Source organism: Mycobacterium kyogaense (genome assembly GCF_003254575.1).
Lineage (GTDB): Bacteria > Actinomycetota > Actinomycetes > Mycobacteriales > Mycobacteriaceae > Mycobacterium > Mycobacterium kyogaense.
Genome location: NZ_QJUA01000028.1, coordinates 1 through 53,487 on the forward strand (window position 1 = coordinate 1; position 53,487 = coordinate 53,487).

The 53,487-nt window shown below is 69.4% G+C and carries 65 protein-coding genes (1 of these 65 only partly in view); 43 read left to right on the forward strand and 22 right to left on the reverse strand.

What is annotated here, in order from left to right:
* Positions 1-143: 143 nt before the first annotated feature.
* From DMB80_RS18300 to DMB80_RS18320, 5 genes are all read left to right on the forward strand, one after another.
* Positions 144-1,004: an oxygenase MpaB family protein gene (locus DMB80_RS18300; RefSeq protein WP_111511162.1), complete on the forward strand. Its 861-nt coding sequence runs from the start codon at positions 144-146 to the stop codon at positions 1,002-1,004.
* The gene (locus DMB80_RS18305; protein WP_111511163.1) at positions 991-1,581 is read left to right on the forward strand and encodes a TetR/AcrR family transcriptional regulator; all 591 of its coding nucleotides are present in this window, start codon (positions 991-993) and stop codon (positions 1,579-1,581) included. Before DMB80_RS18300 ends, DMB80_RS18305 begins: the two co-directional genes overlap by 14 nt.
* A gap of 48 nt (positions 1,582-1,629) precedes the next feature.
* Positions 1,630-1,971, forward strand: a complete 342-nt coding sequence (locus DMB80_RS18310; RefSeq protein WP_111511232.1) for a hypothetical protein — start codon at positions 1,630-1,632, stop codon at positions 1,969-1,971.
* A gap of 84 nt (positions 1,972-2,055) precedes the next feature.
* Positions 2,056-2,502 (forward strand): pyridoxamine 5'-phosphate oxidase family protein, encoded by a 447-nt coding sequence (locus DMB80_RS18315; RefSeq protein ID WP_111511233.1) that lies wholly within the window; start codon positions 2,056-2,058, stop codon positions 2,500-2,502.
* Positions 2,499-3,869: a cytochrome P450 gene (locus DMB80_RS18320; protein ID WP_111511164.1), complete on the forward strand. Its 1,371-nt coding sequence runs from the start codon at positions 2,499-2,501 to the stop codon at positions 3,867-3,869. Before DMB80_RS18315 ends, DMB80_RS18320 begins: the two co-directional genes overlap by 4 nt.
* On the opposite strand, the gene DMB80_RS18325 is transcribed toward DMB80_RS18320, so the two are convergent.
* Entirely contained in the window at positions 3,841-4,236 is a 396-nt protein-coding gene (locus tag DMB80_RS18325; protein WP_111511165.1) for a nitroreductase family deazaflavin-dependent oxidoreductase, read from the reverse strand. The genes DMB80_RS18320 and DMB80_RS18325 overlap by 29 nt on opposite strands.
* Positions 4,237-4,311: 75 nt before the next feature.
* Here DMB80_RS18325 and hemL point away from each other — a divergent pair, with 75 nt between their 5' ends.
* The 7 genes from hemL (at position 4,312) to DMB80_RS18360 (ending at position 11,342) form a co-directional block, all read left to right on the forward strand.
* Complete coding sequence (hemL, locus tag DMB80_RS18330; RefSeq protein WP_111511166.1) at positions 4,312-5,616, forward strand: glutamate-1-semialdehyde 2,1-aminomutase; 1,305 nt, start codon at positions 4,312-4,314, stop codon at positions 5,614-5,616.
* Positions 5,613-6,218: a histidine phosphatase family protein gene (locus DMB80_RS18335; RefSeq protein ID WP_111511167.1), complete on the forward strand. Its 606-nt coding sequence runs from the start codon at positions 5,613-5,615 to the stop codon at positions 6,216-6,218. The genes hemL and DMB80_RS18335 overlap by 4 nt, the downstream gene beginning before the upstream one ends.
* Positions 6,215-6,796, forward strand: a complete 582-nt coding sequence (locus DMB80_RS18340; protein ID WP_111511168.1) for a TlpA disulfide reductase family protein — start codon at positions 6,215-6,217, stop codon at positions 6,794-6,796. The genes DMB80_RS18335 and DMB80_RS18340 overlap by 4 nt, the downstream gene beginning before the upstream one ends.
* Positions 6,793-7,572, forward strand: a complete 780-nt coding sequence (locus DMB80_RS18345; protein WP_111511169.1) for a cytochrome c biogenesis CcdA family protein — start codon at positions 6,793-6,795, stop codon at positions 7,570-7,572. Before DMB80_RS18340 ends, DMB80_RS18345 begins: the two co-directional genes overlap by 4 nt.
* Positions 7,572-9,257, forward strand: a complete 1,686-nt coding sequence (resB, locus tag DMB80_RS18350; protein ID WP_111511170.1) for a cytochrome c biogenesis protein ResB — start codon at positions 7,572-7,574, stop codon at positions 9,255-9,257. Before DMB80_RS18345 ends, resB begins: the two co-directional genes overlap by 1 nt.
* Entirely contained in the window at positions 9,254-10,225 is a 972-nt protein-coding gene (ccsB, locus tag DMB80_RS18355) for a c-type cytochrome biogenesis protein CcsB (protein ID WP_111511171.1), read from the forward strand. Before resB ends, ccsB begins: the two co-directional genes overlap by 4 nt.
* A 64-nt stretch (positions 10,226-10,289) precedes the next feature.
* A complete protein-coding gene (locus tag DMB80_RS18360; protein WP_111511234.1) occupies positions 10,290-11,342 on the forward strand; it encodes a MinD/ParA family ATP-binding protein in 1,053 nt (350 codons plus the stop codon).
* Between the two features lie 4 nt (positions 11,343-11,346).
* Here DMB80_RS18360 and DMB80_RS28185 read toward each other — a convergent pair whose 3' ends face one another.
* Positions 11,347-11,511, reverse strand: a complete 165-nt coding sequence (locus DMB80_RS28185; RefSeq protein ID WP_162938604.1) for a hypothetical protein — start codon at positions 11,509-11,511, stop codon at positions 11,347-11,349.
* Between the two features lie 50 nt (positions 11,512-11,561).
* Between DMB80_RS28185 and DMB80_RS18365 the strand changes: the two genes are divergently transcribed.
* Positions 11,562-11,879 carry a DUF4229 domain-containing protein gene (locus DMB80_RS18365; RefSeq protein WP_111511172.1) on the forward strand — a complete coding sequence of 106 codons (318 nt, stop codon included), beginning with the start codon at positions 11,562-11,564 and terminating at the stop codon, positions 11,877-11,879.
* A gap of 59 nt (positions 11,880-11,938) precedes the next feature.
* A complete protein-coding gene (locus DMB80_RS18370) occupies positions 11,939-12,343 on the forward strand; it encodes an ester cyclase (RefSeq protein WP_111511173.1) in 405 nt (134 codons plus the stop codon).
* Here DMB80_RS18370 and DMB80_RS18375 read toward each other — a convergent pair.
* From DMB80_RS18375 to DMB80_RS18400, 6 genes are read right to left on the reverse strand one after another with little or no spacing between them, the layout of a single operon-like run.
* Positions 12,340-13,056, reverse strand: coding sequence for a hypothetical protein (locus DMB80_RS18375; protein ID WP_111511174.1), 717 nt, complete (start codon positions 13,054-13,056; stop codon positions 12,340-12,342). The genes DMB80_RS18370 and DMB80_RS18375 overlap by 4 nt on opposite strands.
* Positions 13,053-13,964 (reverse strand): vWA domain-containing protein, encoded by a 912-nt coding sequence (locus DMB80_RS18380; RefSeq protein ID WP_111511175.1) that lies wholly within the window; start codon positions 13,962-13,964, stop codon positions 13,053-13,055. Before DMB80_RS18380 ends, DMB80_RS18375 begins: the two co-directional genes overlap by 4 nt.
* Positions 13,961-14,917, reverse strand: coding sequence for a hypothetical protein (locus DMB80_RS18385; RefSeq protein WP_111511176.1), 957 nt, complete (start codon positions 14,915-14,917; stop codon positions 13,961-13,963). Before DMB80_RS18385 ends, DMB80_RS18380 begins: the two co-directional genes overlap by 4 nt.
* Complete coding sequence (locus tag DMB80_RS18390; RefSeq protein ID WP_111511177.1) at positions 14,908-15,381, reverse strand: hypothetical protein; 474 nt, start codon at positions 15,379-15,381, stop codon at positions 14,908-14,910. Before DMB80_RS18390 ends, DMB80_RS18385 begins: the two co-directional genes overlap by 10 nt.
* The gene (locus DMB80_RS18395) at positions 15,371-16,234 is read right to left on the reverse strand and encodes a DUF58 domain-containing protein (protein ID WP_111511178.1); all 864 of its coding nucleotides are present in this window, start codon (positions 16,232-16,234) and stop codon (positions 15,371-15,373) included. Before DMB80_RS18395 ends, DMB80_RS18390 begins: the two co-directional genes overlap by 11 nt.
* Positions 16,235-16,246: 12 nt before the next feature.
* Complete coding sequence (locus DMB80_RS18400; RefSeq protein WP_111511179.1) at positions 16,247-17,248, reverse strand: AAA family ATPase; 1,002 nt, start codon at positions 17,246-17,248, stop codon at positions 16,247-16,249.
* A gap of 75 nt (positions 17,249-17,323) precedes the next feature.
* Between DMB80_RS18400 and DMB80_RS18405 the strand changes: the two genes are divergently transcribed.
* From DMB80_RS18405 to DMB80_RS18425, 5 genes are all read left to right on the forward strand, one after another.
* A complete protein-coding gene (locus tag DMB80_RS18405; RefSeq protein ID WP_162938605.1) occupies positions 17,324-17,764 on the forward strand; it encodes a Clp protease N-terminal domain-containing protein in 441 nt (146 codons plus the stop codon).
* 202 nt (positions 17,765-17,966) lie between these two features.
* Positions 17,967-18,524 carry a hypothetical protein gene (locus tag DMB80_RS18410; protein ID WP_111511181.1) on the forward strand — a complete coding sequence of 186 codons (558 nt, stop codon included), beginning with the start codon at positions 17,967-17,969 and terminating at the stop codon, positions 18,522-18,524.
* Positions 18,521-18,928, forward strand: coding sequence for a YybH family protein (locus DMB80_RS18415; RefSeq protein ID WP_111511182.1), 408 nt, complete (start codon positions 18,521-18,523; stop codon positions 18,926-18,928). Before DMB80_RS18410 ends, DMB80_RS18415 begins: the two co-directional genes overlap by 4 nt.
* Complete coding sequence (locus DMB80_RS18420) at positions 18,925-20,277, forward strand: Dyp-type peroxidase (protein ID WP_111511183.1); 1,353 nt, start codon at positions 18,925-18,927, stop codon at positions 20,275-20,277. The genes DMB80_RS18415 and DMB80_RS18420 overlap by 4 nt, the downstream gene beginning before the upstream one ends.
* Positions 20,274-21,281 carry a hypothetical protein gene (locus DMB80_RS18425; protein WP_111511184.1) on the forward strand — a complete coding sequence of 336 codons (1,008 nt, stop codon included), beginning with the start codon at positions 20,274-20,276 and terminating at the stop codon, positions 21,279-21,281. The genes DMB80_RS18420 and DMB80_RS18425 overlap by 4 nt, the downstream gene beginning before the upstream one ends.
* A 4-nt stretch (positions 21,282-21,285) precedes the next feature.
* On the opposite strand, the gene DMB80_RS18430 is transcribed toward DMB80_RS18425, so the two are convergent.
* Complete coding sequence (locus tag DMB80_RS18430; RefSeq protein WP_111511185.1) at positions 21,286-22,158, reverse strand: 1,4-dihydroxy-2-naphthoate polyprenyltransferase; 873 nt, start codon at positions 22,156-22,158, stop codon at positions 21,286-21,288.
* Between the two features lie 41 nt (positions 22,159-22,199).
* Here DMB80_RS18430 and DMB80_RS18435 point away from each other — a divergent pair, with 41 nt between their 5' ends.
* On the forward strand, positions 22,200-22,409 hold the full coding sequence (locus DMB80_RS18435) for a hypothetical protein (protein ID WP_046363174.1): 210 nt from the start codon (positions 22,200-22,202) through the stop codon (positions 22,407-22,409).
* A gap of 3 nt (positions 22,410-22,412) precedes the next feature.
* Here DMB80_RS18435 and DMB80_RS18440 read toward each other — a convergent pair whose 3' ends face one another.
* Positions 22,413-25,319 (reverse strand): arabinosyltransferase domain-containing protein, encoded by a 2,907-nt coding sequence (locus tag DMB80_RS18440; protein WP_162938606.1) that lies wholly within the window; start codon positions 25,317-25,319, stop codon positions 22,413-22,415.
* Positions 25,320-25,500: 181 nt separating this feature from the next.
* Here DMB80_RS18440 and DMB80_RS18445 point away from each other — a divergent pair, with 181 nt between their 5' ends.
* From DMB80_RS18445 to DMB80_RS18455, 3 genes are read left to right on the forward strand one after another with little or no spacing between them, the layout of a single operon-like run.
* On the forward strand, positions 25,501-26,277 hold the full coding sequence (locus tag DMB80_RS18445) for an S-methyl-5'-thioadenosine phosphorylase (protein ID WP_111511187.1): 777 nt from the start codon (positions 25,501-25,503) through the stop codon (positions 26,275-26,277).
* Positions 26,274-27,308 (forward strand): NAD-dependent epimerase/dehydratase family protein, encoded by a 1,035-nt coding sequence (locus tag DMB80_RS18450; protein ID WP_111511188.1) that lies wholly within the window; start codon positions 26,274-26,276, stop codon positions 27,306-27,308. Before DMB80_RS18445 ends, DMB80_RS18450 begins: the two co-directional genes overlap by 4 nt.
* A gap of 33 nt (positions 27,309-27,341) precedes the next feature.
* Positions 27,342-28,460 (forward strand): NAD(P)H-dependent flavin oxidoreductase, encoded by a 1,119-nt coding sequence (locus DMB80_RS18455; RefSeq protein ID WP_111511189.1) that lies wholly within the window; start codon positions 27,342-27,344, stop codon positions 28,458-28,460.
* 10 nt (positions 28,461-28,470) lie between these two features.
* On the opposite strand, the gene DMB80_RS18460 is transcribed toward DMB80_RS18455, so the two are convergent.
* Both DMB80_RS18460 and DMB80_RS18465 read right to left on the reverse strand, forming a co-directional pair.
* Positions 28,471-29,496 carry a sensor histidine kinase gene (locus DMB80_RS18460; protein ID WP_111511190.1) on the reverse strand — a complete coding sequence of 342 codons (1,026 nt, stop codon included), beginning with the start codon at positions 29,494-29,496 and terminating at the stop codon, positions 28,471-28,473.
* Positions 29,483-30,199, reverse strand: coding sequence for a response regulator transcription factor (locus DMB80_RS18465; RefSeq protein ID WP_111511191.1), 717 nt, complete (start codon positions 30,197-30,199; stop codon positions 29,483-29,485). The genes DMB80_RS18460 and DMB80_RS18465 overlap by 14 nt, the downstream gene beginning before the upstream one ends.
* A 102-nt stretch (positions 30,200-30,301) precedes the next feature.
* Between DMB80_RS18465 and DMB80_RS18470 the strand changes: the two genes are divergently transcribed.
* Genes DMB80_RS18470 through DMB80_RS18490 form a run of 5 tightly spaced genes read left to right on the forward strand, consistent with a single transcriptional unit; the run spans position 30,302 to position 33,816 of the window.
* The gene (locus DMB80_RS18470; protein WP_111511192.1) at positions 30,302-30,958 is read left to right on the forward strand and encodes a glycosyltransferase family 2 protein; all 657 of its coding nucleotides are present in this window, start codon (positions 30,302-30,304) and stop codon (positions 30,956-30,958) included.
* Positions 30,955-31,620 carry a TIGR04282 family arsenosugar biosynthesis glycosyltransferase gene (locus DMB80_RS18475; RefSeq protein WP_111511193.1) on the forward strand — a complete coding sequence of 222 codons (666 nt, stop codon included), beginning with the start codon at positions 30,955-30,957 and terminating at the stop codon, positions 31,618-31,620. Before DMB80_RS18470 ends, DMB80_RS18475 begins: the two co-directional genes overlap by 4 nt.
* Positions 31,620-32,249 (forward strand): methyltransferase domain-containing protein, encoded by a 630-nt coding sequence (locus DMB80_RS18480; RefSeq protein ID WP_046363183.1) that lies wholly within the window; start codon positions 31,620-31,622, stop codon positions 32,247-32,249. The genes DMB80_RS18475 and DMB80_RS18480 overlap by 1 nt, the downstream gene beginning before the upstream one ends.
* Complete coding sequence (locus DMB80_RS18485) at positions 32,246-33,352, forward strand: molybdopterin-dependent oxidoreductase (RefSeq protein WP_240431261.1); 1,107 nt, start codon at positions 32,246-32,248, stop codon at positions 33,350-33,352. The genes DMB80_RS18480 and DMB80_RS18485 overlap by 4 nt, the downstream gene beginning before the upstream one ends.
* Positions 33,349-33,816, forward strand: coding sequence for a hypothetical protein (locus DMB80_RS18490; protein WP_111511194.1), 468 nt, complete (start codon positions 33,349-33,351; stop codon positions 33,814-33,816). The genes DMB80_RS18485 and DMB80_RS18490 overlap by 4 nt, the downstream gene beginning before the upstream one ends.
* On the opposite strand, the gene DMB80_RS18495 is transcribed toward DMB80_RS18490, so the two are convergent.
* A complete protein-coding gene (locus tag DMB80_RS18495; protein ID WP_111511195.1) occupies positions 33,742-35,097 on the reverse strand; it encodes a hypothetical protein in 1,356 nt (451 codons plus the stop codon). The two genes, DMB80_RS18490 and DMB80_RS18495, sit on opposite strands and share 75 nt — an antisense overlap.
* Positions 35,098-35,321: 224 nt before the next feature.
* On the opposite strand from DMB80_RS18495, the gene DMB80_RS18500 reads away from it, so the two are divergent.
* Genes DMB80_RS18500 through DMB80_RS18530 form a run of 7 tightly spaced genes read left to right on the forward strand, consistent with a single transcriptional unit; the run spans position 35,322 to position 39,253 of the window.
* On the forward strand, positions 35,322-35,765 hold the full coding sequence (locus DMB80_RS18500) for an Asp23/Gls24 family envelope stress response protein (RefSeq protein ID WP_111511196.1): 444 nt from the start codon (positions 35,322-35,324) through the stop codon (positions 35,763-35,765).
* Positions 35,766-35,800: 35 nt separating this feature from the next.
* Positions 35,801-35,980, forward strand: coding sequence for a hypothetical protein (locus DMB80_RS18505; protein WP_046363188.1), 180 nt, complete (start codon positions 35,801-35,803; stop codon positions 35,978-35,980).
* Positions 35,973-36,362, forward strand: coding sequence for an Asp23/Gls24 family envelope stress response protein (locus DMB80_RS18510; RefSeq protein ID WP_111511197.1), 390 nt, complete (start codon positions 35,973-35,975; stop codon positions 36,360-36,362). The genes DMB80_RS18505 and DMB80_RS18510 overlap by 8 nt, the downstream gene beginning before the upstream one ends.
* Entirely contained in the window at positions 36,359-36,955 is a 597-nt protein-coding gene (locus DMB80_RS18515; RefSeq protein ID WP_162938607.1) for a DUF6286 domain-containing protein, read from the forward strand. The genes DMB80_RS18510 and DMB80_RS18515 overlap by 4 nt, the downstream gene beginning before the upstream one ends.
* The gene (locus DMB80_RS18520) at positions 36,955-37,500 is read left to right on the forward strand and encodes an Asp23/Gls24 family envelope stress response protein (RefSeq protein WP_111511199.1); all 546 of its coding nucleotides are present in this window, start codon (positions 36,955-36,957) and stop codon (positions 37,498-37,500) included. Before DMB80_RS18515 ends, DMB80_RS18520 begins: the two co-directional genes overlap by 1 nt.
* Complete coding sequence (locus DMB80_RS18525) at positions 37,497-39,077, forward strand: phospholipase D-like domain-containing protein (RefSeq protein WP_111511200.1); 1,581 nt, start codon at positions 37,497-37,499, stop codon at positions 39,075-39,077. Before DMB80_RS18520 ends, DMB80_RS18525 begins: the two co-directional genes overlap by 4 nt.
* A gap of 5 nt (positions 39,078-39,082) precedes the next feature.
* Positions 39,083-39,253: a CsbD family protein gene (locus tag DMB80_RS18530; protein ID WP_046363039.1), complete on the forward strand. Its 171-nt coding sequence runs from the start codon at positions 39,083-39,085 to the stop codon at positions 39,251-39,253.
* Here the strand turns inward: DMB80_RS18530 and menE are convergent.
* Complete coding sequence (gene menE / locus DMB80_RS18535) at positions 39,250-40,374, reverse strand: o-succinylbenzoate--CoA ligase (protein WP_420812201.1); 1,125 nt, start codon at positions 40,372-40,374, stop codon at positions 39,250-39,252. The two genes, DMB80_RS18530 and menE, sit on opposite strands and share 4 nt — an antisense overlap.
* Positions 40,375-40,394: 20 nt before the next feature.
* Positions 40,395-40,739 (reverse strand): DUF3349 domain-containing protein, encoded by a 345-nt coding sequence (locus DMB80_RS18540; protein ID WP_111511236.1) that lies wholly within the window; start codon positions 40,737-40,739, stop codon positions 40,395-40,397.
* Between the two features lie 229 nt (positions 40,740-40,968).
* Here DMB80_RS18540 and DMB80_RS18545 point away from each other — a divergent pair, with 229 nt between their 5' ends.
* The 3 genes from DMB80_RS18545 to DMB80_RS18555 are packed head-to-tail and all read left to right on the forward strand — an operon-like array spanning position 40,969 to position 42,851.
* Positions 40,969-42,228, forward strand: coding sequence for an inorganic phosphate transporter (locus DMB80_RS18545; protein ID WP_111511202.1), 1,260 nt, complete (start codon positions 40,969-40,971; stop codon positions 42,226-42,228).
* Between the two features lie 28 nt (positions 42,229-42,256).
* The gene (locus DMB80_RS18550) at positions 42,257-42,541 is read left to right on the forward strand and encodes a hypothetical protein (RefSeq protein ID WP_046363036.1); all 285 of its coding nucleotides are present in this window, start codon (positions 42,257-42,259) and stop codon (positions 42,539-42,541) included.
* Between the two features lie 10 nt (positions 42,542-42,551).
* Positions 42,552-42,851, forward strand: a complete 300-nt coding sequence (locus DMB80_RS18555; protein ID WP_111511203.1) for a DUF3349 domain-containing protein — start codon at positions 42,552-42,554, stop codon at positions 42,849-42,851.
* Here the strand turns inward: DMB80_RS18555 and DMB80_RS18560 are convergent.
* The 6 genes from DMB80_RS18560 to DMB80_RS18585 all read right to left on the reverse strand — a co-directional run bounded on the left by DMB80_RS18560 (position 42,848) and on the right by DMB80_RS18585 (position 47,796).
* Positions 42,848-43,234, reverse strand: coding sequence for a VOC family protein (locus tag DMB80_RS18560; protein ID WP_111511204.1), 387 nt, complete (start codon positions 43,232-43,234; stop codon positions 42,848-42,850). The two genes, DMB80_RS18555 and DMB80_RS18560, sit on opposite strands and share 4 nt — an antisense overlap.
* A 17-nt stretch (positions 43,235-43,251) precedes the next feature.
* Entirely contained in the window at positions 43,252-44,802 is a 1,551-nt protein-coding gene (locus DMB80_RS18565; protein ID WP_111511205.1) for a long-chain-fatty-acid--CoA ligase, read from the reverse strand.
* Entirely contained in the window at positions 44,799-45,683 is an 885-nt protein-coding gene (locus tag DMB80_RS18570) for an SDR family oxidoreductase (RefSeq protein ID WP_111511206.1), read from the reverse strand. Before DMB80_RS18570 ends, DMB80_RS18565 begins: the two co-directional genes overlap by 4 nt.
* A gap of 67 nt (positions 45,684-45,750) precedes the next feature.
* Positions 45,751-46,650, reverse strand: coding sequence for a 1,4-dihydroxy-2-naphthoyl-CoA synthase (locus DMB80_RS18575; RefSeq protein ID WP_111511207.1), 900 nt, complete (start codon positions 46,648-46,650; stop codon positions 45,751-45,753).
* A gap of 4 nt (positions 46,651-46,654) precedes the next feature.
* Complete coding sequence (locus DMB80_RS18580) at positions 46,655-47,095, reverse strand: nitroreductase family deazaflavin-dependent oxidoreductase (protein WP_111511208.1); 441 nt, start codon at positions 47,093-47,095, stop codon at positions 46,655-46,657.
* A gap of 11 nt (positions 47,096-47,106) precedes the next feature.
* Positions 47,107-47,796, reverse strand: coding sequence for an HAD family hydrolase (locus DMB80_RS18585; RefSeq protein ID WP_111511237.1), 690 nt, complete (start codon positions 47,794-47,796; stop codon positions 47,107-47,109).
* Between the two features lie 63 nt (positions 47,797-47,859).
* On the opposite strand from DMB80_RS18585, the gene DMB80_RS18590 reads away from it, so the two are divergent.
* Genes DMB80_RS18590 through DMB80_RS18605 form a run of 4 tightly spaced genes read left to right on the forward strand, consistent with a single transcriptional unit; the run spans position 47,860 to position 50,862 of the window.
* Positions 47,860-48,561, forward strand: coding sequence for a glycosyltransferase family 2 protein (locus DMB80_RS18590; RefSeq protein ID WP_111511209.1), 702 nt, complete (start codon positions 47,860-47,862; stop codon positions 48,559-48,561).
* The gene (locus DMB80_RS18595; protein ID WP_111511210.1) at positions 48,558-49,478 is read left to right on the forward strand and encodes an acyl-CoA dehydrogenase family protein; all 921 of its coding nucleotides are present in this window, start codon (positions 48,558-48,560) and stop codon (positions 49,476-49,478) included. Before DMB80_RS18590 ends, DMB80_RS18595 begins: the two co-directional genes overlap by 4 nt.
* The gene (locus tag DMB80_RS18600; protein ID WP_111511211.1) at positions 49,475-50,242 is read left to right on the forward strand and encodes a PIG-L deacetylase family protein; all 768 of its coding nucleotides are present in this window, start codon (positions 49,475-49,477) and stop codon (positions 50,240-50,242) included. Before DMB80_RS18595 ends, DMB80_RS18600 begins: the two co-directional genes overlap by 4 nt.
* Positions 50,239-50,862 carry a class I SAM-dependent methyltransferase gene (locus DMB80_RS18605; RefSeq protein ID WP_240431262.1) on the forward strand — a complete coding sequence of 208 codons (624 nt, stop codon included), beginning with the start codon at positions 50,239-50,241 and terminating at the stop codon, positions 50,860-50,862. Before DMB80_RS18600 ends, DMB80_RS18605 begins: the two co-directional genes overlap by 4 nt.
* Before the next feature lie 87 nt (positions 50,863-50,949).
* Here the strand turns inward: DMB80_RS18605 and fadD8 are convergent, their stop codons facing one another.
* Complete coding sequence (gene fadD8 / locus DMB80_RS18610; protein ID WP_111511212.1) at positions 50,950-52,548, reverse strand: fatty-acid--CoA ligase FadD8; 1,599 nt, start codon at positions 52,546-52,548, stop codon at positions 50,950-50,952.
* Positions 52,549-52,731: 183 nt separating this feature from the next.
* On the opposite strand from fadD8, the gene DMB80_RS18615 reads away from it, so the two are divergent.
* Positions 52,732-53,487: the 5' portion of a CAP domain-containing protein gene (locus DMB80_RS18615; protein WP_162938608.1), read on the forward strand. Its footprint extends 9 nt past the window's final position; only the first 756 of its 765 coding nucleotides appear in the window; the start codon lies at positions 52,732-52,734; the stop codon falls past the right edge of the window.

Consider the following 53,487-nt stretch of genomic DNA (forward strand, 5'->3'; position numbering starts at 1 on the left):
CCAGCGGCCCCAGCCCCCGCAGAATAGCGTTCCTGGCTGCTGGCGGGCCCGGATCGCAGCCGTGGCTTCTCACTCGGCGCTGATCGCTGTGCGACTCATCACACCCGCTGGGTACAAAGTGCAAAATTTGTAACACTGTCCCCATGACGGAGTTGGCGCAGCAGACCGAACCCCTCGACGACGCGCTGCCCTTGGGCCCGGGCTCGCTGGTGTGGAAGTACTTCGGCGACAACCGGATGTACCTGATCGGTCCGCGCCCAGCGGTGCTGCAGAACATGCTGGCCGAACTCGGGCAGGGCGTATACGACCATTCGACGTTCTTCGCCGACACCGCCGAGCGGCTGCGACGCACCATCCCGCCGATCTTCAACACCGTCTACGGCTCAGAAACCGATAACGCCGGCACCCAGGTCCGGGACTTCCACCATCACGTCAAGGGCGAGCTGCCCGGTACCGACCGTCGCTACCACGCGCTCGATCCGGACACCTACTTCTGGGCGCACGCGACATTCGTCGAGCAGATCTACTACTTCGCGGACACCTTCGTGAAGCGTCTGAGCCCTGCCGAGCGCGAGCAGATCTGGCAGGAATCCAAGACCTGGTATCGCCGCTACGGCGTCAGCGACCGGCCGATGCCCGCCACCTATGCCGACTTCGAACGCTACTGGGACACCATGTTGGAGCGCGTCGTCGTCGCGCACCCGTCGGCGAAGTACGGCGTCGGCTACGTCACCAAAGGGTTCCCGAAACCCAAGGCCGTGCACCCCCTGGTGTGGCGGCTCGTCGCGCCGATCTTCAACCCCCTCGCCGCGTTCCTGACCACCGGCGGTCTCCCGCCGCGCGCTCGCGAGCTGCTCAACCTGCCGTGGTCGGACCGTCAGGAACGGCGTTACCAGCGGTTCGCGGCGTGCTGGCGATCCCGCCCGGTCACGTGGGCATGGGATCATCTGCCGATGCGAGTGCGCTACACCGGATATGCGCTCAAGGGCTATGCCCGCGGCTGACGCCACGGCCCAGATCCTCGACGCGGCCCTCGTCGAGTTCGAACGGCACGGCTACCGTCGTGTCGCGCTCGACGACGTCGCCCGCCGCGCCGGCGTCAGCCGCACCACCATCTACCGGCGCTTCGCCAACAAGGACGAGCTCGTGGGTGCGGTGATCGAGCGGGAGAACATCAGATTGTTCGGCCACATCGCTTCAGAGCTCAAAAAGGTTGCGCAGCAAGACAATTACTATGTCGAGGCGTTCACGCTGTCGATCGTCGAGTTCCGCAACCACCGGGTGCTGCACGGCATGGTCCTCGACGATCCCGCGTTGGCTCTCGAGCTGGCCGGCCGGTACCACCGCGCCGCGATCGCGCGGATGATCGACGCGCTGCAGCAGATCTTCCCGCCCGGCTTCGCCGAGCGCATCGGAGCCGAGGCCGTCGAGGACTTCGCCGACTGCATCCTGCGGTACGCCGAGATGGTGTTGCTGCTGCCCAGTGCGCAACCGCTCCAGACCCCGGACGACATCCGCGCGTTCGCCCGCCGGCACTTCCTGCCGAGCGTGCCCGCCGCGCTACGTGGTGCGCTCGTCTGAGCGGCACCCGCTGTTTCGTTGCTCACACTTTCGGGCAGTCCCATGGCCATGAGCGCCGAAGACACCAGCACCGAACAGCGGTCCGCCGACGACACCCCCGACGTCGAACTCGAGCACGTCACCGAGACGCCGGACCCCGACAACCAGGAACTCACCGAGAAGCCGGAAGTCACCGATGAGCACCGGGAGAAGGCCAAGGAGATGGCCGAGGCCTACAAGGAAGAGAACTTGCAGACCACCACACTGCCGGGGAGTAGCGGCACGGTGTCGGGCACCTCGGTCACCGACTGGGTCGACGACGAGGACAAGGGCAAGATCGAGACCAGCGCCGACATCGGCAACGTCGAGTACCGCAACACCGACGAGTTCAAGAAGAAGCTCGAAGGCTGACGCTTCCGTCGCGACGCGCGACGCGCTTGCCTAGGCTGGACTGTCGTGACACCTCTGGCACAGATCGCGCCCGCCTTCGTGGACATGGCGCACTCGATCGTGTGGGCCTCGGTGGCCACCGTCGACGCGGACAGCAAACCCCGCACCCGCATTCTGCATCCGATCTGGGAGTGGGACGGGACTGACCTGTTCGGGTGGATCGCGACCGTGCCGAGCCCCGTCAAGCGGGCGCATCTGGCGGCTCATCCCGAGGTGTCGATCAGCTACTGGACCACGACGCACGACACGTGCAGCGCCGAGTGCCTCGTCGAGTGGTACACCGACGACGAGACGCGCCGTGACGTGTGGCGACGGTTCGCCACGGCGCCGCAGCCCGTGGGGTACGACCCGGCGATCATCCCGTTCTGGGCCGACGGCCCGACCAGCGACCAGTTCGCCGTGCTGCGGCTGGCGCCCTACCGGTTGCGGGTGATGCCGGGGACGACGATGACCGCCGGCACCGGCGAGGTGCTGACCTGGCGGTCGACGTGACGGTCCGCGACGACCGCACGGTCGACGTACGGGCGCTGCCCCCGGTTCCGCGGAGTCCGCTGCCGCTGCGTCGACTCCTCACGCTGGTCCGCCGGCTCGACATCGGCCAGGAGGTCATGCGCGAGGCCGGCGGTCCCGTCACCCGTATTCAATTGGGGCCGGCCAGATTCGTCCCGCCGATCATCGCGGTCATGTCCCCGGCCGGGATGCGAGATGTGCTGGGGCGCAACGACGCCGTCACCGATCGGTGCATCATCCACGACGAGGTGCGCCACATCGCCGGGGACAGCTTGTTCGTGCTGCCCAACGAGCAGTGGCGTCCGCGTAAGCGCGCGCTGCAGCCGGTGTTCACCAAGCTCAACGTCCGCACATTCGGCGGTCACATGTCCAGCGCGGCACAGGCTTTCGTGGATCGGTGGCCGGCCGGCGGCGAGGTGGACCTGGACACCGAGTGCCGCCGCGTCGCGATGCAGTCACTGGGTCGCTCGGTGCTCGGAGTCGATCTGAACGAACGCGGCGACACGATCGCCCGGTGCATGCACGTCGCGTCGTCCTACACGGCCGACCGTGCGTTGCGGCCGGTGCGGGCGCCGCGGTGGCTGCCCACCCCGGCCCGGCGGCGCGCCCGCCGCGCCGTCGACGCGATGCGGCGTATCACCGACGAGATGGTGCAGGCGTGCCGGGCTGATCCGGACCGTGATGCGCCGCTGGTGCAGGCGCTGCTCGCAGCGACCGATCCGCACACCGGACGGCCCCTGACCGACGACGAGATCGCCAACGATCTGTTGATCTTCATGCTGGCCGGCCACGACACGACCGCGACGGCCCTGACGTACGCGCTGTGGATTCTCGGGCACCACCCGGAAATCCAGGACAGGGTGGCGGCCGAGGCCGCGGCGATCGGGAGCGGCGAGCTGACGCCGGCCGACGTGTCCCGGCTCAGCTACACCGTGCAGGTGCTGCACGAGGCGGTCCGGTTGTGCCCGCCGGCTGCCGGGGTCGCGCGCGTGGCCACCCGGGACATCGAGGTGACGGGGTACCGGATCCCGGCCGGCAGCCTGGTGGCGCTCGGACTTTACGCGATGCACCGGGACCCCGAGCTGTGGCCTGATCCGATGACCTTCGATCCGGACCGGTTCAGCCCGGAGAACGTCGCCGCCCGGGACCGCTGGCAGTTCTTACCGTTCCTGGGTGGCTCGCGGCCGTGCATCGGCGAGCATTTCGCGCGCCTGGAGACGACGTTGGCGCTGGCCACCGTGGTCCGCGCGATGACCGTGGAGTCACTCGACGACGACTTCGAGTGTGAAACCCCGTTCACCACGGTGGCCAAGGGGCCGATCAGGGCCCGGTTGCGTCCCCGGACGTGAGCAACACCGCCTGTTCGAACGGCAGCAGGGTGAACAGTGGCCGCATCCACCCCGTCACGTGCGGCGCCGCCTCGGCCTTGCTCATCGCCCGGGGATTCGTCACCGGCAGCGATCGGCCGTGCCGGCGCAGGGTGCCGCTGCCGGCGGCGGTCAGGTTCTTCAGCCAGTCCCGGTCGGGACCGTAGGTCAGCAGGACGGCGACGCCGTCACGGGTGGAGAACACGGTCAGCGGCGTGCGGTAGGACTTCCCGGATCGGCGCCCGACGTGGTGCAGGATGCCCATCGTCGGCGCCCATCCGGCCCACAACCGCTGGATCGGGTTGGTGACGTGGCGATTGAACCGCGCGAGCCATTGCGGTAACTGCATGCGTCGATCATCCGCCCGGGCCGGCCACTACACCCTGTAGTTGACCGTTTTGACCCGGCTGGGACACTGGGACCCATGAGCAGTACCGACGTCTCCGCGAAGCTCTTCGCCGATGCGGCCTCGGTCATCCCCGGCGGCGTGAACTCGCCGGTTCGTGCCTTTGCCTCCGTGGGCGGCACCCCGCGGTTCATCACATCCGCGCAGGGCTGCTGGTTGACCGATGCCGACGGCAACCGCTACGCCGACCTGGTGTGTTCGTGGGGTCCGATGATCCTGGGCCACGCCCACCCCGCCGTCGTCGAGGCCGTGCAGCGCGCCGCCGCCGACGGGCTGTCGTTCGGGGCGCCGACACCGTCGGAGTCCGAACTGGCCCGCGAGATCATCGACCGCGTCGCCCCGGTGGAGCGGCTGCGGCTGGTCAACTCGGGTACCGAGGCGACGATGAGCGCGATACGGCTGGCGCGCGGGTTCACCGGCCGCGCCAAGATCGTCAAGTTCTCCGGCTGCTATCACGGCCACAGCGACGCGCTGCTCGCCGACGCCGGCTCGGGGGTCGCGACGCTGGGCCTGCCGTCCTCACCGGGGGTGACGGGCGCGGCCGCCGCGGACACCGTGGTGCTGCCGTACAACAACGTCGCCGCGGTCGAGGACGTCTTCGCCCGGTTCGGCGACGAGATCGCCTGCGTGATCACCGAGGCGAGCCCCGGCAACATGGGCACCGTCCCGCCGCTGCCCGGCTTCAACGCCGCGCTGCGCCGCATCACCGCCGCGCACGGGGCGCTGCTGATCAGCGACGAGGTGATGACGGGTTTCCGGGTCAGCCGATCGGGCTGGTACGGCCTCGACCCGGTCGATGCCGACCTGTTCGCGTTCGGCAAGGTCATGAGCGGCGGACTGCCTGCGGCGGCGTTCGGCGGCAGCGCCGAGGTCATGGGCCGGCTCGCCCCGCTGGGCCCGGTGTATCAGGCGGGCACGCTGTCGGGGAACCCGGTCGCGATGGCGGCGGGGTTGGCCACGCTGCGCGCCGCCGACGACGCCGTCTATGCGACTCTCGATGCGAACGCCGACCGGCTGATCGGTCTCATCGCCGGCGCGTTGGCCGACGCCGGTGTCGCGCATCAGATTCCGCGCGCAGGCAACATGTTCAGCGTGTTCTTCGGCGATGCCGAGCCGGTCACCGACTTCGCCTCGGCGAAGGGCACCGAGACGTGGCGCTTCCCGGCGTTCTTCCACGCGCTGCTCGACGCGGGTGTCTACCCGCCACCGAGCGCCTACGAATGCTGGTTCGTGTCAACAGCTCTCGACGACGAGGCGTTCGATCGGATCGCGACAGCGCTGCCCGGTGCGGCTCGCGCCGCGGCTCAGGCGACCCGCCCATGATCGAAACGATCGTGCATGTGATGCGGCACGGCGAGGTGCACAACCCGGAGAAGATCCTCTACGGCCGGCTGCCCGACTACCACCTCTCCGAGCGGGGCCAGGCGCAGGCGCGGCGGGTGGCGGACTGGCTCGCCGGCCGCGACATCACCCATGTGGTGGCCTCACCGTTGGAGCGGGCGCAGGAGACCGCAGCGCCCATTGCCGCCCATCACGGCCTGTCCGTCGGCACCGATGCGGAACTGATCGAGTCGGCCAACGTGTTCCAGGGCCAGAAGGTCTCGCCCGGTGACGGGGCGCTGCGCGATCCCCGCAACTGGTGGCATCTGCGCAATCCGCGCACCCCGTCGTGGGGGGAGCCGTACACGGAGATCGCGCAGCGAATGATCCGTGCGGTGCGGCGCGCGAAAGACACAGCCGCCGGGCACGAGGCGGTCTGCGTCAGTCACCAGCTGCCGGTCGAGACGCTGCGGCGGGCGATGACCGACAAAGCGCTGCACCATTTCCCGACTCGGCGCATGTGCAACCTCGCATCGGTCACGTCGTTCTACTTCCACGACGACGCCTGCGTGGGCTGGGGGTACGCGGAGCTGGCCGGGCAGTGAAGCGGCTGGTTGCCCTGCTGATGGCGGCGGTCGTGCTCACGGGATGCTCGACCGGCAGCGACGCCGTCGCGCAGGGGGGCAGCTTCGAGTTCGTCGCCCCCGGCGGCAAGACCGATATCGTCTACGATCCGCCGGCTGAGCGCGGCACCCCCGGTCCGGTGTCGGGCCCTGACCTTATGGACACCGGGAAGACGTTGTCGCTGAGCGACTTCGACGGCAAGGTCGTGGTGCTCAACGTGTGGGGTCAGTGGTGCGGGCCGTGTCGCACGGAGATCACCGAGCTCGAGAAGGTGTACCTGGCGACCAAGGACCGCGGCGTCGCGTTCCTCGGAATCGACGTGCGCGACAACAACATCGACGCGGCACGTGATTTCGTCGTCGACCGCGGTGTGACGTTCCCGTCCATCTACGACCCCGCGATGCGCACCCTGATCGCGTTCGGCGGCCGCTACCCGACCACGGTGATCCCGTCCACGGTGGTGCTGGACCGGCAGCACCGGGTCGCCGCGGTGTTCCTGCGGGAGTTGCTGGCCGCCGACCTGCAGCCGGTCGTCGAGCGGTTGGCGGCCGAGAAGTGAACGTCGCCGAGATCGCCTCCAGCGGACCGCTCCTGATCGCCGTCGCGGTCAGCGTGCTGGCGGGTGTGGTGTCGTTCGCCTCGCCGTGTGTGGTGCCACTGGTCCCGGGATACGTGTCGTATCTGGCCGCCGTCGTCGGGGTCGAGGACTCGCCTGCCGCATCAGGATCCGCGGTCGAGGTCCGCGGGGCGCGGCTGCGGGTGGCCGGCGCCGCGGCGTTGTTCGTGGCCGGTTTCACCGCGGTGTTCCTGCTCGGCACCGTCGCGGTGCTGGGCATGACGACGACGTTGATCACCAATGAGGTGCTGCTGCAACGCCTCGGCGGTGTCGTCACGATCGTGATGGGGCTCGTGTTCGTCGGGCTGGTGCCCGCGCTGCAACGTGACACCAGGTTCACCCCGCGTCAGATCTCCACGCTCGGCGGCGCCCCGCTGTTGGGCGCGGTGTTCGCGCTGGGGTGGACGCCGTGCCTGGGGCCGACGCTGACTGGGGTGATTGCGGTGGCGTCGGCGACCGAGGGCAGCAATGTCGCTCGCGGTGTGGTGCTGGTCATCGCCTACTGCCTGGGCCTGGGCATTCCGTTCGTGCTGTTGGCGTTCGGGTCCGCGCGTGCGGTCACCGGGCTGGGCTGGCTGCGCAGGCACACCCGCGCCATCCAGATCTTCGGGGGCGTGCTGCTGATCCTGGTAGGCACCGCGTTGGTCACCGGCCTGTGGGGCGAGTTCGTGTCCTGGGTGCGCGACGCGTTCGTCAGCGATGTGAGGCTCCCGATCTGATGGTCACCTCCTCTGCGCGAGCAGACGCGACGTCGAGCGATCGGGGCCCCAAAAGGTCCAGTTCGCGTCTGCTCGCCCTGATTCGGAACACCTGGCGGACGCTGACGTCCATGGGCACCGCGCTGGTGCTGCTGTTCCTGCTCGCGCTCGGCGCGATCCCGGGCGCGCTGCTGCCGCAGCGCAGCCTCAACGAGACCAAGGTCGCCCAGTACCTGGCCGAGCACCCGACGATCGGGCCGTGGCTCGACCGGGTGCAGGCCTTCGACGTGTTCTCGAGCTTCTGGTTCACCTCGATCTACGTGTTGCTGTTCGTGTCGCTGGTGGGCTGTCTGACGCCCCGGCTGGCCGAACACGTCCGCAGTCTGCGCGCCGATCCGGTGGCGGCCCCGCGCAACCTCGGCCGGCTGCCCAAGCACCACACCGCGCACGTCGACGGCGACGTCACCGCGGTGGCCGAGGCCATGGACCGGCAGCTCTCGGGGTGGCGGCGGTTCACCCGCAGCGAGGGCGGACACACCGGAGCCGCTCCGGCGGCGACATCAGGCACCGAGATCTCCGCGGAGAAGGGCTATCTGCGCGAGTTCGGCAACATCGTGTTCCACTTCTCGCTGCTGGGTCTGCTCGTCGCGGTCGCGGCCGGCAAGCTGTTCAGCTACGAGGGCAACGTGATCGTCGTCGCCGACGGTGGCCCCGGCTTCTGTTCGGCGTCGCCCGCGGCATTCGACTCCTTCCGCGCGGGCAACACGGTCGACGGCACCTCGCTCTATCCGATCTGCATGCGCGTCAACGACTTCAAGGCCGACTACCTGCCCAACGGGCAGGCCACGTCGTTCGCCGCCGATATCGAGTACCAGGCCGGTAACGACCTGTCCGCCGGCACGTGGCGGCCCTACCTGCTCAAGGTCAACGAGCCGCTGCGCGTGGGCGGGGACCGGGTCTACCTGCAGGGCCACGGCTACGCGCCGACATTCAGCGTGACGTTCCCCGACGGCCAGACCCGCACGCAGACGCTGCAGTGGCGGCCCGAAGACCAGATCACGTTCCTCTCCTCAGGCGCGATGCGCTTCGACCCGCCCGGCGGGACGTACTCCGACGAGCGGGAGCGGCGCAAGAACCAGATCGCCATCCAGGGTCTGTTCGCCCCGACCGAGCAGCTCGACGGCACGCTGCTGTCGTCGAAGTACCCCGCGCTCAACGATCCCGCGGTCGCCGTCGACATCTACAAGGGCGACACCGGCCTGGACACCGGCCGGCCGCAATCGCTGTTCTCGCTGGACCCGCGCATGATCGACCAGGGTCGGCTGACCAAGGTCGCGCGCGTCAACCTGAGCGCGGGCCAGGACACCCGGCTGCCCGACGGCACGCTCGTGCGCTTCGACGGCGCGGTGCCGTTCGTCAACCTGCAGGTGTCCCACGACCCCGCTCAGGTCTGGGTGTTGGTGTTCGCGATGACGATGATGGGCGGGCTGATCGTCTCGCTGGTCATTCGTCGCCGCCGCGTCTGGGTGCGTCTGACGCCCGGGCCGGCGGGTACCGTGAACGTCGAGCTCGGCGGGCTGGCGCGGACCGACAACTCGGGCTGGGGCGACGAGTTCGAGCGCCTCACGGCGAAACTGCTCTCCGCTGCGGAGAGCAGTGCCGCGGGCACGACAGCGTCCACAGAGAAGGAAACGGATCGGGCATGAACACCACCCACATCGATCTCGGGCTGGCCCGCTACTCCGATTGGGCGTTCACGTCATCGATCGTCGTGCTCGTGGTGGCCCTGCTCCTGCTCGCAGTCGAGCTGGCCTACAGCCGCGGACGCCAGGTCGAGCATCGTGATCTGGTGGCCGCGGGGTCGGTGACCGGTGACGGGCCCGGGCGGGTGTTCGACGCGCCGCGCCGGCCGTTCGACGAGCGCATCGGGTCGGCGGGCCTGGCCCTGGTCTACGTCGGCATCGGACTGCTGCTCGCCTGCATCGTCCTGCGCGGGTTGTCCACGGCACGGGTGCCGTGGGGCAACATGTACGAGTTCATCAACCTGACCAGCTTCTGCGGCCTAGTCGCGGGTGCAGTGGTCCTGCGTAAACCTCAGTACCGGTCGCTGTGGGTGTTCGTGCTGGTACCCGTACTGATCCTGCTGACCGTGTCGGGCAAGTGGCTGTACTCCCACGCCGCGCCCGTGATGCCGGCGCTGCAGTCCTACTGGCTGCCCATCCACGTGTCGGTCGTGAGCATCGGCTCGGGGGTGTTCCTGGTGGCCGGTGTGGCGAGCATCCTGTTCCTGCTCAAGATGTCCCCGCTGGGAGATGCCGGGCGCACCGACGCCGTGGGCCGCATCGTGGCGCGGCTGCCCGACGCCCAGACGCTCGATCGCATCGCGTATCGCACCACCATCTTCGCGTTCCCGATCTTCGGGTTCGGCGTGATCTTCGGCGCGATCTGGGCCGAGGAGGCGTGGGGCCGCTACTGGGGTTGGGACCCCAAGGAGACGGTGTCGTTCATCGCGTGGGTCGTCTACGCGGCGTACCTGCACGCCCGGTCGACGGCCGGCTGGCGCGACCGCAAGGCGGCGTGGATCAACGTCGTCGGCTTCGTCGCGATGGTGTTCAACCTGTTCTTCATCAACCTGGTGACGGTCGGGCTGCACTCCTACGCCGGCGTGGGGTAGGAACGATCGGGTGGTGACCGATACGCAAGGAAGCTTTCGCGCGCAGCACCGGTTCTCCGATCCGATGGCCGAGGTGCCCGCGGAGTGGACGGCACCGACGCCACCCCGGGGAATGCCGCCGGTGACCACCGCACCCGAGCAGGCCGGCTCTGCGACCCCCGACCCGCCGCCGTATCTGGACCTGTCGACCGTCGCCTTGCTGGGCAAGGCGCGCAAGGGTCCGTCGACGGGGTGGCGCAAGTGGCTCTACCGCAGTTCGGGTGGTCTGGTCGACGCGGGGGAAAGCCCCCGCGCTGTGCGGCACGACCAGTTGGTGGCGCAGGTGCAGACGCCGCTGCGCAGCTGCTATCGGATCGCGATGTCGTCTCAGAAGGGCGGGGTCGGCAAGACGACCATCACCGCGACGCTGGGCGCAACGTTCGCGAGCACGCGCGGCGACCGCGTCGTCGCCGTGGACGCGAACCCGGACCGGGGCACCCTGAGTCAGAAGGTGCCGTTGGAGACGGCCGCCACCGTGCGGCACCTGTTGCGCGACATCGAGGGCATCGACTCCTACAGCGATGTGCGGCAGTACACCTCGCAGGGTGCCAGCCGACTGGAAGTGCTCGCGTCCGAGAGTGATCCGGCGGTGTCGGTGGCGTTCAGCGCCGAAGACTACGGGCGCACGCTGGACGTGCTCGAGCGGTTCTACAGCGTGGTGCTGACCGACTGCGGGACAGGCATGGTGCATTCGGCGATGTCAGCTGTCCTCGACAAGGCCGATGCGTTGGTGGTGATCAGTTCCGGTTCGGTGGACGGGGCGCGCAGCGCCTCGGCGACGCTGGACTGGCTCGACGCGCACGGGCGAGAGGACTTGGTGCGCACCTCGATCGCGGTGATCAACGGAGCGCGGCCACGGTCGCGGCGCAGCGATCGGAAAGTCGATCTGGACAAGGTCGTCGACCATTTCACGCGGCGTTGCCGGGCGGTCTGCCAGGTGCCGTTCGATCCTCACCTCGAAGAAGGCGCCGAGGTCGATCTCGCACGGCTGCGTCCGGCAACCTCGGAAGCGCTTCTGGAACTGGCTGCGACAGTGGCACAAGGCTTTCCGGGCGTGCGCCAACCGACGCTCGGCTGAGGAGTCAGGACCGGGGTCGGTCGTCGCGCGGGGTGATGCGCCGCAGGAAATCGGGATCGTCGTCGGGTCCGATGGTCCGCGTGCGCGGGCGCTGGGCAGACATTCGGGCCACCCGCCAGCCGACGTAGACCAGAGCGGCCAGCACGAGAATCAGGAGCAAATAGGCCACGAAAAAAACCTCCTTCGTGCCAATATACGCGCCCTCGGTAGGCTCGGACCGTGACTGACGAACGGCCCCGATCCCGCCTGCTGCTCGACGTCGCGGCGTACGTCGCGGCCCGTCTCGTCCTCGTCGTCGTGGTCGCCGCGGCGATCCTCGGCATCGGAGCGCTGATCGGCCTGCGCGACTTCCCGGTGGTGGTGGCATTGATGTTCGCGATCGTCATCGCCCTGCCGCTGGGCATCTGGTTGTTCGCCCCGCTGCGTCGGCGGGCCACCGAGAGCATCGCTGCCGTCGACGAGCGTCGCCGCGCCGAGCGGGCCCAGCTCCAGGCCCGGCTGCGCGGTGACAACACGTCGGGGCCCGGGGCTGCCTGACCGGTCCGCAGCAAACTTTCTGCGAATACTCCCCGCGAGACGTGGGTAACCCACGTCACATGAGCCAGCACGATCTCATACCCCGGCACCCGGGTCTCGGCGCCGTAGGAAGTAGCGACGCGGAAGAAGCGGCAGCGCTGTACCAGCGCTGGATCAAGGAATTGTGGGCCGGCAGGACCGTTGCCGCCGAGTTGGTGTCTGCGGATTTCGTCGGCCACTGGCCCACTCACGACGTGCAGGGGCCGGAGCAACTCCAGGCGATCGTCGACGACACCCGCAAGCGGTTGCGCGAACTGCTGTTCGTCATCGACGTCGGCCCGCTGATCGACGGGGACATGGTGGCTGCCCGCTGGATCAGTACCGGGGCCACCCGGTCGGGTCCCGCGCGGTTCACCGGCAACGACCTCCTGCGGGTGGCCGACGGCAAGATCGTCGAGTACTGGGCGGGGACGTCGGCTGCTTAGCGCTGCGCCGCGTCGGTGAGGAGTCGCTGTAGCGCGTCGAGGGGGTCGCCCTGACCCGGATCGAGACGACGGGTCTGGGGGGCTTCCTGCGACGGTGCGGCTCCTGTCACGGGTGCCGCCGCGGCCGACGCGGGTGGCGGTGGAGGGGGCGCCGGCGGTGCCACCGCACCGAGATTCTGCAGCTTCGCGGCTATGCGCGCGGCGGCGTCTTCCCGCACCGCCCGGCGATCGGCGTCGGGGTCGTCGTTGCCCGCGAAGCAGCCCGTCGGTGCGTCGTCGATGACCGCCAAGGCGCTGGCGTACCGCTCGCGCGCGTCATCGAGCCGTGCTTCCCACGCCGCGACATCGGCCTGTCGTTCCCGTACGAGTTCGAGGTTCACCCGCACCGCGCACGACCGGTCACCGGGCGTGCGCCCCAGCGACTCCGAGAACTCGGCGTCGGCGTCGGCGAGCCGGTCCTGCAGGACCGCGAGCGCGCCCGCGGCGGAATGGGTGGTGGCCGGCTGGATCACACCGAACCTCTGCAGCACCGCGACGTCGTCGGCAAGCGCTCCGACGGCACCGGACGCGTAGTTCTCCTGCGCCGAGCGCCCGGCGACGACCACGGAGATCAGCGCGCCTGCGACGACGAGCGCGAGCGCTGCCGGCAGTGCCGACAGCAGCATGAGGCGCCGCCGCTGCCGAAGCCGTGCGGGCCGTGGACCGCCGGTCATGTCAGCACCTCCCGTGCCGTCGACCGGGCACGCCGCACATCCCTGACCGACCAGCCGATCTCGACGAGCAGCAGGCCCGACGCGACGAGAGTGAGAAGCCAGTAGAACTCATCGCGCCGCTCACCGACGACGCCGTCCGCGGGTGGGGACTCCGACGGCCCGGCGGTGGTCGGGAGCGGCTGACCGGGAGTCCGTGTCGACATGCCGACGCCGAGATCGTCGGCGACACCGCGCAACCGCTGTTCGCCGAGAGCGTCGGAGCCGTACCCGAACACCTGACCGCCGTCGATCCGGCCGACATCGAACTGCCCCTGGGGGGCGGTGGATTGCGGAGCCCCGGAGCCGAAGTAGTACACCAGGCTGTCCGAGCCGGGATATTGCTGGGCTGCTGAGATCAGCTGGTAGCGAAGCACTGTCGCCGCGGCGGAAGCGTTGACCTGGTCGGCGTTGTCGCCCGGCGCTGGCTCGAGCGCAGAGACGACGGGCCGCAGGCTGAAGGTGTCCGCCGACAGCGGCCAGTCGACGGCAGGGCGGTCGGCGAACGAGATCAGCGCGAACCGGGCGCCGGGGTTGGTCTCGATGACGGCCTGGATGTCGTCGCGGATGCCCGCGATCCGGGGCCGACCGTTGAAGTCCGGGATGGCCGAATCCGCGGAACGGTCGACCACCAGGTAGATGTTCTCGCCGCCACGGGTGGACGACGGAGGGCGCGCCTCTGAGCGCAGCCCCGCGGCCGGCCGCGCTGCGGCCACCAGCAGCAGTGCCATGGCCGCGGTCACCAAGAACCACCGCAGCGGCGCCCATCCGCCGGCTTTGATCGCGGGCCATGCCGACAGCGCGCGCAGGATCGCCAGCACCGCGGCGACCGCGGCCAACACCAGCGGGGGTAGTACCGGGTCGAAGGTCATCGCCGCACCGCCATCAGGGAGACCGCGAGGAGCCCTGCGAGCGCGAGCCCGCCGACGAGGACGACGGTGGGGGAGTCGCGTCGTTGGTCGGCGTCGCCGGGCGCCCCTGCGCGGATGGCGTCGAGCTGACCGTCGAGGGTCGCGGTGTCGAACCGGACGAAGGTGCCGCCGCTGGCTCGCGAGATCGCGGCCAGCGCATCGGTCTGACGCCCGGCCGTTGCGACGGCGTTGACCTGGATGCCGCCGCGACGGGCCATGTCGATCACCTGCTCGTCGGTGAACAGCGACGGCCTGTCGTCGCCGGGCGCCCGCAACGATCCCGGCCCCAGGTAGATCACCGAGCGGCGGGTGTCGCCGGGCGTCTGGAAATCGGGGAATCCCGTCATGCACAGCGACAGTACGTCGGCGACGGTCGGTGCGTAGTCGGCGTATTCGACTGCACCGGTGAATGATTCGAGGCGGGGCGGGTCCGGTACGCGACTGGCGTCGGCGTACTCGCCGAATCTACCTGCGGCGAACTGGTAGTCGCGGGTGAGCGGCACGAGCCGGCGGTCGGTGGAGGTGAGTCCGATGCGCTGGGTGCCAAAGGTCAGTGTCTGGCGTGCGAAGTAGCCGAGGAACCTCCCGGTCGCCGGATCGGTGACAGGCTGGCCGACGCAGAGCATGATGTCGTCACGAGGACCGCTGCCGGTGTCGACCGGTGCGGTCGGCCGGGCGGACGCCAGGAGTGTCGTCGCGAACAGCAAGATCAGAAGCGCGACCGCGATCGCCGTCATCCGAGTCTGTCGCCGCACCACCGCGCGATACTCGGGCAGCCGAGTGAGGCGGGCGGTGTGGGCCAGGGGTTCTCGGCGTTGCGCCGCGCGGGGTGTGGGTATCAACAGCGCAGCGGCGACGACGAGGGTCACCACGACTGCGCCGAGGGCCGGCACGGCCCACCAGGTCAGACCCATGAGCGGATCACGTCCTCGGTATCGGCGCCGAGCCTGTCGATGTCGGCGGTCGACGCCGCGCTGAACTGGGCGTCGCCGAGCGCTTCGAGGATGGGCGCTGCCGCAGCGAGATCACCTGCGGCGATGTCTTTCAGCTGCATGAACTGGGCGCGCCGGCCGGTGGCCTGGTGCAGAAACGTCCGCAGCGTCCGGCTCAGTGCTGCACTCGCGGCGACATCGGTGAGCTCACCCACGCGGTGCTGCCGGACGATGGTGTGGACCCGGCGTGCGAAGCGCTGTCGCAGCAGCCGGGCGTGCGCGTCGCGAACCACAGGCATGGTGCGCAATTGTCGGGACGGGAGCGTCGACACGACGATGGCTGCGTACCAACCGGATACGGCCAAGATCAGGGCCAGCCCCAGCCACAGCCACCACAGTGAGTATCCCGGTGGACCGCTGACGAAGCGCAACAGGTCATCCGGCACGGGAGCGAACTCTCGTCAATTCGCCGACACGCAACCGCAACTCGGCGCTGCTTGTCACTCGAACGTGCGGTATCGCGTGCTCGGCCAACATCTCGGTGAGACGTTGCCGGCGCCGGTGTTCGGCCCGTTCGTAGGCGGCGATCACACGGGGATCGGCTGCGGCCGTCGCGAGCACCGGCCGGCCGGTGCCGACGTCATAGCCGCCGTGGCGACCCACCTCCGTCGGTGCGCGGTCGGCGACCATGGCCCACAGCAGATCGTGGCGGCCGGAGAGCCGGCTCACCACGTCGACGAGACGGTCGTCGACGTCGGGCTCGTCGGAGACCACGACGATGAGCAGCGGATGGCGGTAATGCGTTGCCACATACTGTAATTGGCAGGTGATGTCGCTGACGTCACGTTCGCTGCCCGCATCGTGGTAGCGGTGCAGCATGCTCTCGACGTGCGTCTCACCGCGGCGCAGCCGGATGTGCGCACTGCCGCGGGCATCGCCGAACACCATGCCGATCTCGTCGGAGCGGCCGAGGGTGATCAGTCCGATCGCGCCCGCGATGAGCCCGGCGACATCGCACTTGGCTTCTCCGCTCGGAGTGAGAGCGGTCATGTCACGGCCGGTGTCGGCCACCAGCAACACCTTGTGATGCTTCTCGGAGACGAAGCGCTTGATCAGTACGTCGCCGGAGCGCGCCGAGGCCTTCCAGTCGATGTCCCGGACGTCGTCACCGGGAACGTAGGGCCGTAGCTCGTCGAATTCGAGGGTGCGGGTGTGCAGCAGTGCGTGCCGGCCGCCGTCGAGCATGCCGCGGGTGTCACCGCCGAACAGTGACCGGACCCTGGTGAGGTGCTTGCCCATCGCCGCGCCCCGCTAGGGCACCCGCACCGCGCCCAGCGCCGCGTCGATGACCCGGCCGGGCGTGACTCCGGTGCTGGCCGCCTCGAAACTGAGGATCAATCGGTGCTGCAGGACGCGGTGGGCCAGGTCGGCGATGTCGCCGGGGAGGACATGGGTGCGGCCCGACAGCAGCGCCAGTGCCCGCGCTGCGGTGCACAGCGCGATCGTGGCGCGCGGGCTGGCGCCGTACTCGACGACTCGGGCCACGTGCGACGGAAGGTACTTCTCCGCGTCACGGGTGACGCCGACCAGGCGGCTGGCGTAGAGCATCAGGTCGCGGCTGAGGTGTACCTCGGCCGCGACGCGCTGGACGTGCCGGATGTCCTCGAGCGTGGCGACGGGACGGGTCCGGTGTCCGCGGTCATAGAGCCCGGTGTCACGGCGGATCAGCACCTCGACCTCTTCTTCTGGCGAGGGATACCTGACGATCTCCTTGATCAGGAACCTGTCGGTCTGGGCCTCCGACAGCGCGTAGGTGCCTTCCTGGTCGACGGGGTTCTGCGTGGCGATGACGAGGAACGGGTCGTCGATCGGATACACGGTGCCGGCGATGGTGGTCTGCCGTTCCTCCATCGCCTCCAGCATCGCGCTCTGGGTCTTGGCGCTGGAGCGGTTGATCTCGTCGAGAAGCACCACATTGGCGTGCACAGGCCCCAGCTGGGTGACGAATGCCGCCCCACCCCGAGCCGACGCGTCGTAGATCTGGGTGCCGATGATGTCGCTGGGCAGCAGGTCGGGCGTGCACTGGATGCGGCGGAACCGGCCGTCGATGGATTCGGCGATCACGCGCGCTGCGGTGGTCTTGGCCAGCCCGGGGACGCTTTCGAGCAGCACGTGGCCGCCGGTCAGCAAGCCGATCAGCAGCGATTCCCGGAGATGTTCCTGGCCGACCACTTTCGCGGAGAACGCCGCCGACAGCGCGGCCACGACTCGCTGGGCCTCGGCGGTGTCATGCGGAACGGGGGCAGCAGTCATCCCGCCTCATGTACCACCGCGACCGGACCGGCAAACCGCAGCACCGCTCGGGGTCCGCTCCTTATCCTGGCGCAGGTGACCGATGGAGTGGCTGAACGCTTCGACGACGCGGGACGCGCGGCGGTCGATGCGGCCCGTCGGATGGCAGTCTGGACCGGTGCTTCCGAGGTTGGGAGGGAGCACTTGGCGGTGGGTGTCCTGCAGTACAGCGACGACGAAATCCGTCTCGTGCTCACGCGCTATGGCATCACGGCCGACGCAGCCCGACGCCGGTTGATCCCGGCCCGACCGGGTGAGCCGGCCGTGACCGCGCCGCCGTTCGCTCGGACCGTGAAGTCGACGTTGAGCGTCGCGCACACGTTGACGCTCGCCGGGCGAAGCAGGATCGGCTGCGCACATCTCCTGCTGGCCCTGATCATGATGCGGGAGCCATCGCTGCTGGCTTTCTTCCGAGATCGAGCGGAGGTCGATGAGGTCGTCGCTGCGTTGACGTCTCACCTGGGCGAAGCAGGCTGACGCGCAACGAAAAAGAGTGCGATGACTGCACTGGCTGTCACCACGTTGCACCGCGTCCACGACGAGGACGTGTTCGCCGGGTGGAGCGACGAGGTACGCGCTGCCGCCGGCAGCACCGCGCACTGAAACTCTTGGTGAATGCGTACACGCGCATGCCTGTCCGCTGTTATTTTCAGGCCATCTTCGAGGCGGGGAGACGCCGATGAGCACTGAAAGAGATTGGGCCAAACCGGCTGCGATGGCCATCCCCCCGGAGGGCTATTTCGAGTTGGAGGAGGGCCGCTACGGCCCGGTTTTTCCGCGGACGCCGGCCTGCTACGGCTTCTCGATCATCGCGAAGGTCAAGGAAGGTCGCGAAGAGGTGGTTCGCGCCTACGGGAAGACGATCGAGGAGACGATCGCGGCGAGTCCCGAGGCATTGGCGCCGCTGCGATTGCACTACCTGCGATGGAACCTCTTCGACATCGGATCCGGGCTGCACTTCCAGTACATGGGCATCTTCGACACCGACTTCGACAAGTACACCGAAGACGCGGTGCAGTTGTTCAGCGCCACCGGCATCACCACGGTGTTCACGAACCTCGAGGGGTTCCCCGAGGACTGGAAGGAGAACCCGGAAGCGTTCATCAAATTCGTTCGCGAACACCAGGTTCCGAGCTTCCTGGAGTACGGCGAGTACCCCTATGTAACCGCCGATGAGATCAAGAAGGCGCTGCGGCTCAAGGCGGCGTTCTCCACGATGCTGGACCAGATGCAATGACAGCAGCCGACCCGTTGGCCGCGGTGCACGGCTACGTGGAGGCGTTCAACGCCGGCGACGTCGCCGCCATGGCGGCCGCCTTCGACGACGAGGGGACGATCCTCGACGGGATGGCACCCCACCTGTGGACGGGGCCATCGGCCGTCGAGAACTGGTATCGCGACGTGATGGCAAAGTCCGCGAAATTGGGCGCCTCCGATTACGCCGTCACCGTCGGCGAACCCCTGCACAACGACGTGTCCGACGACACGGCCTATCTCGTCTTCCCGGCGACGCTGGGCTCCCGACTGAACGGCTCACCGATGATGCAGACGGGAGCGCTGTTCACGCTGGCGTTGCGCCGTCGCGCCGATTCTTGGCTTATTTCGGCGTGGGCATGGTCGAAAGGCACTGTCCAGCAATGATATCGATCCGGGCATCGGCTGTGGAACTCGAACTCGACGACATCCAGCACATGCTGCTGACCAGAACCCCTGCCATCACGGGCAGGTACGAGTTCCTGACGTTCGACACGCCGGAAGGCGGTCGGGCGTGGGTGTCGGCGCTGCTCGACAGGGTCGAATCGGCTGCAAGCGTGCCCGCCACGATGGTCACCACACGGCGCTGGGTGACACTGGCCTTCACCTGGACCGGTCTGCGGGCGCTCGGGGTTCCCGACGACGCGCTGGCGAGCTTCCCCGACGCGTTCCGCGAGGGGATGGCCGCGCGGGCAAGCATTCTCGGTGACACCGGAGCGGCCGCGCCCGAGCACTGGCTGGGTGGTCTCGGCGGCGACGATGTGCATGCGATCGCGATCCTGTTCGCCCGCGACGGCGAGCAGTGCGCGATGTCCATCGCCGAACACGACAAGCTGCTCGCCCGCACCGACGGGGTGCGGAGTCTGTCGTACCTCGACCTGAACGCCTCGCCGCCGTTCAACTACGCCCATGACCACTTCGGCTTCCGCGACCGGCTCTCCCAGCCGGTGATGAAGGGTTCGGGTGAGCAACCCACCCCGGGCTCGGGAGATCCGCTGGCGCCGGGCGAGTTCATCCTCGGTTATCCCGACGAGAACGGCCCGGTGGCGAATCTGCCGACGCCCGAGGCGCTCTCGCGTAACGGCTCTTACATGGCCTACCGACGGCTCGAGGAACATGTCGGGCTGTTCCGCGACTACCTTCGCGAGAACTCCGAGGATGCCCACGGTGCGGAACTGCTCGCGGCGAAGTTCATGGGCCGCTGGCGTAGCGGCGCTCCGCTGGTCCTCGCGCCCGACACCGACGATCCGGAGCTCGGCGCCGATCCGCTGCGCAACAACGACTTCAACTACAAGGAGATGGATCCGTTCGGGTACGCCTGCCCGCTCGGCTCGCACGCCCGCCGTCTGAACCCGCGCGACACCGCCCACTACATGAACCGGCGGCGGATGATCCGCCGCGGCGCGACCTATGGCCCGGCACTGCCGGAGGGTGCGCCTGACGACGGGGTGGAGCGGGGCATCGCCGCGTTCATCATCTGTGCCGATCTGGTACGGCAGTTCGAGTTCGCCCAGAACGTCTGGATCAACGACCGGACGTTCCACGAACTCGGCAACGAGCACGATCCGATTGCCGGTACACAGGACGGAACGCTCGACTTCACGGTTCCCAAGCGTCCGATCCGCAAGGTACACAAAGGCATACCGGCGTTCACCACCATGCGCGGCGGAGCCTACTTCTTCCTTCCGGGTACTGGCGGCCTGCGCTACTTGGCCACTCTCGGAGGGGAATCATGAGACCGGTCGCCCGCACGTACAACCAGGCACACCTGCTGCGGGAGCACAATGGCCGCCGCCGGGTCAGCATCTACTGGACGTGGAGCTATCCGTGGGAGGCGCAGCGGGACCCCGCCGAGATGTACAACCGCTTCTCCACGATGACCGAGGTGCGAAACGCGCTGTGGCCCAGCTACGAGACCGTCGAGTACGACGCCGCCCATTTCCTCCAGGGCATCGCCGGCACGCTGGAACTCTTCCACCGGTCCACACTGGCGTTCCAGGACGTCGCAGGGTCGGCGACGGGCCACCCGGTGGCGGTCTTCCAGCGGATCGACCAGGCCGGCTATCACCTGCCCATCGATGAACGCATTCTCGCCGACACCGACACGTTGATGGTGTTCGGACTCGACCACATCCTGTCCGAGCAGGAGGCGACGGCCGAGGAGATCGAGGCGATCCGGTCATGGCTGCAGCGGGAGGGCACCTGCCTGCTGCTGGCGCCGCACCACGACGTCGGCTTCACCGACGACTTCGCCCAGCGCGCGGTGGAGTACGCGCACCACGGTGATCCGCTGGTCCCGCGCCAGCAACGGTTCGGTCAGTACACGCGATCGCTCATGAAAGCCCTCGACGTGCCCGTGCACAACACGTGGGGACTGCGGCCGGCGGTCGTCGATGGCACTCGGGAGATCGCGCCGCTGACCGGGTTCCGCGACCTCGATGCGGCACGGCTGCTCGACAACGTGAGCACCTTCAACTTCCACCCCCATCTGCCGCACTACGCGCTGACGGTGCCCGAAAGTGACGCGGTGCGGGTGCTCGGCCGCCAGCGCGTCGATCCGCACCGTCCGCACCCGTTCACCGCCGACGGCACCACCGAGTTCAACGCGCTGATCTGGATGCCGCCCACCGGCACGCGCGCCGGGGACATCGTGCTCATCGATTCCACGCACTTCACCACGTTGTTCGGCGGGACCGACAGCCTGCGCAACCTCTGGCACAACCTCGCCACGATGGCCTGAGGGGTCACCCCACGGTCAGCGCCACGGCCACCAGCACAGACCACACCAGCATGGTCAGGCCGGTGTCGCGCAGCACGGGGATCAGATCGCGGCCGCCCAGCCCGGCGCGCACCGGCCGGGTCGCACGGACGGCCAGCGGGGTCGCGAGGAACCCGGCCCCGCACGCCGGCGTCGCGATGAAGCACAGCACCAGCGTGAGGAGCACCCACACCATCAGCAGTCCTTGGTAGAACACCCGGGTCCGCGCATCGCCGAGGCGCACCGCGAGGGTGATCTTGCCCGTTTGCGCGTCGGTCGGGATGTCGCGCAGGTTGTTGGCCACCAGCACCGCCGAGGACAGGCATCCCATCGCGACGGCGCACGCCGCGCCCACCCAGTCGATGCGCAGTGCCTGCGTGAACTGCGTGCCCAGTACCGCGACCAGGCCGAAGAAGACGAACACCGCGATCTCGCCGAAACCGAGGTAGCCGTATGGCTTCGAGCCTCCGGTGTAGAGCCACGCACCCGCGATGCAGGCGGCGCCGACGGCGATCAGCCACGGCGCGGAGAACCACGCGAGCACCAGTCCGGCGACCGCGCCGACGGCCAGGCTCACCATCGCGGCCGTCAGGACCGCGCGCGGCGCGGCGAGCTTCGATCCGACCAGCCGCAGCGGCCCCGCCCGTACGTCGTCGGTGCCCCGGATGCCGTCGGAGTAGTCGTTGGCGTAGTTGACCCCGACGATCATTCCGACCGCGACGAGCAACGCCAGCAACGCCTTCCACCACGACGCCGCGCCGAGCCAGGCGGCGGCCCCGGTGCCGGCGATCACGGGTGCGACGGCGTTGGGCAGCGTCCGCGGACGTGCCCCTTCCACCCACTGCCCGAATGTCGCCACGAGCTCAGTCTTGCAGGTGCCGACCGTGGCAGACTGAGCGCATGGACGACCGACTCAGCAAGGGCGAGATCCGCAAGGACGTGGTGCAGGAGATCGTCGGTGCGGGTGCCACGGCAGTCGGCGACGTCGCCTCGATCATCACGACCGCGGTGCGCGATGTGGCGAACGCGATCGGTGGTTTCGCGACGGACGTCTTCGAGATCCGTGACGGCGCGCGCCGCGCCGCGCAGCATCACGTCGACGAGGAGTGACGCTCACCTCTCCGGACGTGGGCCGCGACTGCTGATACCCCACTGCGGCGACCGGGTGGTGGTCCGCGCATAGCGGTCCTGCACGGGGGAGGACACCCGCACGCTGCCCCAGTCGATCTCGGGGTGCCCGACGACCCGGCTCGGGATCTCGCCGAGCGACGCGATGTCGTCGAGCCCGGCGAAGGTACCCCCGATCGCCGGGTTGCGATCGTCGGTGAGCCACGGCCGCGGTGACTCGATCACCGTGCGCGGCATCTGCGCCACCCCGGCGGAGACCACGGCGAGGTTGTGTACGCACGGGAACAGGAAGGCTTGCGGCCAGCTGAGGAGCACCGGGCCGTTGTCCGCGAGAAAGGTGGTCAGCGGAATCGTCGAGCGCAGTCGCGGACCGGTGAAGGCCAGCCATCCCCGTTCGTCGGTGCGGCCGTCGGAGGCGTGGATGCGGACTCGGTCCGAGCCGGCGGGCACGTCGGCGGCATCGATGCCGATGGACCGCCACAGCGGCTTGTCGGGCCTCTCGTCGGCTGCGGGCCGATCGACCGGAACGCGTGCACCGGTCGGCGTGACGCCGGAGTCGCGGGCGGCGCCGAACTCCAGGCTCAGTGCGTTGCCGTCGGTCATTCGACCTGACATCGAGAGTGCGACACCGGCGTCCGGAGACAGCGACGGCAGCGTGAACCACGGGGTGGTGACGTCGCCGGTGGCGTCCGGACCTGTCGTCCAGCTGCCCCAGAGGTACCGCGACGCACCGGAACCGGGGGAGTCCGGCGGTGGAGCGCCGGGATAAAAGCCCGCGCCGGTGGCGAAGCCCGCGGCTGGGAGGTCTGGGAGGTCCGGTTCGGCCGCGGCGAGCACGTCGCCGTCGGGCAGGACGTCGATGTCGTCGGCCAGGCCGCACACGCGGGTGGATGCCAGGCGGTGCAGATTCGCCAGCGCCAGAGCCCCTTCAGGTCGTCGCATCGGCGCCGCGACGAACGATCCGAGGAGCACGGCCAGCACTGTGCCGAATGCGACCAGCGCGAGGACGGCCGGTCCGAAGGCCAGCAGCGTCCTCGCGGCGCTCCGACGGACGGCTGCCACCGTCAGCGTCCCCGCGGCGAGCACCCCGATCCACAGCGCAGCGTTGTCGAGCGGCACATCACCGGGCCGGATCGGGCTCGCCGCCCACGGCAGGTCGTACAGGTTCGGTAACCACCACGCATTCGGTCCGGCGAAAGCCAGAGCGACGGTCGCGGCCAGCAGCACCGATCCCAGGACACCGATGACGATCTCGCGGCGGCCGGCAGTGCGCGATTCTCGCGCCAGCAGCACGATCGCGACCGTCACGAACGCCGCGAACACGCCCGCACCGGCCCCGAAATGGTAGGACCACTTCGACGGGACCACGGCGAACAACGCCAACATCAGCACCAGGACGGCCGCAAGCCGCCGTGTCGCCGCGGCCGTGGGGTTGCGGCGTCGCAGCGCGAGCAGCGTCGCCAGCGGCAGCAGCGCGATGCTGACCAGGATCGGCATCCGCTTGGCCATGCTGCCCTGCTGGTCGGCCTGCAGGAGATACCGGTAGCGCGTCGGCTCCTCGTACCACGGCAGCGACGGTCCGAAGAAGGTGTGCCAGTCGGTGGCCGTCACCAGCGCGTCCCAGGTCTGGTCGGCGAAGATCACGGTGAGTCCGACGGCGCCCACAGCGCCCACCAGCGCGGCGACGGTCAGCCGCGAATGGGGCCCGCGCCGGGCAGCAGCGCGGAGCCGGCCGGCGAACACCACGACCGGCGCGAGGACGAGCACTCCGGTCGGGCTGATCGGCACGGTCAGTGCGCAGACGAGCGCCAGCCAGCCCAGTGCGGCCGGCGTGCGCGCGCGCCAGGCGAGCGCCAGCGCGGCGGTGAAACCGAGGGCGACGAAGGACTCCGGACGCGTGCCGAGGTTGAACGGCAGCCACGCGCACAGCAGGGTCAGCGCCGCGAGAATCCGGACGCGGGCCGTCGCGGCGATGGTCGGCAGCGCGGCGGGCAGAACGCCTCGGCTGAGTACGAGCCAGGTCGCCACCGCGAGCACGGTGCTGGGCAGTCGCAGCCACAGGGGGGCCACGCTGACCGCCGTCAACGGAGCCAGCAGTTGCTGGCTGAAGGCGAACGGCACTTCGGCGGCGTCCCACCACCGGTAGTAATTGCCGGGGTTCCCGGTCATCGCGGCGTGGCGGGCGATCATCGTCGCCCAGCCGTCGTCGACGGCGAGCGGGCCGATCACCGCCCACCCGCAGAATGTGCCGATCACCGCGGCATCGACCAGCCACAACGGGGACCACCGGGCGGAGAGTCGCCACGGAACGCGTCGACCGGAGCGCAACAGGACCAGCGCGGTGGCAGCGGCGAGTACCTGCACGACGACCAGCCCCACCTTGATCGTCGTCGGCGTCGTCGCGAACGGGCCCGTGATCACCGCGGTCACCGAGAGGCCCTGGGCCATCGCGGGATCGAGGTCGGTGTGCATCCCGAACACGCGCGGGACAGGCTGCCCGGCGAGGAATGCGACCGTGCGGTCGGCCTGCACGACGGACACCCCCGACGGGCCGGCCTCGATGCGGACCGCGCAATCGGCCGTGCCGGACAGGGGCACGCGGACCTCGACGTCGCCGATCCGCAGCACCGCGCTGTCGGTGCCATCGATGCCGTCGGTGACCGACACACCATCCGTGCCGGTGTCGAGCACCGTGAGCGTCGTCGCCGAGGCGGTCCGCAGAGTCGAACACGGCAGCGCCGCGCTCAGCTGGTGCGGGCGGTACGGCACGACGAGGGCGGCGCTGGACACCGTCGGCTGTTCGGGGGCGGGCCAGGTGAGCGTCGTCGTCTCGGTGAGCACCGGCGCGAACGGCAGCAGTAGCCCACTCACCACACCGGTCAGGCCGATCAAGACAGCGATCCAAGTCCGAGGGCTCTGCTGGTGGGATCGCATGGCTGTCGGCCAGCCTGCCCACCCGTCGCCGATTTTCGGAGGTGGTCGGATCGGACGTCACGCCATCGTCACCGTCGGGACGGGCCCTGCATGCACCACAATGGTCCCCAGTATCGGCAAAGACGTGAGGAGCAAGTGAGTGCTGGGTGTCATCGGTGGCAGCGGGTTCTACTCGTTCTTCGGTCCCGACGCGCGAACCGTCAACCTGGACACCCCCTACGGCGCACCGAGCGCGGCGATCACCGTCGGCACGGTCGGCGAGCACGAGGTCGCCTTCCTGCCCCGGCACGGCGTCGACCACGAGTTCTCGCCGCACACCGTCCCCTACCGGGCCAACATGTGGGCGCTGCGCGCGCTCGGTGTGCGCCGGATCTTCGGCCCGTGCGCGGTCGGGAGTCTCGATCCCGCGCTCGGCCCTGGCGCCATGGTGGTGCCCGATCAGCTGGTCGACCGCACCTCGGGACGGGCCGACACGTACTTCGATTCCGGGGGCATCCACGTCGGCTTCGCCGACCCGTACTGCCCGACTCTGCGTGAGGCGGTGACGGGACTGCCCGACGTCGTCGACGGCGGCGCGATGGTGGTGATCCAGGGTCCGCGCTTCTCCACCCGGGCCGAGAGTCAGTGGTTCGCCGGGCAGGGCTTCCGGCTGGTCAACATGACCGGATACCCGGAGTCCGTTCTCGCTCGTGAACTCGAGATGTGTTACGCCGCAATTGCTTTGGTGACGGATCTGGACGCCGGGATCGAAACGGGCAAGGGGGTGACGGCGGTCGACGTGTTCGCCGAGTTCCAGCGCAACCTGGTGCCGTTCAAACAGCTCGTGCACGAGGCGATCGCGAACGTCGACTCGGAGCGCACCTGTACACACTGCCTGCCGCACGCGGGCGTCACGCTGCCGTTCGAGCTGCCGTGAGGGTGCTGCTGACCGGCGCGGCCGGCTTCATCGGCACCCGCATCTGGTCCCGTCTCGCCGACGCCGGACACGACGTCGTCGCCGTCGACGCGATGCTGCCTGCCGCGCACGGAGAGGGTGCCGAATTGCCCGCGGGGGTCGAGCACGTCGACGTCCGAGACGCGGCGGCCGTCGCGCGGGTACTGGCCGGGGTCGACGTCGTCTGCCACCAGGCCGCGGTGGTCGGTGCCGGGGTGAACGCCGCGGATGCACCGTCCTACGCATCGCACAACGACCTGGGTACCGCGGTGCTGCTGGCCGAGATGTTCGCGGCGGGCTGTCAGCGCCTGGTGCTGGCGTCGTCGATGGTGGTCTACGGCCAGGGCCGGTTCGTCTGCCCGGAGCACGGCGATGTCGAGCCGCAGCCGCGGCGGCGCGCAGATCTCGACGCGGGGATGTTCGACCACCTCTGTCCCATCGGTGGCGAGCGCGTCGACTGGGCGCTGGTCGACGAGGACGCTGCGCTGCGCCCGCGCAGCCTGTACGCGGCGAGCAAGCTGGCGCAGGAGCACTACGCGCTGGCGTGGAGCGAGTCGACGGGCGGTTCGGTGGTGGCGCTGCGCTACCACAACGTCTACGGACCGGGCATGCCCCGCGACACCCCGTACTCCGGTGTGGCCGCGATCTTCCGATCCGCACTCGAATCAGGTGACGTGCCAAGGGTTTACGAGGACGGCGGGCAGATGCGCGACTTCGTCCACGTCGACGACGTCGCGGCCGCCAACGTGGCGGCGGTGCAGGCGGAGGCGGACGGGTTCGCCGCGTTCAATGTGTGCTCGGGGCGCCCGATCTCGATCCTCGACGTGGCCACGGCGTTGTGCGAGTCGCGCGGTGACGTCGCCCCACTCGTGACGGGGCAGTACCGCAGCGGCGACGTGCGGCACATCGTCGCGGACCCGGCCAAGGCGGAGCGGGTGCTCGGTTTCCGCGCCGCGGTCGATCCCTCCGACGGTTTGACCGAGTTCGCGACGGCGCCGCTGCGGGGCCTCTAGCTTCTTTGACACCTGTCAAGCGATACTGGGCCCATGAGCTCAGCGTTGTGCGACCAGTTCGGTATCGACTTTCCCCTCTTCGCGTTCAGTCACTGTCGGGATGTGGTGGCCGCGGTGACCAACGCCGGCGGTTTCGGTGTGCTGGGCGCGACGGCGTACAGCCCGTCTCAGCTGGATCGCGAGTTGGCGTGGATCGACGACGCGGTAGGCGGCAAGCCCTACGGCGTGGACCTGATCGTGCCGGCGAAGTTCGAGGGCAAAGGGGAGAAACTCTCGGGCTCCGACCTGGCCGCGCGGATCCCGCAGAGCTACCGCGATCTCGTCGACGGCTTGCTGCGCGCCCACGACATCGAGCCGGAGCCCGAGCGCCGGATCGGCGGCGCGTCGCTGTCCGGCAACACCGGCCGGGAGTTGCTCGACGTCGCGCTGACGCATCCGGTGAAGCTGATCGCCAACGCGCTCGGCGTGCCGCCGGATTACATGATCGAGGCCGGCAAGGAGCGCGGCATCCCGGTCGCCGCGCTCGTGGGCGCCAAGGAGCACGCGGTCAAGCAGGTCGCCGCGGGCGTGGACCTGATCGTCGCGCAGGGCACCGAGGCCGGCGGTCACTGCGGTGAGGTCAGCACGCTGGTCGTGGTCCCTGAAGTTCTGGAGGCCATCGACGGCGCGGTCCCGGTGTTGGCGGCGGGCGGCATCGTGACCGGTCGGCAGATGGCCGGCATGGTCGCGATGGGTGCGGCCGGGGCGTGGACCGGTTCGGTGTGGCTGACCACCGAGGAGGCCGAGACGGCACCGCACACGGTGGCCAAGATGTTGGCCGCGTCCTCCCGTGACACCGTGCGCTCGGCGGGCCGCACCGGTAAGCCCTCGCGACAGCTGAAGTCGGAATGGACCGATGCGTGGCTGCCGAGCGCCGAGGGGCATCAGCCGCTTCCGTTGCCGTTGCAGTCGATGCTGTGCGAGCCGGTGATCCGCCGCGTCGACGTGCTCGCCGCGCAGGGCCATCAGGGCGCCCAGGCGCTGGCCACCTACTTCGTCGGGCAGGGCGTCGGGCTGATGAACAAGGTGAAGCCGGCCCGCGAGGTGGTCCGCGAGTTCATCGAGGACTATCTGGCCGCCGCGGATCGCCTCAGCAACTCACTGCCCGGCTGAGCGCCGCGACTCAGTCGACGGCCAGCGGCAGGCGCACTTCGAAGCGCGCGCCGGTCGGCAGGTTGTGCGCCGACAGCGTGCCGCGGTGCGCCTGCACCAGCCCGGCCGCGATCGCCAGACCCAGCCCGGAGCCGCTCGGCAGTGACGAGTCGGCCCGCGGCACCCGGCTGTTCGAGCCGCGATAGGCGACGTCGAAGACCCGTGGCAGGTCGGCCTCGTCGATGCCCACACCGGTGTCGTCGACGCGCGCCCACGCGCTGTTCTCGTCGGCGCCCAGCGCCAGCTCGACGCTGCCTCCTTCGGGCGTGTGCGCGATCGCGTTGGCCACCAGGTTGGACAGCACCCGCACGAGCGCCCTGTCGCTGCCGACCACCCGCACCGGCTCGTCGGGAAGATTCGCCGCCAGCCGCACCCCGGCGCGTTCGGCCGCGATGCGGTGCGCGGCCAGCACGTCGTCGACGACCTCGTCGAGGGCCACCTTGTCGAACGACGGCGTCAGCGCCCCCGCGTTGATCTTCGACATCTCGAACAGGTCGTCGACCATCTCCGACAGGCGCACCGACTCGTGCTCGATGTGTTTGGCGTGCACCCGGACCTCGTCCTCGGGGACCACGCCGTCGGCGATCGCCTCCGACACCGCGCGGATTCCGGCCAGCGGCGTGCGCAGATCATGGCTGACGAACGCGACGAGGCGGCGCCGGGACTGCTCGGCGGACCGCTCGGAGTCGCGGATCTCGGCCTCCCAAACCGTCCGCCGGGCCTGGTAGCGACCCAGCATCACCGCGGCGGGAATCGTCACGATCGAGACGATCGCCAGCACCACGACGGTCCGCTCGAACGTCTCGGTGATCATGAACCCGCTGGCGCCGACCACTCCGGCGAGCGTTGCGAGCAGAGGGATCAGCGCGAGCACGACCATGCTGACGGCCAGCGACCACGTCCGCGCCAATCGGATCACCACGCCGCCGACGAGGACCACCGGCACCGAACATGCCAGGGCCCAGCCGACGATCTCCCAGAACTCAGTCGTCGGCATCCGGCTGTCCGGCGCTCGCTCCGTCGGAACCCCCAGAGGACCACATGTAGCCGCGGCCCCACACCGTCTGGACCCGGTGGCGGTCGCCGAGCTTGGACCGCAGCCGCTTCACGTGCACGGTCACTGTCGACAGGTCGCCGAAGTCCCAGTGCCAGACCTGCTTGAGCAGATCTTCGCGGGTGAAGACGGTGTCGGTGTGGGTGAGGAAGAACAGCAGCAGGTCGAATTCCCGGTTGGTGAGGCTGACCGGTTTGCCGGCCGAGCTGACGGTTCGCGAGGCCGTCGACACCGTCAGATCTCCCGCGCGCAGCTCCATCGGCAGCACGCCGGGGGCGGCCGGCGCGCGGCGCAGCACGGAGCGCACCCGCAGCGCGAGCTCGCGCGGGCTGAACGGTTTGGTCAGGTAGTCGTCGGCGCCCGCTTCGAGCCCGGCGATGCGGTCGTCCTCTTCGCCGAGGGCGGTCAGCAGGATCACCGGCACCGCGTACCCACCGCGTTTACGCAGGTTGCGGCACAGCGACAAGCCGTCCGGACCGGGCATCATCACGTCGAGCACGGCCACGTCGATGCGCTGCGAACCCAGTAGGCGCAGCGCCTCCGTGCCGTCGTGCGCGGTGCACACGTCGAGTCCGTCGCGCTCCAGATAGCGGCGCACGACATCACGGACGACGTCGTCGTCGTCGGCGATCAGCACACGAGTCACCTCACGAGGTTAGCCGCACACCCTCGCTACCAGCACCTATGTCATGGATTCGTCAGCCTTGTGGGTCGCGTCCGCAAGCCGGCTCGCCTAGCGTTGCGACCTATGCCCGACTGTCCCGTCACGGTGGTGTTGCCGTGCCTCAACGAGGCCGAGTCACTGCCGGGGGTGTTGGCGGCGGTACCAGCGGGGTATCGGGTCGTGGTGGTGGACAACAACAGCACTGACGGCACCGCCCTGGTGGCCGACCGGTGCGGAGCCACCGTGGTTGCCGAGACGACGCCGGGATACGGGGCTGCCGTGCACGCCGGGGTCGAGGCAGCCGAGACACCGATCGTCGCGGTGCTCGACGGCGACGGTTCGCTGGACCCGCAGGATCTGCCGGCTCTCGTCGACGACGTCGAACGGGGTGCCGACATGGCGATCGGCCGTCGCCGCGCGACCCCGGGGCTGACCTGGCCGTGGCACGCGCGCCTGGGCACCGCGGCGGTGTGCTGGCGACTGCGCAGCCGGTACGGCCTGCCGGTCCATGACATCGCGCCGATGCGGGTGGCGCGCCGTGACGCGGTGCTCGGGCTCGGTGTCACCGATCGGCGCTCCGGCTACCCGCTCGAGTTGTTGGTGCGGGCCGCCCAGGCGGGGTGGACCGTCGTCGAACGTGACGTCGCCTATGGCCCCCGCACCGGCGGCACCTCCAAGGTGAGCGGTTCGGTACGCGGTAGCGCGATCGCCGCGCTGGACTTCATGAAGGTGATCCGATGACCGGCACGTGTCTGCTCGTGGTCGCCAAGGCCCCGGTGCCGGGCCTGGCGAAGACGCGGTTGGCGGCCACCGTCGGTGACGCGGCAGCGGCCGAGATCGCGGCCGCGGCGCTGCTGGACACCCTCGACGCGGTCGCGCAGACCCCGGCGGACGCGCGGGTGGTCGCGCTGACCGGTGATCTCGACGCGGCCGCCGGATCCGCTGAGATCCGTTCGCGGCTCGACGATTTCGTCGTGGTCGACCAGCGCGGGGAGGACTTCGCCGATCGGCTGGCCAACGCCCACGTCGACGCGGCCGCGGCGACGGGAGCGACGGCGGTGGTCCAGATCGGGATGGACACCCCTCAGGTGAACCCTGATCTGCTGACCGAATGCGTCGACGGGTTGGCGGCCCACGACGCGGTGCTCGGGATGGCTCGTGACGGTGGCTGGTGGGTGCTCGGTGTGCGTTCTGCGGCTGCCGCCGAGTGTCTGCGGGAGGTGCCGATGTCGGCTCCCGACACGGGCGCCGTAACGCTGACAGCGCTGCGGGACACCGGATTGTCCGTAGGGCTCGTCGCCGAACTCGCCGACGTCGACACGATCGACGATGTCGAGACGGTGCGCAGCGCCTGCCCGGCGGGCTCGCGGTTCAGCCGGATCACTGCGACGGTGGAGGCCTGATGTTCGGACAACTCTATGACCGTGCGTTGACCGGGGAGCGATGTTGGGTGCGCCGCGACGACGGCCGGGTGAGCCGACTGCCGGTGCACAACTGGCTGGGCGGCAGGCACGCCGACGACCGGTTCGACACCACGATCGTCGACATGTGTGAGGGGCCGACGCTCGATTTGGGTTGCGGCCCTGGACGTCTGGTGTCGTATCTGGTGCAGCGAGGGGTGCCGGCCCTCGGGGTCGATCTGTCGGCCACCGCGGTGCGGCTGGCGCGCAGCAGCGGCGCACCCGCGTTGCATCGCGACCTGTTCGAGCCGCTGCCCGGCACCGGCCGTTGGCAGACCGTGCTGCTGGCTGACGGAAACGTCGGCCTCGGCGGCGACCCCGTCCGCGTGTTGGGTCGTGCGGCGGAGCTGTTGCGCAGCGGTGGTCGCTGCCTGGTCGAATTCGATTCCGCGGCAATCGGAATCGACGTCGGTTGGGTGCGGCTGGAATCGGCGAGCACGATCGGCCCGTGGTTCAAGTGGGCGTCGGTGGGCATCGACAGCATGCCTGCGCTGGCCGCGGAGGCGGGTCTCGCGGTTGCGGGCATCCGTCACATCGGCACGAGGGTGGTCGCCACCCTCGCCGCAGCGTGACCCGCACCTTCACGCTGCGCGGCACCGCGATCACCGCCCGGGTCGGGTTGGCTCTCGGTGTCGCCGTGGCGATCTGCTTCCTCACCGGTCTGATCAGTCATTTCATCCAGCATCCGCAACCGTGGTTCTGGTGGCCCACCCGGCCGGTCTGGCTGTACCGCCTCACCCAGGGCCTGCACGTCGTCAGCGGTATCGCCGCGATTCCGCTGCTCGTGGTCAAGCTGTGGTCGGTGTGGCCGAAGCTGTTCGAACGGCCACTGCTCGGTGGCCCGGTGCGGGCTCTGGAGCGCCTGTCCATCCTCGTGCTGGTGGCGTCGATGATCTTCCAGTTGAGCACGGGCCTGCTCAACACCGCACAGTGGTATGTGTTCGGATTCTTCTTCACCACAGCGCATTACGCGGTCGCCTATCTCGCGGTCGGCGCGGTCGTGGTGCACATCGGGGTGAAGTTGCCGGTGATCCGGCGCGCGCTCGGCGAACCTCTCGACGACCCGGGCAGGCGCGGCCAGGGACCGACACGCCGGACCGTTCTGGTCGGGACATGGCTGGCGGTCGCGGCGGCCACCGTGGTCACCGCGGGGCAGACGGTCCCGCTGCTGCGCCGGCTCTCGGTGCTCGCGCCGCGTTCGGGCGAAGGGCCGCAAGGTGTTCCGGTGAACCGCTCGGCGACAGCGGCCGGGGTGGTCCGCGCCGCGCAGGCGCCGGACTATCGGCTGACCGTCGTCAACGGCACCCGCAGCCGCGAGTTCAACGTCGCCGAACTCGCCGCCCTCCCGCAGAGCACCCACCGGTTGCCGATCGCGTGCGTGGAGGGCTGGAGCAAGGACGCCGAGTGGACGGGAGTGGTGCTCGCCCAGCTCCTCGCCGCGGTCGGTGCGTCCCCGGACTCCGACGTCCGGATGATCTCCCTCGAGGGCCCGGGGCCCTACTCCCGCACCGTGCTCCCGGCGCGGCATGCGCGCGACGACATGACGCTGATCGCGTTGCAGCTCAACGGAGAGACGCTGAATCTCGACCACGGCTATCCGTGCCGGTTGATCGCCCCCACCAGACCCGGTGTGTTGCAGACGAAATGGCTCACGCGGATCGAGGTCGTGCCGTGACGGCGGTGCGGGCGCTGCTGGTGGTCGCGGGCGTCGCGCTCGCGGCCTATGGCGCGCTGCTGCTGGTCGACGATCCACCGGCGGTGCTGATGCGGATCGTGCTGTGGGCGGCAGCGGGCGTGGTGCTGCACGACTTCGTGTTCGCGCCGGTGTGCGCGGCGCTCGGCTTCGCGGGGCGGCGCCTGGTGCCGGCCGGCTGGCGCGCCCCGGCGGCGATCGCCGCTCTGTGCAGCGTGGTGCTGGCCCTGATGGCGGTGCCGGTGTACGACAAGCCGGGCATGCGGCCGGACAACATGACGGTGCTCGACCGCAACTATGTGGCCGGGTTCTGGATCGCGCTCGCGGTGATCTGGGCGTGCGTGCCGCTGGCCGTTCTCGCCAGGCGGTTCCTACCAGTTCGTGAAGATCAGGTGGTTGACGGCCAGCGCGCCGACGGCGTTGAGCGCCAACCACCAGCGGTGTGACTTCTTCGGGAGCAGAGCGGCCGAAGCCACCAGCCACACCATGAACGGCAGCCAGATGCGCTCGGTTTCGGCCTTGCTGAGCCGGGACAGGTCGGCCGCGAGGATGGACAGCAGTGCGCCCAGGACCACGAGGTGCAATCCGCTGCGGCGGCGCAGGGCGGCCAGGTCGAACACCCGGCTGAGGCCGGCCACGCTACCGAGGCCGATCGCGCACACCACCGAAGCCAGATTGGCCCAGCCCCAGTAGGCGAACGGCCGGTCGTTGGCGATGCCCTGCCAATAGCGTTCCTGCACGAGGTGATAGCCGTCGAGCCACCAGAATCCGGCGAGAGCGAAGATCGCGACCACGACGAGTGCGGCCAGCACCGCGGGCACCAGCGCGGTCAGCAGTGAACGCCGGCTGCGGGCGCTGATCAGCACGGCGACCGCCGGCAGCGCCATCAACCCCAGGCCGTAGTTGCAGAAGATGCCCCAGCCCAGCAGCAGGCCGGCTCCGACGGCCGCCAGAACGGGCCACCGGACCGATCCGGTCACGGCGAGGGCCAGCAGGGCGATGCCCCAGGCGGCGACCCCGGTGAAGTAGCCGTCGGCAGAGACGGCGATCCAGATGGCGGTCGGCGCGACCGCGACGAACGGCGCGGCCCGGCGCGCCATGTCCTCGTCGCTCAGCGCGCGCACCGCGACGACGATCGCGGCGGCCGCACTCGAGCCAGCCAGCAGGCACAGCGTGCCGGCCCACGCCCCGCCGCCGAGCCCGATGCGGTCCAGCCACACGAAGGTCAGCAGCGCACCCGGCGGATGTCCGGAGACGTGGGTGATCCAGGAGTCCGGCTGATAGTCGAGGATTCTGCCGGCGAAGGTGCGGACGGCCTCGCCGACGTCGTCGATCGTCGGCACCTGGCGCAGGTATTCGTGGCGGGCGGTCAGCCGTCCCGCGAAGCCGCGCTGCCAGCCGTCGACCATCGCCAGGCTGAATGCCCACGCACACGATGTCGCCCACGCCGCCCACGGCACCGCGCGCCACGGCAGCCGGGCCGCCAGGGCGGGTCCCCACAGCACGGCGGCCACGCCGATGGCGATCGCCGGGACGGTGCCGGGACCCACGTGTGCGTTCCACCATCCGAAGATGGGCGCGGTGTCGGCGAAGTCGCGGAACCGATCCGGGCTCGCGTTGAGCAGTGGGGTCACCACGGGTAGATGCAGCCGTGGCACGACGAAGGCCGCCGCCGTCAGGACGACGGCGACGGCGACGGCCACTACTTCTCTGCGGGACACAGACATCCCCGACAGCCTAGGGACCGGGACCCCGTACGTGGTCTGACGTGTCGGTGACGCCAGTTTGGTGCCGGTGTTCGACGGGGTAGAGGAAGGTGCTGCGCGTTTGCTCGCCGGTGACTCACGAGGGTCATGTGTCCGGGATTACATCGATCCGGCATTCGGATCGGACCCCGGGCCACGACTGAAGACGTGTACGAACACCGACACATGACCGTAGGAGGACCATCATGACCGCTTCGACCCCCGCCGTTGCCAAGGCAAGCACCGGCCCGCTCGTGACCACCCAGGGCAGCACCACCATCGCCGATGTCGTGGTGTCCAAGATCGCCGGGCTGGCCGCGCGTGAGGTGCATGGCGTGCACGATCTCGGCGGCAACGCCAGCCGCGCCGTCGGCGCCCTGCGTGACCGCATCCCGGGCGCATCCACCAACTACTCCCAGGGCGTCTCGGTCGAGGTGGGGGAGAAGCAGGCCGCGGTCGATCTCGACATCGTCGCCGAGTACGGAGTCTCGATCTCCGACGTCGCCACCGGTATCCGCCGTAACGTCATTGCCGCACTGGAGCGCATGACGGGCCTGGAGGTCGTCGAGGTCAACATCACCGTCCACGACATCCACGTCCCCGACGAGGATGGAGACGACGCCGAGGACCGCTCGGGCCGGGTTGAGTGACGGATCACCCGAAGAGACGGCAGAGGAGAGAAACGATGACCACAGCAACAGTCGGCCTGCTGGCCGGGATTCTTCTCGGGGTGGCCGCTGCGGCCGGTGGCTTCACAGGCTTCCTCATCGCGCTGGTGCTCGGGGCGATCGGCTACGTGATCGGCGGGCAGCGCGACGGCGAGTTCGACGTGACGACCTGGCTGCAGGGCCGGGGTCGTGGCTGAGACAGGTGCGGCCGTCGTCCAGGAGGCGGCCGTGGTCACCGATCCGGGTGACCGCGGCAGCCTCCAGGTGCGCGACCGCGCAATCGAACACCTCGTGGAGGCTGCCGTGCTGACCACTCCAGGGGTGCGACGCCACGGGCGAGCGTTGAGCAACCTGGTCGGCCACGATCTGCCGCGTGTCGATGCCGTCGTCGCCGGCGATCACGTCCGCGCAGCGGTCCAGGTCGCCGCAGAGTGGGGCCGGCCGCTGGCTGCGCTGTCGGCCGATGCGCGCGGACGGATCACGACCGCGTTGCGCGATCACGCCGGGTTGGCGGTCGACGGGGTCACGGTGCACGTGGCGGCGGTCCTGCCGCCCAGTGCCGAGAGGAAGGTGCGATGACTCCTGCAGTGAACGAACACGCAACGGAGATCGTGGAAACCCCTGCGCCGCAACAGGTGCCGGTACGTGCGGCGCCGGTTCCGGTCGCCGCGGCGGCAGCGAGCAAGGTCGCGGTCGTGGTGGCGATCCTGCTCGCCGCGCTGGGCGTCGTCGCGGTCCGCGACGCCGTTCTGGGATTGGGCTGGGCCTCGGGTTCCCAATGGCTGCCCGTCGCCGCCGACGCCGTCGACGGCTTCGCACCGGCTGACTGGGTGACAGTCGCGGGCGTCGCCGTGGTGCTGGTCGGTCTGCTGCTGGCGGTGCTGGCTCTCAAGCCGCGCCGCCGCACGGCGGTGGCCGTCACCGCGCAGACGCCGATGTATCTGACCGTCGACGGCATCGCCGCGCTCGCGGGCGCCGCGGCGCGCGACGTCGCCGGCGTCGTCGACGCGCGGGCCACGTCGTCTCGGCGTCGCGTCGTCGTACGCTGCCGTGTCACAGGCGATGACAGCGGTGCGCTGCTCGCCGGTGTCACCGATGCGGTGACACGCAGCCTCAGTGCGCTGCAGAGCCCGCCTCGCGTCGTCGTCCGCACCCGAACGAAGGAGATCTGATGACCCGCGCCGCTGTCGCGTTCGACCGCGTGGTGACCCTGCTGACCGGGATCGCCCTGGTGGCTCTCGGCTTGGCCGCCGTCGCCTGGGTACGAGGGGACCTCGGCGCCGGCCGGGCCCTGACGACACCGCTGGCCGGCTGGACGTCGGCGTCCTGGTGGCCCTGGGCGCTCGGTGGGGCCGGGATCGTGGTCATTCTGCTGGCGCTGCGCTGGCTGGCATCTCACCGCTGGCCGCCCAAGGCCGCGCGGGTGAATCTGACCGGTGACGCCACCGCCACCGCGGACGCCACCTCGGTGGCTTCTGCGGCCGCCGACGTACTCGCCGCGGACCCCGCGGTGACGAAGGCATCCGGTAGCGCCACACTGCATCGCGGACGCCCCACCGTCACGCTGACCGCGCGGGTGCCGGCCCGGTCGGGGCTGTCCGCAGCCATCGGCGCGGCCGACGACGCCGCCCGCACCGCGGCCGCGATGCTCGGCGACAGCGTCGCCATCCGCACTGTCTTGCGCGTCGACACCAAGGCTGGAACCGTCGTGCGATGACGGACGACGATCGCAAGGCTGTCCTCGAGCCGGGCGTGACGTGCTGGCGCAACGAACGCGCCGGACGTTTCGCCCGGCTCGTCGACGGTGCGGACTACCTGTACTACGTCAAAGAGGCGATGCTCGGCGCGCGTAAGCGGATCATGATCATCGGTTGGGATCTGGACGCGCGCACGGCTTTCGAGCCCACCGGTTCCACGTTGAGCGGACCTGACACTCTCGGGCTGTTCCTCACCTGGCTGGTGTGGCGCCGGCCCGAGCTGGAGGTCTACCTGCTCAAGTCCAATCTGAACCTGCTGCCTGCACTCGACCAGTTCTGGTTCGGGCTCACGCCGGTCTCGCTGGTCAACCGATTCACGTTGCCTCGCATGCATTTCGCGGTGGACGGTGCCCGGCCCACCGGCGCCGTGCATCACCAGAAGATCGTCGTCGTCGACGACGCCGTCGCGTTCTGCGGCGGCATCGACTTGACGCTCGGCCGCTGGGACCGCCGCGATCACGCCCGTCACGACCGCGGCCGGTCCTCGGCGGGGCGGCCCTACGGTCCCCGCCACGAGGTCGCGACCGTGGTCGACGAGGCCGCGGCGCGCGTGCTGGCTGACCAGGCGCGGCTGCGCTGGCGCGACGCGACCGGCGTCGAACTCGAGCCCGTGACACCGACGGAACCGGCGTGGCCGCGAGGGCTCAACCCTGACGTGCGCGATGTCGACGTCGCCGTTGCCCGTACCTTGCCGTCCTTCGGGCGGCGGGCGGAGGTCCGGGAGGTCGAAGCCCTCAATCTCGCCGCGATCGCCAGCGCTCGCTCGGTGATCTATCTGGAGAACCAATACCTGGCCTCGCGGCGTCTGGCAGACGCGCTCGCAGCCCGGCTGCGCGAACCGGACGGGCCCGAAGTGGTGATCGTTCTACCGCGCAGCTCGGAGAGTCGGCTCGAACAGGAGTCGATGGACAGCGCTCGCGAACGGTTGCTGCGCTTGCTGTGGAAAGCCGACGAGCACAATCGATTCGGCGTGTACTGGCCTGTCACCACCGGTGGTATGCCGGTCTACGTGCACTCGAAGGTGATGGTCATCGACGACCAGCTGTTGAGGATCGGTTCGTCGAATCTGAACAACCGGTCGCTGGGCTTCGACAGTGAGTGTGACGTGGCGATCGAGGCGGGAGGTCGCTCGGACATCGAGCACGAGATCGTGCTCGCCCGTGACGATCTCGTGGCTGAGCACCTGGGGGTTTCGGTCACCGAGTTCCGGCGGGCGTTGCAGCGCCACGGGTCGTTCCTCGCCACGGTCAACGCGTTGCGCGGCACCGGACGGTCCCTGCGCTCGTTCACCCGGTTCATGGTTTCGCGAGAGGCCGGACCGCTGGGCGAGAACGATCTGATGGACCCCGATCACGTGCCGCCCTCTCTGCTCGAGGGTTTCGCCAGCCTGATGACCGGTCTGGTGCTGTGGCCGATCGCGCGTGCCTATCCGAACATCGTGTCTTACATCACGTCGTGGGCGCGTACGGAATCCGAGATCGCAGACGACCAACTCATGAAGGCGCCCACCGGGGGCGCTCGACATGAAAGAGGTTGAGGGACATGGGTTTCATCGACAAGGCCAAGAACGCTGCCGAGGACGCCGTCGGCAAGGCCAAGGAGGTTGTCGGTGACGTCACCGGCAACGACGACCTGAAGGCCGAAGGCAAGAAGGACCAGGGTGTCTCGGGCGCCAAGAAGGTCGGCGAGAACATCAAGGACAAGCTCAGCTAATCGCCGACGGTGAATCGGCGGATGAGTTCGCGTCTGTCGATCTTGCCGATACCGCGCCGCGGCAGCTCGGCGACGACGTGCACCTCGCGGGGTGCCGCCGTTGCCGGCAGGTCCGCTGCGACATGCGAACGCAACTCGGGCAGCGTGATCGTCGCCCCGTCCGTCATCACGACGGCGGCGACGACACGCTGCCCAAGTCTTTCGTCGGGCAGCCCGAACACCGCGCATTCGGACACCGCGGGGTGGCTCGCCACCGCCGCCTCGACGATCGACGGCAACACCGTCAGACCGCCGGTGCTGATCGCGTCGTCGACCCGGCCCAGCACCCGCAGAACCCCGGAATCATCCAGCGCGCCAATGTCATCGGTGCGAAACCAGCCCGGTTCGGCGAACGGATCGGGGGAGATCGGATTGCGGTAGCCCAGCGCCACCGTCGGCCCGCCGAGGGAGATCCGGCCGGATTCGTCGAGGGCCACCTGCACCCCGCTCAGAGGGACGCCGTCGTACACGCAACCGCCCGCGGTCTCACTCATCCCGTAGGTGCGGATCACCGGAACGCCTGCCGCAGCGGCCTTCTCGGCGACGGCGGCAGGCATCGGGCCACCGCCGATGAGCACCGCATCCAGCGATGCCAGCGCATCGGCAGCAGCGGGGTCATCCAATGCCTTGGTCAGCTGGGCCGCCACGAGTGAGGCGTAGCGGCGCCCCGAACCCATCGCGGTGATCGCCCGCGCGAGGTCGACCGGCTGCACCCCGGCGGGAACCGCGACCGGTGTCGTACCGGCGACGGCGCTGCGGACCAGCACCTGGAAGCCGGCCACGTGGTACGCGGGCAGGGCCAGTAGCCAGCGCCCCGGCCCGCCGAGGCGCTCGTGGGTGGCGTGCGCGCTGGCCAGCAGACCCGCCGCGCTCTGCAGTGCCCCCTTCGGGACACCGGTGGTGCCTGACGTCGACAGCACCGCGGCCACCGCGTCGTCGATCTCGTCTCCGGCGCGCAGGGCACGCGCCACCGCCGCGGACTGCGCGGAATCGTCGGCAGACACGGGCAACAGGCTGGCCCGACCGTGCAGCGCGGCATCGACGTCGGGCAGGACATCCAGTGCCGCCGCGCCGGATGACACGGGCAGTAGGCGCAGCGTGGCTATGGCATGTCCTCGGGCGTGTCCTCGCTGTCGCGCGGATCATCGAGCGGCCAGCCTTTGGCGGCGAGCCTCTCGCGCACCCGTTCGACGTCGTCGGGTGAGGGCAGGTCGTCGGTGATCTGGGTGATCAGCACCCCGATGTCGACGGTGTCGATGCCGGACGGGCCGGCGGGACCAGCGTTTGATTCCCTGCCGGCGGTCAGCGCAGCGACGACGGCTTTGACTTCGTCGTCGGTCAGGCGGCGGCGCAGCAGCGCCAGCAGCGGCACCCGATCAGCACCGGGCACCCCCTCGGGATACCCGGCCGCGATCCACGCCACGATCTTGGCCAGGAAATTGGTCACCGTCTCGTCTCCCATGCAGACGTCGGGGCGAGATGCCCTCGGCAGGTCGATAGTAGCCCCGGCACCGGCCCGGAGGGCGTGCCGAGGCGCTGGGGCGCAACGGGTGCCGGCGGGAAGATGAACATCAGATGAACACCTGGCCCGCATTGGAAAAAGTGCCATGTGGCCCCTCCGATCGGGGCCTCTGTCGATTAGTCAAAAACGGTTGTCGGCCAGCAGAATCATCACCATGAGCGGAGAGCTGATCATCCTCGTGTTGTTGATTGCCACGGCGCTGGCATTCGACTTCACGAACGGGTTTCACGACACCGGGAACGCGATGGCGACGTCCATCGCGACCGGTGCTCTCAAGCCCAAGACGGCGGTGATCCTGGCCGGGGTGCTGAACCTCGTCGGCGCGTTCCTGTCCGTCGAGGTGGCGATCACGGTCACGACGTCCGTGCTCAAGATCCAGGACAGCAAGACCGGATCGTTGGTGTCGGGCATCGACGCCTCCACGGGCTTGACGATCATCTTCGCCGGCCTCATCGGCGGCATCCTGTGGAACCTGCTCACGTGGCTCTTCGGCATCCCGTCGAGCTCGTCGCACGCGTTGTTCGGCGGACTCATCGGCGCCGGCCTCGCGGCGCTCGGCACCTCCGGCGTCAACTGGAGCGGCGTGATCAGCAAGGTCGTCATCCCCGCTCTCGCCGCCCCCTTCATCGCCGGCCTCGTCGCCGCCTGCGGCACCTGGATCGTCTACCGCCTCACCCGCAACGTCGTGAAGAAGCGCCGCGAAGAAGGCTTCCGCTGGGGCCAGATCGCGACCGCCTCGCTCGTCGCCCTCGCGCACGGCACCAACGACGCCCAGAAGACGATGGGCGTCATCGCGCTCGCGCTCATCACCACCGGCCACCTCACCGGCAACGTGAAAGAGGACGGCCTGCCGTTCTGGATCATCGCGTCCTGCGCCCTAGCCATCGGGCTGGGTACCTACATCGGTGGCTGGCGCGTGATCCGGACGCTCGGCAAGGGTCTGGTCGAGATCGAATCGCCGCAGGGCCTGGCTGCCGAGGCGTCGTCGGCCGCGATCATCCTGTCCTCCAGCGCGGCGGGCATGGCGCTGTCCACCACCCACGTCGCCACCGGGTCCATCCTGGGCAGCGGCGTCGGAAAGCCGGGCGCGCAGGTGCGCTGGGCGGTCGCCGGCCGGATGGCGACCGCATGGCTGATCACGCTGCCGGCCGCCGGCGTCGTCGGTGCGCTGTCCTTCTGGCTCTCGCACATCGTCGAGCAGACCACCGGTAACGCGCTCGCCGGTGACGGCCTGATCTTCGTGATCCTGGTGGCCCTCTCCGGCTACATGTACTGGCGGGCCCAGCAGCAGAAGGTCAACCACCACAACGTCAACGCCGACTGGGACGAGACCACCAACTCGGTGGTCCCCGCCGACGCGCGCGACCTCACCGCCCCCGACACGGCCACAGACAAGCCCGCGGCCTCGGTCTAGCCGGCGCGCAGAGAGCTAAGGAACAGTCATGTCCTACCTGGAAGCAATCCTCAAGGTGCTCGCCGTGGGCCTGGTGCTCGGCGCCGGCCTGCCCGCGCTATTCGCCGTCGGGCTGGTGGCCTACTCCCGCGGCGCCGGTGGCGCGGAGGCCGACGGCACGGTCGACGCCCCCAATCCCGCGCTGAAGGCGGTCGGCGTGCTGCTGTTCGCCTTCGTCGCCGTTGTGATCGTGATCGGCATCCTCTACATCACCAAGGGCACCATCAACCACCACTTCGGGTTCAACCCCGTCCCCTTCCTTCCCGGAAAGTGAGCTGATCGCGATGGCCGAGCACACCTTCAACAGCATCCTGACCTGGCTGCACGACGGATACCCGCAAGGTGTGCCGCAGAAGGACTACTTCCCGTTGCTGGCGCTGCTCTCCCGCACGCTCACCGAGGAGGAGGTCGTGCAAGCGGCCCAGACCGTGCTCAAGGGCTCCAATTCCGACGAGGTCACCGAGCAGGAGATCCGCGCGGCCATCCATGTGGTGACCGACAAGGAGCCCAACCCGGAGGAGATGCACCAGGTCGCATCGCGTCTGGCGTCGGTCGGCTGGCCGTTGGCGGCGCCGGCGCGCTAGCCGCGGGTGTCGCGACGCAGCGGGTGATCGTCGGGGACCTCGACGAAGATCAGCGTGACCCCGTCCGGGTCGCTGACATGCATCTCGTGCAGCCCCCACGGCTCGCGGCGCGCTTCTCGATCGATCGTGATTCCTTTCTGGCGCAACGCATCCTGGGTCGCGGCGAGGTCACGCACCTGCAGCCACAGTGCCCCGGGGAACGGCGGCGTCCCGTCGGCGGATGCTCCGTGGCCGGCGATCTCGATCAGCGACTGGCCGGCGTAGAACACCGTGCCGCCGGAATACTCGCGGGCGATCGCCAACTCGAGGCCGTCGCGGTAGAACGCCATCGAGCGGTCGTAGTCCGCGGGCCGCAGCAACACCCGGCTGGCCAGGATCTCCATGGCCCGTGTCTATCACGTCACCCGACGGGGCGATCCAAGGCCCGCCAATAGGGTTCGCGCACAGCCCGTTTCAGGATCTTTCCGCTCGGGTTGCGCGGCAGCACGTCGACGAAGTCGACGCTCTTGGGCACCTTGAAACCGCCGAGGCGCCCGCGTGCGAAGTCGATCAGGGCCTGCCCGGTCGGCCGCGTTCCTGCCGTCGGCACCACGACGGCTTTCACCGCTTCGCCCCAGCGCTCGTCGGGCACTCCGATCACGGCGACGTCAGCCACGTCGGGATGGGTCATCAACACGTTCTCCACCTCGGCGGGGAACACGTTCTCGCCGCCGGTGACGATCATGTCCTTGATGCGGTCGTGCAGATACAGGCGGCCCGCATCGTCGAGATAGCCGGCGTCACCGGTGCGCAGCCAACCGTCCGCGGTCAGCGTCGAGGCGGTGGCGGCCGGGTTCTGCCAGTAGCCCAGCATGTTCTGCGCCGACCGGGTCCACACCTCGCCGACGCTGCCGGGCGGCACGTCGAGTCCGTCGGAATCCACTTCTGGGTCGACGATGCGCAGCTGCACCCACGGATACGGCATGCCGCAGGACCGCATCGTCGCCGGGGTCAGGTCCGATGCCGCCAGCTGGGTGATCGACCCGGCGGTCTCGGTCATCCCGTACACCTGGGCGAAAACGGGACCGAAGCGGTCCACGCCGCGTCGCAGCATGTCGTCGCTGATCGGGGACGCGCCGAACACGACGATCCGCAGGCTCGACACGTCGGCCGTCGCGATGTGCGGGGTGTCGAGCAGCATCCGCACCACCGCCGGCACCACCAGCATGTTGGTGACGCGATGGGTGTCGATCGCGTCGAGGATCGCCACCGGGTCGACGTCGCGCAGCACCACGGTGAGCGCGCCGTGCCACAGGCAGGCGAACGCCCACCCGGAGCCCGCCATGTGGAACAGCGGCATCACGGCCATGCCGACCGCGCCGGGGCCCAGCTGCCACGGGCCTTCCACGCCGCTGGTCTTGCAGACGTAGTTGGCGTTGGTCAGCATCGCGCCCTTCGGCAGCCCCGTCGTTCCCGAGGTGTACATCAGCATCACCAGGTCGTCGGGTCCGGTGACGACGCCGGGATCCGTGGCGGGGTGGTGTCGTACCCAGTCGTCGTAGCCCGGCCACCGCGGGTGCGTGCCGATCGCGACGATGCGGGCGTTCAGGGGAGTCTCGATGGTCTCGACGTGGCCGAAGAAATCGGCGCCGACCACGACGACGGATGCGCCGCAGTCGGTCAGGATGTGCGCCATCTCCGCGGGTGCGAGCCGCCAGTTGAGCGGCACACCCACCGCCCCGAGTTTTGCCAGCCCGAACATCACCTCGAAGAACTCGGCGCCGTTGCGGTCGATGAAGGCCACCCGGTCGCCGGTGCGCACGCCGGCGGAGGCGAAGGCCTGGGCCACGCTGTTGGAGCGGGCGTCGAGTTCGCCGTAGGTGACGGTGCGGTCGCCGACGATCAACGCGGGAGCCTCGGGGCGCTGCCGGCCGTGCCCGCGGACGACGTCGGCGAGCCCTTCGAACGTCACTGCCGTGGCTGCATGCGCTGACGCTTCATGATCGTGTCGACCGCGGCGGGCGCGATGCTGTTGATCGCGTGCGCGGTGACGGCGATGCGTGGGGCGATGCTGACCGGCCGATGCCGGGCGGCGGTGATGATCCAGCCCGCGGCCTCGCTCGCCGACAGCCCGGGCAGCCCGTCGTAGGCGCGCGTCGGGGCGATCATCGGCGTCTTGACCAGCGGGTAGTAGAGCGTGGTGCAGTGCACGCCCCGGTCGCCCCACTCGGTTTCGATGATCCTGCTGATCGACGACAGCGCGGCCTTGGACGCGTTGTACGCGCCGAACAGCGGCGGCGATTCGGTCTTCACACCCCAGGTGGAGACATTGATGATGTGCCCGTCGCCGCGCTCGAGCATGCCGGGCGCCAGCCCGCGGATCAGCCGCAGCGGACCGTAGTAGTTGAGCGTCATCGTCCGTTCGACGTCGTGCCAGCGGTCCAGCGATTCGGTCAGCGGTCGGCGGATCGAGCGCCCGGCGTTGTTGACCAGGATGTCGACGCCGCCGAACTCAGCGGTGACGGTGTCGACCAGCGCGTCGATGGCGTCGAGGTCGGACAGGTCGCAGGCATGGGCCCGCGCCGTTCCGCCTGCCTCGGTGATGCGCTCGACCAGTGCGTCGAGCAGTTCCTGTCGGCGGGCGACGACGATCACGGTGGCGCCGCGACGGGCCAGCTTCTCGGCTGCGGCCTCCCCGATGCCCGACGAGGCGCCGGTGAGCAGGATCCGTTTGCCGGCCAGGTCGACGGTCTCCCGGTCGGGCCGGTACTGCAGCAGCGTCGGGATCAGCGGCGGCCGCATGCTGGTCAAGACGACCTGCTCGGCCAGCCGCCGCAGCGGATTGCGCGCCATCGGGCGTCCTCTCGTGATTTCGGCGTGTTTGTCGTCGCTCAGCGACGAGAAGCACGCCGAAATCGCTCTAGAAGTAGCGGGGGAAGGGGGTCCAGTCGGGGTCGCGCTTCTCCAGGAACGCGTCGCGTCCCTCGACGGCCTCGTCGGTCATGTACGCCAGCCGCGTCGCCTCGCCGGCGAAGAGCTGCTGGCCCACCAAACCGTCCTCGGGGAGATTGAAGGCGTACTTCAGCATCCGGATTGCCTGCGGCGACTTCCCGTTGATCTCCGAAGCCCACTGCAGCGCAACGGTTTCCAGGTCGGCGTGGGCCACCACCTCGTTGACTGCGCCCATCGCGTGCATTTGCTCGGCGGTGTAGGGCCGGCCCAGGAAGAAGATCTCGCGGGCGAACTTCTGCCCGACCTGGCTGGCCAGGTACGCCGAACCGTACCCGCCGTCGAACGAGCCGACGTCGGCGTCGGTCTGCTTGAACCGGGCGTGCTCGCGGGAGGCCAGCGTCAGGTCGCAGACCACGTGCAGCGAATGCCCGCCACCGGCGGCCCAGCCGTTGACCAGACAGATCACCGGCTTCGGCATGAACCGGATCAGGCGCTGCACCTCGAGGATGTGCAGTCGGCCGGCGCGGGCCGGGTCGACGGTCTCGGCGGTCTCGCCTGCGGCGTACTGATAGCCGGAGCGGCCGCGGATGCGCTGGTCACCGCCCGAACAGAACGCCCAGCCGCCGTCCTTGGGGGACGGGCCGTTTCCGGTCAGCAGCACCACGCCGACGTCGGAGCTCATCCGGGCGTGATCGAGGGCCCGGTACAGCTCGTCGACGGTGTGCGGCCGAAAAGCGTTGCGTACCTCGGGCCGGTCGAAGGCGACGCGGACGGTCGGCTGGCTGACGTGCCGGTGGTAGGTGATGTCGGTCAGGTCCTCGAAGCCGGTGACCGGCTGCCACAGACTGGCGTCGAACGGGTTGCTCACGGCTCTAGACGGTATCGAACCGGAACACCGAGCAGCGCCCGGCCAAGGCCTCGAACTCGTCGGGGTGGGGTCCGGTGACCAGTCCGGCGTTGCGCATGAAGCTCACCCCGGTGGGCACCAGCACCGGGAACTGCCGCAGCAGCGGACGGGCCTCCTCGGCGGTCAGCTCCACCATCCGGACGCGTTCACGGACCTTGCCCTGTGTGAGCTCGGCGTCGGGGTTGGCTTGCGCGTTGCGCACCCAGTCGGCGCCGGGGAATCCGCCGACGACGTAGCGCCGGCCGTCGACCTCGAACGGAGTGATCGGTGTCGACCGCGGCTGTCCGGACTTGCGGCCCGTCACCGTCAGCACCATCGGCCCGTCTTTGATGATCCCGATCCGCGTCGCGGCCATCAGGACCTTGTTCATCGGCTTCAGCCACCACGGCGGCCGGGGATTCGCCATGAAAACCGAGGTTACAGCGGGATGCCGTGCGCCCACAGGGCCGCGACCAGCCCGTCGCGCCGGTCCCGGGTGGGCAGCGGGTCGACGAGCGCGAACCGGCAGCCCAGCGCGCGGGCGCCGCCGTCGGCTTCGTCGCTGTCGCCGACCATCAGGGCGCGCTCAGCGGGGACCCCGAGCTCCTCCAACGCCGCGGTGAAGATCGCCGGATCCGGTTTGGTCGAACCCACTTCGAACGACAGGACGAAGACGTCGACGTCGTCGGCCACGCCGGTTCTCTCGAAAGCGGGCCGGATGTCGAAGGCGATGTTGGACACCACCGCGGTCTTGATGCCTCGTTGTTTCAGCCCGGCCAGCACGGTCGCGGTGTCCGGGTAGGGCGTCCACCAGATCGGGTCGATCACCTTGGCGTACAGGGCTTCCGCGTGGTGGCGGGCCAACCCCGATTCGCGGAGCACATGCAGGTAGGCCTCGCGATGCAAGTGCGGGGCGAGGTCACGGTTCACCCATGCATGGAGCGCCTCGGGCGTCATCGACACCGTCTGCCCCGTCGGCACGGTCAGCCGGTGCACCAGCTCGGCCTGGACATGCGCGTCCACGACCTTGTCGTCCTCGAGGGTCATGCCCTCGAACCAGCTGTCGTCCTCCTCGAGACGGAACAGGGTGCCCGAGAAGTCGAAGAGCACGGCGTCCACGTCGGTCAGGGAATCGGCCACACGACCATCGTGCCAGGTGTGAAAAGGAGAGTTTGCGGCTAACTATCCGGTATGCGAACCACGGAGACGTCCTGGGAACAGATCGTCGTGGTGGTGCCCGCCCACAACGAAGCCGAAAGTCTGCCCGAGTGCCTCACGGCACTGACCACCGCCGCGCTGTGTGTATCTGTTCCGGTGCGGATCGTCGTCGTTCTCGATGCCTGCGACGACGGCAGCGAGCACGTGGCCGGCAGGTTCGGCCCCGATGTCCACGTGGTGGCGGTCGATGCGGGGAACGTGGGTGCTGCGCGCGCTGCCGGTTTCGAGTACGCGCGGACACTGTGCGACGACGGGGAGACGACCTGGTACGCCACGACGGACGCCGACAGCGTGGTCAGCCCGGACTGGCTGGTCCGGATGACGGCCCCCGGCGCCGACATGGTGCTCGGAGTGGTCCGAATTCCGTTGCTGCGCAGCCTTTCCGATGCTGCCACCCTCAGCTTCCAGCAGGAATACGATGCCGACGGGCCAGGGCATTCCCATGTGCACGGCGCCAACATGGGGTTCCGGGCGTCCGCGTACTGGCAGGTCGGCGGGTTCCGCGCTCTCGCGACGGCGGAGGATGCCGATCTGATGGACCGCTTCCTGTCGGCGCGGCTCCTCATCCACCGCGACCGGCATCTGTCGGTGGCGACGTCGGACCGCGTCGACGGCCGCGCGCCGGACGGCTTCGCGGCGGATCTCAAGGGCCTGTCCGAAAAAGAAGCCTCGTGAGCGTGGGCCTGGTCAAGCGCTGGTTGGCCGCGGGTGAGCTCGATCTGCCGCTGCCCGGTCGGGGCCAGACCCGGCGGCGGTGGCGCCGGTTGGCCGCGATGGCCGAGGAAGACGTGACGGCCGGGCGGCTGGCCGAGGCGCATGTCGACGCGGTCGCGATCCTCACCGAACTCCGCGGCCCCCACCCCGAGCCGGGTCAGTGGTGGGGAGTGTGGGCGGCGGAGCCGCCCGATGCGGTGGTCTCGGCGACCGTCGACGGTGACCGGGTCCGGCTCGATGGCGTGAAGGCGTGGTGTTCGGGTGCAGGGCTCTGCTCGCACGCGCTGGTGACCGCACGGTTGGCCGATGGCGGTCGGGGGCTGTTCGCCGTCGACCTGGGTGCACCCGGGGTCCATCCGCTGCCGAGCACCTGGCAGGCGGCAGGAATGGCCGAATCGGACACCCGCTCAGTGCGTTTCGAGAACGTCCCCGCCGTCGCTGTCGGTCGGCCGGGGGAGTACCTGAGCCGGCCGGGCTTCTGGCACGGCGGCACGGGGGTGGCGGCCTGCTGGCTCGGCGGAGCGCGCGCTGTGGCCCAACCGCTCTACCGCCGCGCGGCGGACCCACACGCACTGGCGCATCTGGGCGCGGTCGACGCCGCTCTGGCCGCCGCGGAGGCGACGTTGGATGTCACCGCCGACGCCGTCGACGCCGATCCTGAGGCGCCGGCCGAGCTATGGGCCCGGCGCGCGCGAGCCGTCGCCGAGACCGCGGTCGAGGAGGCCATCGGTCGTACCGCCCGGGCGCTCGGACCCGCGCCGCTGCGCCTGGACGTCGAGCATGCGCGACGGGTCGCCGATCTGACCGTCTACGTGCGGCAGAGCCACGCTGAACGCGACCTGGAACGGTTGGGGCAACTGGCCGGGGCCCCGGCATGACCGCGGCTCAGGTCGGAAACGGAACCAGGTTCTCCGCGCGACCAGTCCCCGACGGGGGCACCCCCACCCGCGTCTGGGTCGACGCGGACATGGCGCTGCCAGAACTGGATCTCGCCCGGTGTCCGGAACTCGTGGTGATCGGGGCACATCCCGACGACGAGACCCTCGGCTTCGGCGCGACGGCGACGTTGGTGGCGGGGGCCGGCGTGCGCACGCAGATCGTCTCAGCCACCGACGGTGGGGCGGCCTATCCGGAACTGTCTGTCCTGCAGCGATATCAGCTCGAGCGAACGCGCCGGGACGAACTTCGCAGGGCCGCAACGGTACTGGGTATGTATGCGCCGGTGAGCCTCGGACTGCCTGACGGGCGGGTCGCGGAGCACGAGCAGCGGCTCACCGATCTGCTGATCGAGATCCTCGACGAGAAGCCGGTGGGCACGTGGTGTGCCGCCCCGTGGCGCGGGGACGGCCACCCGGATCACGAGGCAGTCGGCAGGGCCGCGGCCGCCGCGGTCGAGCAGACCGGTGCGGTGCTCGTGGAGTATCCGGTGTGGATGTGGCACTGGTCCTTTCCGGGTGACGAGGCGGTGCCATGGCAGCGGGCGCGGATGACGCGACTCACCGCGGCGGCACTGGAAACCAAGCGGCAGGCCGCTCGCTGTTTCGAAAGTCAGTACACCGCCCCTACTCCCGGCGGAGAGCCGGTGCTGCCGCCGGAGGTGCTGCACCGGCTGCTGACGGTCGGTGAAGTGGCGTTCTGTTGAGCGCTCGACTGCCCGACGACTTCTTCGACCGCATGTACGCCGAGGCCGAGGATCCGTGGTCGCTGGCCACGCGGTGGTACGAAGAGCGCAAGTACGCGATCACGATGGCGATGCTGCCGTACCGGCGTTACCGGCACGCCTTCGAACCGGGCTGCTCGGTCGGCGTGCTCACCGAGCGGCTTCTGCAGCGCTGCGACAGGGTCACCGCGATCGATGTGAGCGTCAGGGCGTTGGACGCCGCGCATCGGCGTCTGAGCGCGGCACGGCTGGCCGAGCGCGTCGATCTGCAGCACGGATCGATCGACTCACCCTGGCCGAGTGGGTCTTTCGACCTCGTGGTGCTGTCGGAGGTGTGCTACTACCTGCAGCCGCAGACGTTGCGGACGGTGCTGGAGCGTGAGATACCGCGGCTGCCACGCCCCGCCACGGTCGTCGCCGCCCACTGGCGACATGCCGTGGCCGACTATCCGATGACCGGGGATGAGGTCAACGACATCATCACGCAGACCACGGGTCTGCACCGCCTGGGCGGCTACCGCGACGACGACGTCGTCATCGACGTGTTCGACACGGCCAGCCCGGACTCGGTCGCCACCCGCACCAACATCCCGGGCGCCTAGCTTCGGCGAGCGCGCGGGTTTGCACGCAACACGCCGCGAGGTTCTGGCATTTCGCGCGCGCTCGCCAACGATGAGCGCGCGCTCGCCCTACCCGACGGCTCGCCCCGCGCCTTCCCAGAACTGCGCCCGCACCGCCTTCTTGTCCGGCTTGCCCAGCGCCGTCACCGGCACGGAGTCGACCACCACCACCTGCTTGGGCGTGTGCACCGAACCCTTGCGTTCCTTCACCGCGGTCTGGATCTCGGCGATCATGGTCGCCACCGCACCCTCGTCGGACGCCGCGTCGGGCCGCAGCACCACCACCGCCGTCACGGCTTCGCCCCACTTCTCGTCGGGCGTGCCGATCACACACACCTGCGCCACCGAAGGATGTTCTGCCACAACATCTTCCACTTCACGCGGGAACACGTTGAAGCCGCCGGTGACGATCATGTCCTTCGTGCGGTCGACGATGTAGTAGAAGCCGTCCTCGTCCTCGCGGGCGAGATCTCCGGTGTGCATCCAGCCATCGCGGAACGTATCGGCCGTCGCGTCCGGCAGCTTCCAGTAACCGCCGGACAGCAGCGGTCCGGACACGCAGATCTCGCCGACGTCACCCTGCGGCACCGGCTGCCCGTCGTCGCCGAGCAGGGCCACCCGCGCGAACAACGTGGGCCGTCCGCACGAGGTGAGCCGCTTCTCGTCGTGGTCCTTCTTCGACAGGTACGTGATCACCATCGGCGCCTCGGACTGCCCGTAGTACTGCGCGAAGATCGGCCCGAAGCGGCGGATCGCCTCCGCCAGCCGCACCGGATTCATCGCCGACGCACCGTAATACACCGTCTCCAGCGACGACAGGTCCCGGGTGTGCGAGTCCGGGTGATCCATCAGCGCGTAGATCATCGACGGCACCAGCATCGTCGCGGTGATCTTCTGCTCTTCGATGACGCGCAGCACCTCGGCCGGGTCGAACTTCGTCAGCACGATCAACTCGCCGCCCTTGACGACGACGGGGGTGAAGAACGCGGCGCCGGCGTGGGAGAGCGGCGTGCACATCAGGAAGCGTGGGTTCTCCGGCCATTCCCATTCGGCCAGCTGCACGGTCGTCATCGTGGTGATCGACTGCGTCGTGCCCATGACGCCCTTGGGCTTGCCGGTCGTGCCGCCGGTGTAGGTCAGCCCGCCGATGTGGTCGGGCGGCAGGTCCGCGGCCACCAGCGGCACGGGCGGATACTTTGCGGCCTCGGCGCTCAGGTCGACCGCGACGTCGGCCAGCTCGGACGGCACGGGTCCGATCGTCAGGATCTGCTTGAGGGAGGGCACTTTGTCGAGCAGCCCGAGTGCGCGTTCGACGAACATCGGGTTGGGGTCGATGATCAGTGACGTCACCTCGGCGTCGGACAGCACGTAGGCGTGATCGTCGAGTGAGCCCAGAGGGTGTAGTGCCGTGCGCCGGTAGCCCTGCGTCTGGCCGGCCCCGATGATCATCAGGACCTCGGGGCGATTGAGGGACAGCAGCCCGACCGCGGCACCCGTCCCCGCGCCCAGCGCCTCGAAGGCCTGGATGTACTGGCTGATCCGATCGGCCAGCTCACCGCCGGTGAGAGTGGTGTCCCCGAGGAACAGCACGGGCCGGTCGCGGTGCCGTTTGAGGGCGCCGACGGTCAGGTGGCCGGAGTGCAGGGGATGGCGCAGCAGATCGGTCATGACCTACAGACTAGAACGTGTTCCAGTTCGAACCAAGCCTCGGTGACTGCGGTACTCGCGCCGCCGGCAGGTGGTCCCCGCAGGATCGCGTAGTGAACTACGCGCGATTGTGCGACGGCGCGACGAAACACTCCTCAAGCGAAGGCCGGCACCGTGTCGGCCCACACTGAGGGGACCACTTCGATGACCACACGAATGGCAGTAACACTGGCACTGGCGAGCGCGTTCGGGTCGCTGGCGTTGGCGCCGGCGGCTCATGCCGACCCGCTGGACGCGATCATCAACACTGTCAACAAGGATCGTCCGGCGCGCTGCCCGGCGCTGAAGTACGACAGGGGCCTCCTGGAAGGTGCCGCCCAGACCTACGCACGTTCGGAGAACCCGGTCGACGGGCAGCCGGCCGGCTACAACGGGCGGACGCTGGCATTCCTGGGTTCCGGCGATCCGCAGGCGGCGGCGACGACGAGCGCGTACTCGCGCGGCGCGGGCGGGGTGATCACCAACTGTGACTTCACCGACTTCGGCGTGGGCTTCATCCGTCACGAGGACCGGGAGGTCGACGTGGTGACGATCGTGCTGGGCGCGCCCAACAAGCCCGTGGAGGCACCCCCGAAGGTGGAGGCGCCCGCGCCGGTGGTCGTCCCTGAACCGCCGAAGCCGGAACCGGTGGCGCCCACCGACGCAGTGCGGTTCTCGTTCGACCGCGGCCTCGCCACCTGGACGGTCAACGTGACCAACTCGTCTGCGCTCGCGGGCACCTGCACCTACGTCGCGTCGAACCCGAGGCTGCCCGGGGTCGACAAGACGTTCTCGATCGGTCCCAACGGCAGCACCAGCTTCTCGGTGCTGGCGCCGCCGCCGCTGTCCACCTACCACGTCGTCCTGTCCTGCAAGGGCGACTTCAACGGCAAGAACGTCGAATTCGGCCACGTCGAGCAG

What these genes read in the sequence shown, in the direction of transcription:
- DMB80_RS18300 (WP_111511162.1), top strand. Translation starts at nt 144, where the DNA reads ATGACGGAGTTGGCGCAGCAGACCGAACCCCTCGACGACGCGCTGCCC.
- DMB80_RS18305 (WP_111511163.1), top strand. Translation starts at nt 991, where the DNA reads ATGCCCGCGGCTGACGCCACGGCCCAGATCCTCGACGCGGCCCTCGTC.
- DMB80_RS18310 (WP_111511232.1), top strand. Translation starts at nt 1,630, where the DNA reads ATGAGCGCCGAAGACACCAGCACCGAACAGCGGTCCGCCGACGACACC.
- DMB80_RS18315 (WP_111511233.1), top strand. Translation starts at nt 2,056, where the DNA reads ATGGCGCACTCGATCGTGTGGGCCTCGGTGGCCACCGTCGACGCGGAC.
- DMB80_RS18325 (WP_111511165.1), bottom strand. Translation starts at nt 4,236, where the DNA reads ATGCAGTTACCGCAATGGCTCGCGCGGTTCAATCGCCACGTCACCAAC.
- hemL (WP_111511166.1), top strand. Translation starts at nt 4,312, where the DNA reads ATGAGCAGTACCGACGTCTCCGCGAAGCTCTTCGCCGATGCGGCCTCG.
- DMB80_RS18335 (WP_111511167.1), top strand. Translation starts at nt 5,613, where the DNA reads ATGATCGAAACGATCGTGCATGTGATGCGGCACGGCGAGGTGCACAAC.
- resB (WP_111511170.1), top strand. Translation starts at nt 7,572, where the DNA reads ATGGTCACCTCCTCTGCGCGAGCAGACGCGACGTCGAGCGATCGGGGC.
- ccsB (WP_111511171.1), top strand. Translation starts at nt 9,254, where the DNA reads ATGAACACCACCCACATCGATCTCGGGCTGGCCCGCTACTCCGATTGG.
- DMB80_RS18360 (WP_111511234.1), top strand. Translation starts at nt 10,290, where the DNA reads ATGGCCGAGGTGCCCGCGGAGTGGACGGCACCGACGCCACCCCGGGGA.
- DMB80_RS18370 (WP_111511173.1), top strand. Translation starts at nt 11,939, where the DNA reads ATGAGCCAGCACGATCTCATACCCCGGCACCCGGGTCTCGGCGCCGTA.
- DMB80_RS18375 (WP_111511174.1), bottom strand. Translation starts at nt 13,056, where the DNA reads ATGACCGGCGGTCCACGGCCCGCACGGCTTCGGCAGCGGCGGCGCCTC.
- DMB80_RS18380 (WP_111511175.1), bottom strand. Translation starts at nt 13,964, where the DNA reads ATGACCTTCGACCCGGTACTACCCCCGCTGGTGTTGGCCGCGGTCGCC.
- DMB80_RS18385 (WP_111511176.1), bottom strand. Translation starts at nt 14,917, where the DNA reads ATGGGTCTGACCTGGTGGGCCGTGCCGGCCCTCGGCGCAGTCGTGGTG.
- DMB80_RS18395 (WP_111511178.1), bottom strand. Translation starts at nt 16,234, where the DNA reads ATGGGCAAGCACCTCACCAGGGTCCGGTCACTGTTCGGCGGTGACACC.
- DMB80_RS18400 (WP_111511179.1), bottom strand. Translation starts at nt 17,248, where the DNA reads ATGACTGCTGCCCCCGTTCCGCATGACACCGCCGAGGCCCAGCGAGTC.
- DMB80_RS18410 (WP_111511181.1), top strand. Translation starts at nt 17,967, where the DNA reads ATGAGCACTGAAAGAGATTGGGCCAAACCGGCTGCGATGGCCATCCCC.
- DMB80_RS18415 (WP_111511182.1), top strand. Translation starts at nt 18,521, where the DNA reads ATGACAGCAGCCGACCCGTTGGCCGCGGTGCACGGCTACGTGGAGGCG.
- DMB80_RS18420 (WP_111511183.1), top strand. Translation starts at nt 18,925, where the DNA reads ATGATATCGATCCGGGCATCGGCTGTGGAACTCGAACTCGACGACATC.
- DMB80_RS18425 (WP_111511184.1), top strand. Translation starts at nt 20,274, where the DNA reads ATGAGACCGGTCGCCCGCACGTACAACCAGGCACACCTGCTGCGGGAG.
- DMB80_RS18435 (WP_046363174.1), top strand. Translation starts at nt 22,200, where the DNA reads ATGGACGACCGACTCAGCAAGGGCGAGATCCGCAAGGACGTGGTGCAG.
- DMB80_RS18455 (WP_111511189.1), top strand. Translation starts at nt 27,342, where the DNA reads ATGAGCTCAGCGTTGTGCGACCAGTTCGGTATCGACTTTCCCCTCTTC.
- DMB80_RS18460 (WP_111511190.1), bottom strand. Translation starts at nt 29,496, where the DNA reads ATGCCGACGACTGAGTTCTGGGAGATCGTCGGCTGGGCCCTGGCATGT.
- DMB80_RS18470 (WP_111511192.1), top strand. Translation starts at nt 30,302, where the DNA reads ATGCCCGACTGTCCCGTCACGGTGGTGTTGCCGTGCCTCAACGAGGCC.
- DMB80_RS18475 (WP_111511193.1), top strand. Translation starts at nt 30,955, where the DNA reads ATGACCGGCACGTGTCTGCTCGTGGTCGCCAAGGCCCCGGTGCCGGGC.
- DMB80_RS18480 (WP_046363183.1), top strand. Translation starts at nt 31,620, where the DNA reads ATGTTCGGACAACTCTATGACCGTGCGTTGACCGGGGAGCGATGTTGG.
- DMB80_RS18495 (WP_111511195.1), bottom strand. Translation starts at nt 35,097, where the DNA reads ATGTCTGTGTCCCGCAGAGAAGTAGTGGCCGTCGCCGTCGCCGTCGTC.
- DMB80_RS18500 (WP_111511196.1), top strand. Translation starts at nt 35,322, where the DNA reads ATGACCGCTTCGACCCCCGCCGTTGCCAAGGCAAGCACCGGCCCGCTC.
- DMB80_RS18505 (WP_046363188.1), top strand. Translation starts at nt 35,801, where the DNA reads ATGACCACAGCAACAGTCGGCCTGCTGGCCGGGATTCTTCTCGGGGTG.
- DMB80_RS18515 (WP_162938607.1), top strand. Translation starts at nt 36,359, where the DNA reads ATGACTCCTGCAGTGAACGAACACGCAACGGAGATCGTGGAAACCCCT.
- DMB80_RS18520 (WP_111511199.1), top strand. Translation starts at nt 36,955, where the DNA reads ATGACCCGCGCCGCTGTCGCGTTCGACCGCGTGGTGACCCTGCTGACC.
- DMB80_RS18525 (WP_111511200.1), top strand. Translation starts at nt 37,497, where the DNA reads ATGACGGACGACGATCGCAAGGCTGTCCTCGAGCCGGGCGTGACGTGC.
- DMB80_RS18530 (WP_046363039.1), top strand. Translation starts at nt 39,083, where the DNA reads ATGGGTTTCATCGACAAGGCCAAGAACGCTGCCGAGGACGCCGTCGGC.
- DMB80_RS18545 (WP_111511202.1), top strand. Translation starts at nt 40,969, where the DNA reads ATGAGCGGAGAGCTGATCATCCTCGTGTTGTTGATTGCCACGGCGCTG.
- DMB80_RS18550 (WP_046363036.1), top strand. Translation starts at nt 42,257, where the DNA reads ATGTCCTACCTGGAAGCAATCCTCAAGGTGCTCGCCGTGGGCCTGGTG.
- DMB80_RS18555 (WP_111511203.1), top strand. Translation starts at nt 42,552, where the DNA reads ATGGCCGAGCACACCTTCAACAGCATCCTGACCTGGCTGCACGACGGA.
- DMB80_RS18560 (WP_111511204.1), bottom strand. Translation starts at nt 43,234, where the DNA reads ATGGAGATCCTGGCCAGCCGGGTGTTGCTGCGGCCCGCGGACTACGAC.
- DMB80_RS18570 (WP_111511206.1), bottom strand. Translation starts at nt 45,683, where the DNA reads ATGGCGCGCAATCCGCTGCGGCGGCTGGCCGAGCAGGTCGTCTTGACC.
- DMB80_RS18580 (WP_111511208.1), bottom strand. Translation starts at nt 47,095, where the DNA reads ATGGCGAATCCCCGGCCGCCGTGGTGGCTGAAGCCGATGAACAAGGTC.
- DMB80_RS18590 (WP_111511209.1), top strand. Translation starts at nt 47,860, where the DNA reads ATGCGAACCACGGAGACGTCCTGGGAACAGATCGTCGTGGTGGTGCCC.
- DMB80_RS18600 (WP_111511211.1), top strand. Translation starts at nt 49,475, where the DNA reads ATGACCGCGGCTCAGGTCGGAAACGGAACCAGGTTCTCCGCGCGACCA.
- fadD8 (WP_111511212.1), bottom strand. Translation starts at nt 52,548, where the DNA reads ATGACCGATCTGCTGCGCCATCCCCTGCACTCCGGCCACCTGACCGTC.